This window comes from Lichenifustis flavocetrariae (assembly GCF_026130545.1).
GTDB lineage: Bacteria > Pseudomonadota > Alphaproteobacteria > Rhizobiales > Beijerinckiaceae > Lichenihabitans > Lichenihabitans flavocetrariae.
Window position 1 is genome coordinate 340,574 of record NZ_JAMOIM010000003.1, and the last position, 57,195, is coordinate 397,768.

Genomic DNA, 57,195 nt, shown 5'->3' on the forward strand with positions numbered 1-57,195 from the left:
TCGCGTCGGTGCCGTAGAGCGTGACGGCCTAGCTCTCCCGCAGCGTCAGAAGCCCCGCGACATGGTCGACATCGCCGTTCGTCAGGAAGACCGCGTCGATCGGTGAACCACGCTTGCCCACGGAATGCAGCGCAGGGTTGGCAATGATCTGCTGTCGGTGATCGGGGGACGCGTTGAATGGCATCCAGCGCCTGTCACCGCGATGCTCGATTGCGTGCGCGCCGTAACCCTATCTCTCCCGTCCCAGGCCAGCGCACAAACGGAGCACCTGCAGTTCCACTGTGGAAGCCGCCGCCCGCTGCCGATCCGAGGACGAGAATGCGCAACTTGAAGGTCCCGCCGCCGCTGCCGGCGTCGGCCTGACGGCTTCAGATCGAAGCGGACTCGTAGCTCGTGACTTCCATGCCGATGCAGACTTCAGTCACGACGGGGGTGGTCCAGGCCATGATTTCCTCCATGAAATGCAGCCAAGTGCTGCTCGGGGCCACGCCTATACGCAGCCTCTGTGAATTGTACTCTCACTTTTTCGTCTTGGCCAGAACGTCTGGTTGCGAGCCCGGTGCAACAATCCGGGTTCCCCGCCGCAAGAGCCTGGATGGCCTCGCCTCACTCGCTCGCGCCCCGTCCTAGCCCGGGATGACCCATGGCGTGAGGTATTGCTGCACCAGCACGAGCAGCCCGAGGATGAACGTCAGGATGATGCTGTGCTTGAAGGTGCGGGCGAAGACCAGCCCTTCCTGGCCCTTGAGGTTGGTGACCGACACGCCCGTAGCGATGTTCTGCGGCGAGATCATCTTGCCCATGACGCCGCCGGACGAGTTCGAGGCGGCGATCAGTACGGGGTTGAGGCCGAGCTGGTTGGCGGCCACGACCTGCAGGTTGCCGAACAGGGCGTTGCCGGAGGTGTCGCTGCCCGACATGAAGACCGCGATCCATCCGAGGAACGGCGACAGCAACGGGAACAAGGCGCCCACCGAGGCGACGCCCCTGCCCAGCGTATAGGCCATGCCGGAATAGTTCATCACGAAGGCGAGCGCGAGGATCAGCATCACCGTGAGGATGGCGATGCGGGCCTGCCGCCACACCACGCCGACCTGCGCGATGAAGACCGCGGGCGGCAGGCGGACCAGCAGCGCCGTCAGGATCGCCGCGAGCAGGATCGCCGTGCCGGTCGCGAGCGGCTGGAAATCCCATATCGCACCGTAGGGCGCGTCCTTGTAGAGGGTGATCGAGATCGCGTTGTGCAGCCCCGGCCACTGGATCTTGGTGTCGCCGATGGCGAAGATCTTGAGCGTCGTCCACACGACCACGACGGCCGAGACGATGAGCCACGGCAGCCAGCCCGCCCAGGTGGCATGGGTGGCGACCGCCGCACGCGGATCGCGCCGCAGGGCGATGGCATAGGCCGGATCGGCCGCCGGCTGCCAGACGCGCAGGAACAGCAGCGTGACCACGAGCGAGCCGAGCGAGGAGAAGACGTCGGTCAGCTTGTAGTCGACGAGATTGGCGGTCGCGAACTGGATCAGGGCGAAGGAGCCGCCGGCGACCAGCAGCACGGGCCACAATGCGGCGAGCGAGCGGCGCCCGCCGAACAGGCCCATGACGTAGAAGGGCAGCAGCAGCGCGATGAAGGGCAGCTGCCGCCCGATCATCTGCCCGAGCGTGATGTCGGACAGGTGGGTGACCTGCCCCAGTACCGTGACGGGCACCCCGAGCGCGCCGAAGGCGACCGGGGCGGTGTCGAAGATCAGCGTATAGGTCAGCGCGTCGAGCGGCGCGAAGCCGACCAGGATCAGCATGGCGCTGGTGATGGCGATGGGGGTGCCAAAGCCGGCGATGCCTTCCAAGAGGGCGCCGAAGCAGAAGCCGACCACGATGAGGACGATGCGCCGGTCGTTCGGCAGATTGTCGAGGAGCCAGAGCCGCAGGCTCTCGAAGCGCCCGGAGACGACGGCGATGTTGTAGAGCAGTAGCGCGTTGACGACGATCCACATGATCGGCCAGAGCGCGAAGATCCCGCCGTTGGCGGCGGCGTCGAGCGCCAGTCCGACCGGCAATTGCCACACGGCCGTCGCCATCACGATGGCGGCGGCGAGGCCGGCGAGACAGGCCTGCCATGCGGGGCGCCGCAGCACCCCGAGCAGCACCAGCACGATCGCGATGGGGAGGGCAGCCACGACGAACGACGCCAGCAGGCTGTCGCCCACCGGCGTGAGCAATTGCTTGAACATCTCTCCTCCCGACCCCTTTTGTGGCAACTGTGTGGCGAACGGAGGGGAAAGGTCAAGCGTTAAGCGCGGGGTACACTGGGTGATCGCCTGGAGACATCGCGCGATCTCCGAATGCGCATTTCGACCTGCTATGGGCCGTTTGGCCGGACCAATCGAACGGCTGCTTGCGATTTCCACAAACCGGAAGCCGCCATTCTCCTTGCGGCCAGGCCAGGTCGCTCGCCTGACACCGATAGGTGCGCCTTTACCGTTGGCCAGAGGTAGCGTCCAGGGGAGTGGTGGAGAATTTGGTTTGGGGTCGACGGGCGGAGCTCCGCACATAGCGGAGCCCGTCGGCCCCTTGGGTGGCCACCGTGCCTCTTGGTAAGGTCGGGTTGCGACACGCGACACGAACCGGAGAACCACGATGACCGACGACACCATGCCACTGCTGGACGCTTTGCTGAAGCGCGGAGGCGGTGATTTCATGAAGGACTTGGCCGAAGAGGTGCTGCAACGGCTGATGGCCTACGACATCGACGGGCGTATCGGCGCGGGCCGCTACGAGCGCAATGACGAACGAACGACGCGCAACGGCTATCGCGAACGCCCCTTCGACACGCGCCTGGGGACGCTCGATCTCAAGATCCCCAAGCTGCGCAAGGGTTCGTACTTTCCGGGCTTTTTGGAGCCACGCCGCACGACCGAGCAGGCGCTCGTGGCGGTGATTCAGGAAGCCTGGATCCAGGGGGTCTCAACCCGCAAGGTCGACGACCTCGTCCAGGCAATGGGCCTCAATGGTATTTCCAAGAGCCAGGTGTCCGAATTGTGCAAGGGCATTGATGTCCGCGTAAACTCCTTCCTCGACAGGCCCATCACGGGAGATTGGACCTATCTGTGGCTCGACGCCACATACCTGAAGGTGCGCGAAGACGGCCGCATCGTGTCGATCGCCGCCATAATCGCCACCGGGGTCAATACCGATGGCCGGCGTGAGATCCTGGGCCTCGGTCTAGGACCCTCGGAGGCCACCGTCTTCTGGCTCGGCTTCCTGCGCGGTCTGGAAAAGCGAGGTCTCAAAGGGGTAAAGCTCGTCATCTCGGACGCCCACGAAGGATTGAAGGCCGCCGTCACCCAGGTCTTCAAGGCAAGCTGGCAGAGGTGCCGCGTGCACTTCATGCGCAATGCCTTGGCCTATGTCCCTCCGCCTGCCATCCCACGATGCTGCGCATCGCGTGAGCCTTGGCAGGCTCCGCCCAAAGGCCAGCATCAGATGGTGGCGGCCGCCATCAGGACCGTGTTCATGCAGGAGACCCAGGCCGCGGCCTCGAAGACGTGGCGCCAGGTCGCAGACCAACTCCGTCCTCGATTGCCAAAACTGGCCGCACTGATGGACGACGCTGAAGCCGACGTCATCGCCTTCATGGCCTTCTCAAAATCCCACTGGCCCAAGCTCCACTCGACCAATCCGATCGAACGATTAAACAAGGAGGTCAAGCGACGCGCCGATGTGGTCGGCATCTTTCCAAACGAGGCCTCAATCCGGCGTCTTGTCGGAGCTGTGCTGCTCGAACAGAATGACGAATGGCAACTCCAGCATCGATACATGACGCTCGAAACCATGACCACGCGCGGCGACGATCACGCCGCCGCCCTTCCTCAAATCGCCGCCTGATCGCCAGAAGGCCCGAAGGAACACCCAGCTAAATTCCACCACCTTGACGGACGTGACCCGATGCTGCCCCCGGATCCAACACGGCGAAGGCTTCAGCGCTTGCATGATTTCGAGGCTATCCGCAGGGCTTCAGTACCCGCTGTCTACGCTTCACGAACGCCGTTGCCGACGCCCATGCAAGACTCGCTTCCGGCTGACGGGCTCCGTCTTTGCCGGGAGGGCGTCGAACCCTCTGGGTCACGATGAAAGGTTTCAGGTCACATCCTTCCTCCTCTCCAGGGCTTACCCTAACGCAAGCTGGGCCCATGCGCCGAGACAGTTCCTCGACTTCGTGGCCAAGGGCGCGTCGCCGATTGCCAGCGAGGTGCTGAAGCGCATTGCCGCCCTGTGCCGCATCGAGGGCGAGATCGCCGGCCAATCCGCCGAGGCACGCCGCCGGGCCCGAGAAGCGCGGAGCCGGCCGCTCCTGGTCGCGCTGGAACGCTTCCTGCGCGACAAGCTGGCCCTCATCAGCCAGAAGAGCACGCTCGCCGATGCCATCCGCTACGCGACCTCACGCTGGACCGGGCTGATGCTCTTCGTCGAGGACGGCCGCATCGAGATGGACTCGAATACGGTCGAGCGTTCAATCAGGCCCCTGGCCCTCAATCGAAAAAACGCACTCTTCGCCAGCTCTGATCGCGGCGGCGAACATTGGGCGGTGATCGCCTCGCTCGTGGAAACCTGCAAGCTGAACGGCGTCGAACCGCAGGGCTACCTGGCCGACGTCATCGCCCGCATCGTCGATGGCATTCCCCAGAGCCGCATCGATGATCTGCTTCCTTGGACCTATCCGACCATTCCCGGGCTCAAGGCGACCGCCCGAGCAGCATAAACATAGCTACCCGCGCCTACGAAGGTGTGCTCGGGGCATCGCTTACCCCTGATCGACCGCACGACTGCTTGGTCCGAACCATTTCTGCTCCTGCCATGTCACGCCACGGGCCAGCGATGAGCGTGAGGTCGAACACTCTGCCATAGAAGAAGCCAATACAGGCACTCCATCTCGTGGCGACTGTATCGGTCCAATGGCTTTGTTTTCGGCCCGAAGCGGCTAGTTTCGCCGCATAAACAGCTGTGCGGGGCGCACGCCTGACCAATCGTTCTATGGTCCATCATGACAAATGGCATGTCGACCATCAAGGAGATACGATAGAGAACCTAACGACTATGATGAACAACATCGCTACACCTCGTGTGTGAGAATTCACGCAATGCGACTGTCGATGGAGTCAAACCTTGAGATCGTACGCTCCCGAGTCGGCGTTTGATTAAATCGTTCGGAATAGCACTTGGAGAAGTGCGAAGCCGAGGTGAAGCCGCAGGCGAGGCCGACCGAGACCATAGAGATCGAGGTTTGGCGGATCAGGGCTCTTGCGCGCTGAAGCCGGATGTCGAGGTAGAAGCGCGTTGGCGATTGATTGAAGTATTTGGAGAACAGACGTTCCAGTTGCCGCGTCGAGACGGCGACTTGGGCTGCGAGTTCGGCACAGGACAATGGCTCTTCGACATTTCGCTCCATCAGATCGACGACGTCGATCAGCTTCGGGTGCGCCACGCTTAACCGGGCGCGGAGCGTCATGCGTTGCCGGTCCTGTCCATCGCGAATGCGATGGTGCACGAGCTGGTCGATCAGAGGAACGACGACTTCGGCGCCGTGCCGGCATGATATGAGATGCAGCATCATGTCAATGCCGGCGGTACCGCCCGCGCAAGTCAGACGTTTGCGATCGATTTCGAACAGGTTGCAGGTCAGGCGAAGCTCGGGAAACTGCTCGCGCAGAGTGTCTAGATATTCCCAGTGTATGGTGCAGGTATAGCCATCGAGTAGTCTCGCATGGGCCAGGATGTAAGCGCCGGTTCCAAGGGCACCCAGCGCGATGCCCCGTGTGGCGAGACTCCGCAGCTTCGCCCTCAACTCATGCGCATCCACCTTCTGAACGTCTGCGTCGGCGCAAATGATGGCTGCGGCGACCCCTGCCGCATCGTCGAAGGTGCCGTCGGCAGGGATCGGGATGCCGTTCGAAGCCCTGACCGGCAGGCCGTCGGATGACAGGATGCGCCAGCGATAAGCTTCGTAGCCGCATACACGGTTGGCGAGTCGCAGCGTTTCCAGCGCCGACACGACGGTCACCATCGACACCTGAGGAACCAGCATGAACGCGAGTGAAACCGGCTGCGCGCCGTTCTCCTGAGCTGTGCCCAACGGATCGAGAGGATGGCACAGCCTCAAGGTCGATCACCGCATTCGGAAAGGAACGAAGCCCAAGCGGCACCCGCTGGCGAGGTCCAAACCTAGTCACGAAGTACACTCATGTCCAGTCCGGGATTGCTTGGTGCCCCGATCGCACTGCAGCATCTGCTCACGTTGTTGCACCCAGACTTTATGGGGCATGTGAGAGGCCGAAGTCCGATTGCCAAGCTGGCGTCACACCGAACCCGCTTGTTATGTACACTAATGTCTGATTACATCCCGAGGCCGTGCGCGCAAGGAAAGAAGGAGGCTGTCGATGAGGAGTCATTATCGCGTCGCGATCATCGGCGGCGGTGTGGTCGGGGCCTCGGTGGCCTACCATCTGGCGAAACTCGGCTGGACCGATGTCGCATTGTTCGAACGCGAGGTGCTGACGGCCGGGTCGAGCTGGCATGCCGCCGGCGGCTTCCACGCCCTGAACGCCGATCCGAACATCGCGGCGCTACAATCCTACACGATCGACCTGCTGTCCGAGATCGAACGGGAATCGGGCCAGAATGTTGGCATGCATATGAGCGGAGGTATCTCCATCGCCGCAGCCCCTGACCGGTGGGAGTGGCTGCAGGCGAACTATCGCATCATGCAGACCATGGGCATCGACGACGTCCACCTCATCGGCCCCGCCGAGATCAAGGAGCGCTGTCCGGTCATCGAAACAGCGGGCCTCTACGGCGGCATGTACTCCGAGCGTGAGGGCCACATCGATCCGTCGGGGGTCGTCCATGCCTATGCGCGCAGCGCCAAGCTACGAGGCGCCGACATTCTCGAGCATAATCGCGTGCTGGAGCTGCGGCAGAACCCCGACCGGACCTGGACGGTCGTGACCGAGAGCGGCACGGTGACGGCCGAGCATGTGGTGAACGCGGGCGGCCTCTGGGCCAAGCAGGTCGGCCGCATGGTCGGCATCGACCTGCCGGTGACGCCGATGGAACACCATTACCTCGTGACCGAATCGATCCCCGAGATCGCGCAACTCGGCTTCGAGCTGCCGCATATCGTGGACCTCGAGGGATTCACCTACATGCGCCAGGAACAGAAGGGCATGCTGCTCGGCATCTACGAGCGCAACTTCAAGCACTGGAACATGGAGGGCGCGCCCTGGGATTACGGCATCGAGCTGATCCAGGAGGATGTCGAGCGCATCTCGGACGAGCTGTCGCTCGGCTTCGAGCGCTACCCCTGCCTGCAGAATGCCGGCATCAAGCGCTGGGTCAACGGTGCCTTCACCTTCGCGCCGGACGGCAACCCGCTGGTCGGCCCGGTGCGCGGCGTTGCCAATTATTGGGTGGCGTGCGGCGTGATGGCCGGCTTCCTCCAGGGCGGCGGCGTCGGCAAGTCGCTGGCCGAATGGATGGTGCATGGCGAGCCGGAGGCCGATGTCTTCGGCATGGACATCGCCCGCTTCGGCGATTTCGCGTCGAACCGCGAGTACATCCGGCAGACGACCGGGCAGTTCTATTCGCGCCGTTTCGTCATGAGCTATCCCAACGAGCAGCTTCCGGCCGGGCGCGTGCTGAAGACGGCGCCGGCCTATGACGCCATGACGGCGGCCGGCGCGCGCTGGGGCAACAACTGGGGCCTGGAGCTTCCCCTGTATTTCGCCGAACCCGGCTTCGTCGAGACCCCGACGCTGCGGCGCTCCAACGCCGACCCGTTCCTGGCCGCGGAGGCGCAGGCCGTCCGAAGCGCGGCGGGCCTGCTCGACACCTCGGCCTTCTCGCGTTACCGCGTCTCGGGTCCGGGCGCCGAGGCCTGGCTCGACAGGGTCATGGCCTGCCGGCTCCCGAAGCCCGGCCGGGCCAAGCTGGCGCCGATGCTGTCAGAGACCGGACGCCTCAAGGGCGACCTCACGCTGCTGAACTGGGGCGACGGCAGTTGGTGGATCATGGGATCCTACTATCTGCGCGAGTGGCACATGCGCTGGTTCGAGGCGCATGGCGCGGCGGACGTCACGGTCGAGGACATTTCCGACGACATCACCGGCTTCGAGCTGGCCGGCCCCGCCTCGCGCAAGATCCTGCAGAAGCTGACCCACCAGGACGTGTCTTCGGCCGGACTGCCGTTCATGGGCTGCGGCACGCTCGATGTCGGGCTGATCCGCGCCAAGGTGGCGCGCCTGTCGATCACCGGCGAACTCGGCTACGAGATCAATTGCCGGGCCTTCGAACACGCCACGCTGCGCCGCATCCTTCTCGAAGCCGGGGTGGAATTCGGCCTCAAGGAGATCGGCTACGCAGCCGTCAACGCACTGCGGCTGGAGAAGAGCTTCGGCATCTGGTCACGCGAGTTCACGCAAGGCTATACGCCGGCCATGACGGGCCTCGACCGCTTCATCGCCTTCGACAAGGGCGATTTCATCGGCCGCGACAAGGCGCTGGCCGAGAAGAATGCCGGTGGAGCCACCAGGGTACTGGTGACGCTGGAGGTGGATGCGACCGATGCCGACGCCACCGGCTACGAGCCGATTTGGAACGACGGCACCCTGGTGGGCCACGTCACCTCGGGCGGCTTCGGCTACACGCTTGGGACGAGTATCGCCCTGGCGCTGGTGGATCGCGCGATCGCCACGGCCGGGACGGAATTGACGGTGCATATCGTCGGCCAGGAACGCCGGGCCCGCATCATCGCCAATGCGCCCTATGATCCGTCCGGCGCGCTCATGCGGAGCTGAACATCCGGACCTCTGGATGTCGGCCCGACCCTAGATGTCCGGTCGGAAGCGGCGGGCGAAGCGGCGGAAAGTCTCCATTTCGGCCGCGCTCGCGTCCTGGCCGCTGAAGGCGCGAACGTAGCCGGCCGAGTTCTGGAACCGGGCCTTCACGTCCTCGCGAAGGTCGAGCGTGTAATGGCCGATCTGGGTGAAGTAGAGCACCCGGGCGCGAATGAGGGCGTCCTCGGCATCGAAGCCGTGTCGCGTGAACATTCTGGCCAGGGCGCCGAGGCGTTGCTCGTCGGCCTGTGCCACGACCGCTGCGACCGTCGCCGATCGCCGCGCCCAAAGCCGCACCGCGATGTCCAGTTGCGGATCGAACAGACTCAAGTCCAGCCAGCACTCGAACACGTTGAGGATGCCGCGCGTCACGGTGTCCGAGGGTCGCATCGCCCGCTCGATGATCGGCCCTGTATTCTTGCGCAGCCAGAAATCGAGCATCTGCGCATGCAGGTCCTTCGTGCTCTCGAAGAAGAAGTAGAAGCTCGACCGGGACACCCCGAGCGTCTTGGCGATAATCTGAACCTTGACCCGGTCGATCCCGTCCGCAATCAGCGCCGCGATGGCGAGCGCGAGCCATTCGTCACGGGTCGTGCGCCCTTCTCGTTCACCCGTGGCAGGTGCTTGTTCGGCGGCATTGTCCTGCATCTCACCTCCCGCCGGCACGGATCGATGGGTCATAACCTCGCGGCGTACGTCTTCTATCCCGAGGTCGGCACGAAGCCAAAACCGATCTGTGCCGATGCGAGTGCGGGACGCCTGTGCCTTGTACTCACTGGCGAGGCTGCCGCCCATACTAAGACAGCTCCGAGTTCCGGCACTTGCATCACGCCAAGATTCATGTTCACTTGTGTCTATAGGCGAAGTGGGTGCTGGGATCGACACCGACCGTCGGGCCGGGCCAGCCGAAGCGAGCGCGGAGGGTGCGATGTCGTCGGGGTTCCTTGACCATCTCGAAAGCGTGCTCGCCGGCATCCGCGAAGATGGCCTCTACAAGGTCGAGCGGGTGATCGCGGGGCCGCAAGGCGGGCGGATCGCCATCGAGGCGGACGGCGTCACGCATCAGGCGGTCAACCTCTGCGCCAACAATTATCTCGGCCTCGCCGACGATGCCGACATCATCGCGGCCGCCAAGACGGCGCTGGATGAATTCGGCTTCGGCATGGCCTCGGTGCGCTTCATCTGCGGCACCCAGACCCTGCACCGCGCGCTCGAGCAGCGGATCGCGCGCTATCTCGGCAAGGACGACGCCATCGTGTTCGCGGCCTGCTTCGACGCCAACGGCGGCGTCTTCGAGCCGCTGTTCGGCGCCGAGGATGCGATCATCTCGGATGCGCTGAACCACGCCTCCATCATCGATGGCGTTCGATTGAGCAAGGCCAAGCGCTACCGCTTCGCCAATGCCGACATGAATGAGCTCGAGACGCGGTTGAAGGAGGCCGATCGCGACGGGGCGCGCTTCAAGCTGATCGTCACCGACGGCGTCTTCTCCATGGACGGCCACGTGGCCAACCTGCCCGCCATCGCGGAGCTCGCGCAGCGCTACGGCGCACTCGTCATGGTGGACGATTGCCACGCCACCGGGCATCTCGGCCCGCAGGGGCGCGGCACGCCGGCCCTGACCGGAACCGATGGGCGCATCGACATCGTCACGGGCACGTTCGGCAAGAGCCTGGGCGGCGCCATGGGCGGCTTCGTGGCCGCGGCACAGCCCATTGTCGACCTGCTGCGCCAGCGCGCGCGACCCTACCTGTTTTCCAACAGCCTCGCGCCCGCGGTGGCGGCCGGGTCGCTCGAGGCCATCGACATCGCCGAACGGGCGGATGACCGCAGGGCGCGGCTCGCGGCCCATGCCAAGCGCTTCCGCCAGGGCCTGAGTGCGACGGGGTTCGACCTCGTGCCGGGCGAGACGCCCATCATCCCCGTCATGCTGCACGATGCGCGACGGGCCCAGAGCCTGGCCAAGGCGCTGCACGAGCGCGGCGTTCACGTCGCGGCCTTCTTCTTCCCCGTGGTACCGAAGGGCGCGGCACGCATCCGCACCCAGATGTCGGCGGCCTTGAGCGAGGCGGACGTTGATTTCGCCATCGACGCCTTCACGGACGCCGGCCGTTCGCTCGGCCTCGTCTGAGGTTTCTTTCAAGAAAAGGTCCGCACCATGAAGGCGCTTGTGAAGGCCAAGGACGAGGCGGGTCTCTGGCTGCAGGACGAACCGGTCCCGAGCATCGGCCCCGACGAGGTGCTGATCCGCGTCGGGAAGACCGGCATCTGCGGCACCGACGTCCACATCTACGGCTGGGACGACTGGGCCCGGAAGACGATTCCCGTGCCCATGGTGGTCGGCCACGAATATGCGGGCGAGATCGTCGAGGTCGGGGCGGCGGTGCGCGGCTTGGCAATTGGCACCCGCGTGTCGGGCGAAGGCCATGTCATCGGCATGCAGAGCCGGGCCGCGCGCGGCGGTCGTTTCCACCTCGACCCGAAGACGCGCGGCATTGGCGTGAACATCCCCGGCGCCTTCGCGGAGTTCGTCAAGATCCCCGCCTTCAACGTGGTGCCGCTGCCCGACGACGTCGACGACGAGATGGGCGCCATCCTCGATCCGCTCGGCAATGCGGTGCATACGGCGCTGTCCTTCGACCTCGTGGGCGAGGACGTGCTCATCACCGGCGCGGGCCCGATCGGCATCATGAGCGCCGCGGTGGCCCGGCACGTGGGCGCCCGCCACGTCGTCATCACCGACGTCAACCCGACCCGGCTGGCGTTGGCCGCGCAGGTCACGGACGTCGTCCCGGTCGATATCTCGAAAGAGGATCTCGTCGCGGTGATGGACCGCCTCGGACTCAAGGAGGGCTTCGACGTCGGCCTCGAGATGAGCGGCGCGCCGGCCGCCTTCGAGGAAATGGTCGACCGCCTGGTGATGGGCGGCAAGATCGCCATGCTGGGCATCCCGACGAAGCCCTACGCGGTCGACTGGACCAAGGTCGTGTTCAAGATGCTGACCATCAAGGGCATCTACGGACGCGAGATGTTCGAGACCTGGCACAAGATGCTGGCGATGCTGCAGAGCGGCCTCGACGTGCGCAAGGTCATCACCCACCGGTTGCCCGTGCAGGATTTCGCCCGCGGCTTTGACCTGATGACGAAGGGTGAGTGCGGCAAGATCGTGCTTGATTGGACGGCGTGAGCCGCGCGGCTCGCCCGCTCGCTGACGTGAAGGAGGCCGCGATGCTCTATGGGTCCACCCGCGGTCAGGCGCCCGGAATCGACTTCGTCGAGGCCATGCTGACGGGCCTTGCCCCCGATGGCGGCCTTTATGTTCCCGAACGGTGGCCGACCTTGTCACGAGACACGATCGCCGGCTTTGCGGGCGCGCGTTATGCCGACGTCGCCAAGGTGGTGATCGGCGCCATGGTGGGCGACGCCATCGCATCCGCCGATCTCGACCGGATGATCGAAGCCGCCTACGCGCCGTTCCGCCACAAGGCCGTCTGCCCCCTGGTGCAGGCCGGCGACAACCTGTTCCTGCTCGAACTCTTCCACGGCCCGACCCTGGCCTTCAAGGACGTCGCGATGCGGCTGCTCGGGCAGTTGCTCGACCATGCGCCCAAGACCCGCGCCGCGCGCGCCACCATCGTGGGCGCCACCTCGGGCGATACCGGCAGCGCCGCCATCGACGCCTTCGGCGGCCTCGACCACGTCGACGTCTTCATCCTCTACCCGCATGGACGGGTGTCCGAGGTGCAGCGTCGGCAGATGACCGGCAGCCGTGCGCCCAACGTGCATGCCCTCGCGATCGAGGGCACGTTCGACGACTGTCAGGCCATGGTGAAGGGGCTGTTCGCCAGTCCGGGGTTTCGAGAGGAGATCGGGCTGTCGGTCGTGAATTCCATCAACTGGGCCCGCATCGCGGCCCAGACGGTCTATTACTTCACAGCCGCCGTGGCCCTGGGCGCTCCGGGGCGGCCCGTGTCCTTCGCGGTGCCGACCGGTAATTTCGGCGACATCTTCGCCGGCTGGGTGGCGAAGCGCATGGGCCTGCCGATCGAACGGCTGATGATCGGCACGAACGAGAACGACATCCTGGCCCGGACGCTCGCGACCGGCACCTACCAATTGCGCGGCGTCATACCGACCACTTCGCCGTCGATGGACATCCAGGTGTCGTCGAACTTCGAGCGGCTGCTATTCGAGGCCTCGGACCGGGACAGCGCCACCGTGGTCGATGCCATGGCCGAGCTGTCCCGCACGGGCGCTTTCCGCATCGCGCCGCAGGCCCTCGACAGGATCCGGTCAGAATTCGCCGCCGAGACCGTGGATGCCGCTGCGGTGACGGACGAGATCGCCGCCGTGCAGCGCGACAACGACTATACGCTCGACCCGCATACGGCCATCGGCCTGCGGGCGGCCCGCACGCTGCTGCGCCAGAACCCGACCACCCCGGTGGTGGCGCTCGCCACCGCGCATGCGGCCAAGTTCCCGGATGCGGTGGAGCGCGCTTCGGGTGTCCGCCCCAAGCTGCCGCCTCACCTCGCCGACCTGTTGGACAGGCCGGAGCGTGTGAGCGTGCTGCCGAATAGCCGGGCCGAGGTCGAGACCTTCATCCGGCGGCACGGACGGGTGGCGAAGCACCGCGCCTGACGGCGTCTCCGGATTTGGAAACATCAGGGGAGGGACACAGGCCATTGGCGGTTTACACGCATGTGACGAAAAGCGAACTCGACAGCCTGCTCCGCGACTTCGACCTGGGCCAGTTGCGCGCCTGCGGCGAACGATCCCCGGCGTGATCGACTTCTACTTCGCCTGCACCGACGCGTTCGCCTACGATCTGGCGATCTGTCTTAACGCCTGGTGTTTCAAGCCGGACGGCTGCTTCTCACCCGATCGCGGCCGGGCCGTGCTGGTGGGTTACGAGATTGTGCGGCCGCTCGAAGCCGCCGAACTCCGTGCCCTGCCGATCCTCTGTCGCGGCGCTGCCCTGCGCTTCCTGCTCACGCGGCTTATCGACTGGCTCGCTGTCCCGGCCGGTGCCCTGGTGGAAGCCAAGGATCCCCTGGAATACCTCCGCAAGTTGCGGTTCCATGGCACGGTGTCGGACGCGGCCGATTACGGTCATGCGAGCTTGCAGCCGCGACCGAGAACGGGGTGAGGATGGATCGGTCGGCATTCCTCTTGCAGGGTCTTCGTGACCTGCCGGGCGGATGCATCGGCCACCGGTCCAGTGGCTTTCGCGTGTGTCGCGCGCAGATGCGGGGAGTGGTTCGACAATGCCGGAATGGGATGCCCTGACGATCGATCGAACCGCGTCGGCCGCGCTGGGGCAAGCCGCGGCGGCCATCGGGCGCGAGCCCTTCTACCGCCTGCTGCTCGCCGCCGTCGGGTGCTTCATCCCTCACGATCTTTCGGCCGTGATGCGCTATTCGGCTTTCTCCAAGCCGGACCTGCTGCTCGGCACGGATTACGGTCCCGATTTCACGGGCAGCTATGCGCGGGACCTTTACCGGTACGATCCGTTCTACCGCTATTGGCGGGACGTGGCGCGGCCCGGCGTGGTGTCGCTCGCCGATGTGGTGGCGACCGAGGCCGACCGCCGCCATTACGTCGGCGCGATCCTGCACGACGTCAGCATCTCGGACGAGATCGGCATTTTTCTGCCGCCGATCGGGCAAAGCAGCGTGGCCCTCTTCCTGGACCGCCGCGCGGGTTCCTACACGGAACTGGACCTCGCCCGGGCACGCCTGATCTACGATCTTGTCGCGGGGCTGCATGCCGCGCATGTCGAGGTCGTGTTCGGGGATGGACAGATCGCCCGCGGCAATGCGGGGGCACTGTTGGCCGGCCCGAAACCGACCCGCGTCCTCGACAGAGAGCGGCACGAGATCGCACGCAACGTTGGCTGGAGCACCTGCGAGGCGCAGCACGAAACGATCCTGGCCGAGGCGCTCGCCGAACTCGCCGACGTGGGCGATGTGCGGATCGGCTGCACGCTCGTGCTCCACCGCACGGTTCTGCCGGCGACGTTCCATCTCGCACCCTCGGGCATCGTCGAGACGATCGAATCCTTCGGCCTGCCGCCCGTGTCGCCGAGCGAACTCGCGATCCCCGATAGCATGAGCCGTTTGCTCAGCCGGCGAGAGCAGGACATCGTCGGACTGATGCTGCGTGGCTACCCGACCAAGACGATCGCGGAACGCCTCGGCCTGACCCAGGGGACCGTGAAGAACTACCGACGCCGTATCTACGACAAGCTCGATGTGACCACCGAGCGCGAGGTGTTCCTGAGCTGCATGGCGGAGCGCGAGCTCGTCGAGCAATAGGTGCCCTGCGGCGCCTGGATCTGGAAGATGACCAAAGGCATCATCGACGTGCCCGGCGTCACCCGTAGGATTGGCCTCCCCGGACACATCAGTTCGTGAGCGAGGAACAAGCATGAGACGCATTCTCGTGGCCGTCGCGCTGCTAGTGGGCGCGGCCTCCGCCCAGGCGACCGAGATCAAGGTGATCGACGGCGCCGCCAAGTTCCCCGAGGGGCCGTTCGTCGAAAACGGCATCCTGTACTACGCCCAGTATGGCGCCGGCGAGATCGACAAGTGGGACGGGCAAACCCGCAGCGTCGTCTGGAGCAAGGCGGGGTCGGGCGCCAATGCGGTGCAACGCTTCGGCGACGGCTTCATCATCGCGGGTTACGACGACGGCACGATCGTACTGACCGATGCGGCCGGTAAAACCAGGCGCGTGATCGACCACGACACCGAAGGCAACCCCCTGGTCGGCCCGAACGACATCGCCCTCGACGGCAAGGGTGGAGCCTATGTGTCGCTCTCCGGCCCCTGGGAGCCCGGGCCGATCGTCGGCAAGATCGTGCACGTCACGGCCGACGGCACCGCGACCGTCATGGCCAAGGATATCCATTACGCGAACGGCCTTGTGCTCTCGAAGGACGGCGGAACGCTCTACGTCAACGAATCCGAGGCGAACCGCGTGATCCAGTTCGCGGTCGCGCCCGATGGCGCGCTCTCCGACCGGCGGCTGTTCCTGCGCTTGTACGAGCTGGGCGAACCGCCTTCGGCCTATCCCGACGGCATCAAGCTCGGCCCCGATGGCAACCTCTACATCGGCGAATACAGCGCCGGCCGCATCCTCATCGTCGATCCGGTGACCAAGAAGCTCGTCAAGACGATCGACGTCCCGTCCGCGGGAGCACCCAACGTCGCCTTCTCGGCCGATGGCAAGACGATGTATGTGACGGCCGTCGATGACAAATCGGGGGCGCCGTACCCCGGCAAGGTCTACGCCGTCACTGGGTTCTAGGCGAGACGGCGATTCCCCGGAAACCTTTCACGCTCCCAGAAGGCGCGACTGCTCGCGCGCCACCTCGTCGAGGCGGTCGCGGCCGAAACTCTCGCCGTGCCCGGGATGCACCAGCCGCACCGGGAGCCTCGCGAGGCGGGCCATGCTGTCGGCGCCCGCCCGCGGGTCCGACCCCGGCAGGTCGAAGAACATGCGGCCATCGTAGAGGGCGTCGGAGGTAAAGAGTAGGCCCGCTTCGGCGTCGTGGACCGCCAGCAGACCCGGCGAATGGCCCGGCACGTGGATCAGCGTCAGCACTCGCCCGCCGAGGTCGATCGCGTCGCCCTCGTCCACCAGCCGCGACGGGGCCGCCGGCCTGATCGCGTAATCGACCATGCTGAAGCCAGGGCGAGGCTGCGTGGAGAACACCGCATCGGTCAGCCAGCCCTGCCACATGGTGGCGTCCGGTGTCGGGTCGGCCAGGATGGCGGCTTCGGCCGGATGCGCCCAGCGCTCGGCAAACTCCCAAGCGCCGCCGATATGGTCATAATGGCTGTGGGTCAGCAGGCAGATCACCGGCCGGTCCACCAGGGCCTCTACGACCGGTCGCAACGGCGCGACCCCCACCCCGGCGTCGATCAGCAGCGCCCTGTCCCGCCCCGCCACCAGCCAGATGTTGGCCGCGTGGGCCGGGCCCAGGCCGCTTTCGCGAATGCGCCAGACCCCATGACCAAAGTCACTAACCCGGAACCAGTCCTCGCCGCTCATTGCTGCTAAGCTCCGTGATAGGTCCGCCCGCGATGGACGCGCGGTGCCGGTGCAGGAATCCTCCATGCCAAAGCTCGACCAAGTTGTCATCGTCTTCGAACCCGAGGCCGCCTGCCGCGACCACCTCGTGAAGCACGGCTATCCCGACGAGATCGCCCGGGAGGTCGCAACCTACCTGGCCCAGGCGACCGACCTCGCTGACTTCGCCGACGAGATCCGCACGGCGCTGCGGGCGGAGGGGCTCGACGTCACGTTCCTGCCGCTTGCCGAGGCCGCAGCCTCCCTGCCGCGCCTCGATCCGCAGCGGACGATCGTGTGGTGCCAGACCGACGGCATCCGGTTCTACCGGGGATCGTCGATCCCGACCCTGGCCCGCCTGCTCGGGCTGCCGCGCTACGGCTCGCCACCGACGACGCAGCACCTCTGCCAGGACAAGTTCGCATCGCTGGCCATGGCGGCGGGCGCCGGGCTGCCGGTGCCGCCGACGCGCCTCCTCGAAGGCGCCGTCACGCTAGCGGCCCTGCGCGACGCGGACCTCGACTGGGAGCGCGCCACCCTGTTCGTCAAGCCCGCCACCCTCGGGGCGAAGCTCGGCATCTTCGCCGACAGCCGTTGCACCGGCTTCGAGGCCGCCCAGGCGCTCGGGCAGCGCATCTGGGACCGGTATGCCGACCGCGCCGTGGTGCAGACCTATGTCGAGGGCGACGACGTGCGGGTCTCCTACATGGACACGGGCGGCGGCTTCCCGCGCCAGATCGGCATCGGCCGCCTGCGCAAGAACCTCGCGAGCGAGACCGGCGGCGCCTTCATGACGATGCGGGACAACGAGACCCTGTCGGGCGCCCGCGACACGCAAGGCGCGCGTGGCGCCTTCGGCCGGGAGCACGGCGCCGCCTTCACGCCCGAGATGGACGACCTCAGGGTCGCCACCACGCCGTTTGAGCAGGCCGCCACCGCCACGATCCTGACCCATGCCGATCGCCTGCGCCGCCTGCTGCCGCTGCAGGATTACTTCTCGATGGATTTCCGCATCGACGCGGCCGGCGCCCCGACCTTCTTCGAATTCGAGACCTGCCCGGCCGTCACGATCTACGACTTCCAGCACTATCTCGCGACAACCCACAAGCTGGAGCTTGGACCGGCCCTGGCCCGTTCGTTGCGGCTTGCCTTCGAGCGCGCAGGGACACAGGCTGAGGCGTGAGCAACGGGAGGGTCGCATCGCCCGCCAAACATGACCAAATGCACTATCGACGCCCCCTGCCACCGGCATAATCTCGAAACTGTCACATTGAACCCATTTCAGACACGCCCGCCGCTCCGCCCACCCCGCACCCCTCGAGATCCCATGGCCAACGACGACCACATCAGGACCCTGACGGCGGATCTGGAGGCGAAGCGGGTCAGCCGGCGGGAGTTCGTGCGCTTCGCGGCGCTCGTCGGCATGGCGGCCCCGGCCGCCTATGCGCTGGCGGGCACGATCACGGGCGAGCCCTTCGCGCCCCCGGCCGCCGCCGAGGCCCTGCCGAAGGGCGGCACGTGGCGGATCGGCACGCGCATCAAGGACATCAAGAGCCCGCACACCTTCTCCTGGGGCGAGCAGTCGAACGTCGCCCGGCAGGTCGTCGAATACCTGACCATGACGGGGGACGACAACGTCACCCGGCCCTATCTGGCCGAGAGCTGGGATGTCTCACCCGACCTGAAGACCTGGACGTTCCACATCCGCAAGGGTGTGAAATGGACCAAGGGCGACGAACTGACGGCCGACCACGTCATCTGGAACCTGAAGCGCTGCCTCGATCCGGCGGTCGGGTCCTCTATGATCGGCCTCGTCAAGGCCTACCTGCTCAACGAGGTGACGGGCCCCGACGGCAAGCCCACCACCGAACTGTGGGCCCCCAACGCCATCGAGAAGCTCGACGACCACACGGTGCGGCTCAACTGCAAGCTGCCCCAGGTCGCGGTGCCCGAACATCTCTTCCATTACCCGATGTCGATCCTCCACCCGGACGACAAGGGCGTGTTCGGGATTGGGGCCCAGGGTACCGGCCCGTTCGAACTGACCGAATTCGACCTCGGCAAGCGAGCCGTGTTGAAGCGCCGCACCGGCTATTGGGGCGGTGACGCGGCGATCGACGGCATGGAGCAGATCGACATCGGCGACGACCCCTCGGCCTCCATCGCGGCCCTGGCGTCGAAGCAGATCGATGGGCTCGCGAGCGCCTATCCGTCCCAGTACGACGCCCTCAAGGCCTTGACCCACCTGCAATATTACGACGTCAAGACGGCCGAGACCGGCGTCATGCGGATGAAGACAGACACCGCGCCCTTCAACGACGCGCGGGTCCGCAAGGCCATGCGTCTCGCGGTCGACCGCGAGGCCCTACTGCAGGTGGCCCTGCGCGGGCTCGGCTCCGTTGGGGCGGATTCGCATTGTTCGCCTGTGCTGCCCGATTACGGCACGGTGGCGATCCCCACGCGCGACGTCGCGGCCGCCAAGAAGCTGCTGGCCGAGGCCGGCCACCCCGACGGCATCGAGGCCGACCTCGTGGTGCCGAACGACATCGACTGGTTCCAGCCGATGGCGGAAGCGTCCCAGCAGATGTGGGCGGAAGCCGGCATCAAGATCAACCTGAAGCCGATCCCGGGCGCCTCCTACTGGGACGTGTGGACCAAGGTGCCGTTCGGCATCACCATCTGGTATCACCGCCCGCTCTGCACCATGCTGCTCGGGCTGGCCTACCGCACCGGCGTACCGTGGAATGAATCCGGCTGGTCCAACAAGGAGTTCGACGCGCTGCTGACGCAAGCCGAAGGCACGCTCGACCTCGCGAAGCGCAAGGAGATCCTGGCCAAGCTCGAAACCATCATGGAAGAGGACGGGCCGCTCGTGCAGCCCGTTTTCCGCAACGTCTTCTCGTTCCAGGACAAGCGGGTGAAGGGCTATACGGCCCATCCGTCGAACTACTTCTTCGGCTGGATGATCGGGCTCGATAAGGCTTGAGCGGTATGATGATCCGGCGCGATCCGGCTCCGCCCGTTTCATGCGGGATCGCCTGCCGGTGATTGTCCTCATCGCGCGCAAATTGCTCAGCGTGATCCTCACGCTGCTGCTCGCCTCGTTCCTGGTCTTCGCGGTCAGCGAGTTCTCGCCCGGCAACGTGGCGCGCAAGACGCTCGGCCCCTACGCGCCGCAGGAGAGCGTCGACCTGCTCTACCAGAAGCTCGGGTTGAAGGACCCGCTGGTGGAGCGCTACGGCCGCTGGCTCGGCATCCTGCTCGGCCTCAGGGCCGACCCGCTGCAGGACCCGGCTTTAAAACTGAATTTCGTCGATCCGCGCGGCGCGCGCTATTTCGGCAACTTCGGCTATTCGTCGCTCTACAAGGCGCCGGTCAACGACGTGATCTGGTCGCGGCTCGGCGCCACCGCGATGCTGGCCGGCATTGCCTTCGCGATCATCGTGCCGCTGTCGCTCACCCTGGGCATCCTGGCCGGGATGCGGGAGGGGGGCCTGCTCGATCGCACGATCTCAGTCTTCGGCATCGTGGCCACTTCCGTGCCCGAATTCGCCTCCGGGGTGTTCCTGGTGGCCCTCTTCGTGGTGCTGCTCGGCTGGCTGCCGGGCACGAGCCCGCTGACGACAGGCGGCGGCTGGCCCGTGTGGAGCCAGCTGGTCCTGCCCGTCAGCGTGCTGGTGCTCTACGACAGTGGCTATCTGGTCCGCATGGTGCGGGGCGCCATGGTGGATGTGATGAACCGCCCCTTCATCCGAACCGCGATGCTGAAGGGCCTCAGCTTTCCTCAGGTTGTGCTCCGGCACGGCCTGCGCAATGCGATGATCGCCCCCTTCACGGTGATCCTCCTGCAGATCAACTTCCTTATTTCCGGTGTCGTGGTGACGGAACTCGTCTTCGCCTATCCCGGCTTTGGCCGCATGATCCTCGACGCCTCGCTGTTCGGTGACATCTCGCTCATCGAGGCCGCGACCCTGATCGCGCTCTGCGTCGCGGTGACCACGCAGCTTCTCGGCGATGCCGGCTACGCCCTCCTCAACCCCCAGATCCGGCTGCGATGACGGCGATCGACCACCTGCCCGCCGAGCCGGTCACGCGGGCGCCCGGCCTGCTGCGTCGGCTGCCGACATCGGGGGTGGCGATGTGCGGCCTGGCCCTTATCCTGGTCTGGGTCCTGGCCGCGATCCTGGCACCGGTGCTGCCGCTCGATCCGCCCAACAAGTCGTTCTATGCCGCCTTGGCGCATTCCGCGCCCTCGGCGGCCCATTGGCTCGGGGTCGACAAGAGCGGCCGCGACATCCTGGCCCGCATCGTCTTCGGGGCCCGGCAGGTCCTCACGGTGGCGCCGACGGCCGCCATCGCGGCCTATCTGATCGGCTGTCCGCTCGGGCTCCTGGCCGGCTATTACGGCGGCTGGGTCGATGCCGCGATCAGCCGCCTCTGCGACGTCATCCTGTCGTTCCCCATCATCATCCTCTACGTCATCCTGATCTCGACCATCGGCCCCTCGGTGCTCAACATCGTGCTGGCCGTGGTGATCGCCGCGAGCCCGGGCATCGCCCGCATCGTGCGCGGCCTCACGCTCGAGCAGCGCCATCTCGACTATGTGGCGGCGGCCCAGCTCCGGCGTGAATCGGCCGTCTTCATCATGCTGGTCGAGCTGCTGCCGAACTGCCGCGGGCCGCTCATCACCGATTTCTGCCTGCGCATCGGCTACACGATCATCACCATCGGCATCATGGGCTTCCTTGGCCTCGGCCTGCCGCCGCCCGACCCCGACTGGGGCACGATGGTCAAGGAGGGCACCGTGATGATCTCGGTCCACCCCTATGTGTCGCTGTTCCCCGCCATCGCCATCGTGACGCTGGTGCTCGGCTTCAACCTGTTGGCCGACGGCCTGCGCGAACTCGCGCTGAAGGAATGAGCCGGATGACGTCGCCGCTCCTGTCGGTCGAGAATCTGCGGGTCGAATACCATGGCGCCTCCGGAGCCGTGACCGCGATACCGGACCTGAGCTTCGCGGTGCAGGCGGGCGAGAGCTACGGCATCGTGGGCGAATCCGGCTGCGGCAAGTCGACGTTGCTGATGGCGTTGATGCAGCACCTCGGCCGAACCGGGCGCATCGCGGGTGGCCGCATTCTGTTCGACGGCGCCGACCTGACGGCTGCGACGCGGCGCGGCATCGCCATGGTGTACCAAGACCCCAACGCCGCCCTCAACCCGACCATGACGATCGGCTCGCAACTGGCCGAAGTGCCGATGCTGGTCCCCGGCGTCGGCAAGCGCGAGGCCCTGGATCGCGCCCGGCAGATCCTGGCAGATGTGCAGCTTCCCAATCCCGAGCGCGTGATGGCGCGCTATCCCCACCAGATGTCCGGTGGCCAGAAGCAGCGCGTGGTGATCGCCATGGCGCTCTTGGCCAATCCCAAACTGCTGCTGCTCGACGAACCGACCACGGGCCTCGACGCGACCGTCGAGGCCGCGATCCTCGACCTGATCTCCGAGCTGCGGGCGCGGCACAACACGGCCCTGATCTATATCACCCACAACCTCGGCGTGGTAGCGCAGGTGTGCGACCGCGTCGGCGTCATGTATCTCGGCGACCTCGTCGAGGAAGCACCCGTGCGTGCGCTGTTCGCCACACCGAAGCACCCCTACACGCGGCGCCTGATGGCCTGCGTGCCGCATCTCGGCTCGACCAAACATTCGACGAGCTTCCTGCCCATCCCGGGGCAGCCGCCGAGCCTGGCGCGCCGCCCGCCCGGATGCCCGTTCGGCCCGCGCTGCGACGGTTTCGCGCCCGGTCGCTGCGACCACCCCGTGCCGGACGAGACGACCGAAGCGGATCACCGGGTGCGTTGCATCCGATGGGCCGAGCCCGGCGCCACCCTGGCCGCATCGGCGGCCCCCCTCGCGCCGAGCCTTCCCGATGACGAGGTCGTGCTGAAGGCGGCCGACATGTCGACGGTCTACACCTTCGCGGGCAGCGGATTCCGGGCTAGAAAGGTGCGGTTGCTGGCCAATGCGGGTCTCAGCTTCGAGGCCCACAAGGGTGGCGTGCTGGCCATCGTGGGTGAATCGGGCTCGGGAAAATCCTCCTTCGCGCGTGTCTTGTCCGGGCTTTACCCGTCGAGCGACGGCACCCTGGCGTTCGGCGGCGTGGATGTTGGCCGCCGCGACGTGACACAGCGCACGGCCGCAGAACTCGCCGCGATCCAGATGGTGTTCCAGAACCCGGACGCGACGCTCAATCCCTCGCACAGCACCGAATTCCCGCTGCGGCGCGTGCTGAAGAAGTTCGGCCTCGCCAAGGGCGAGCGCGCCATCTCGGCCGAGGTCGACCGCCTGTTCGATCTCGTGCGCCTGCCGCGCGGTCTGCGCCGGCAGCGGCCATCGCGCCTGTCCGGCGGCCAGAAGCAACGCGTGGCCATCGCGCGCGCCTTTGCGGCACAACCGCAGATCCTCGTGGCCGACGAACCCGTCTCGGCCCTCGACGTCTCGGTGCAGGCCGCCATCGTCAACCTGCTGCTGCAGATCCAGGCCGACAAGCGCACCACGATCCTGTTCATCAGCCACGACCTGGCGCTGGTCCATCATCTCGCCGATCACGTGGTCGTCATGTACCTGGGCAAGGTGATGGAACAGGGTCCCGTTGGACGCCTGTTCGCGCCGCCCTTCCATCCCTATACCGAAGCCCTACTCTCGGCGATCCCGGTCGCGGACCCGGACGCTGTGCAGAGCCGCATCCGCCTCAAGGGCGACATCCCGAGCCCAATCGACGTGCCGCCCGGCTGCCGCTTCGCGTCCCGCTGCCCGCGCCGCATCGGCGATATCTGCGACACGATCCCGCCTCCGCTTCGCGACACTGGAGAGGGGCACGAGATCCTCTGCCACATCCCTGTTATGACATTGTCAGAACTGCAGACAAAAAAGAACGAATTCGTTTTCAATTAGTGGTTTGTCTAATCTCAGAATCCAAGCTAAAGTCATAGTATAACTCATCATCATATGACCATCGATATCTATGGAAATGCCAGATATATAATTATTCTACGGTCAAATTATATATCTGGATATTTTTGTGTCTCATGCTGGACTATGTGTCTTCTTAGAGCATCTGATGCCTGATCGAACGCGTATCGCACCAGCGACAATCGGCCGATGAGCTTTGAGGAATGACTCACCGCGGCCATCACCGTGCGTGTCTTTGTTCTTTAATACCTCGACGTCGTTGACCCGGAGCGTCGAGTCCTTCAAGCCGTGTTCGGCTACCTCGATGGGATAGAACACAACCCGCGGCTATGCTGACCCAACATTGTTTCTCGGAATGTTGCTGGCTTGCCCAACGCAGCCCGGCATCAAACGTGCGCTTTTGCGAGGTGCAATGAAACGGCGCAATGCTGGGATGGGCGCCAGGCAGCCAGGCTGTTCCACGCTCAAGCTGGCCGAATCCGTCGGCCGGCATCAGAGGCTGTGGAAAAGCTAAGCGGACATCGGCGTTGAGAACGCCCACGCTGCACTTCAGGACGTATGAGAGGGGTGCCGCTGGCCGTCGTCGCTCGACACAGAGCAGGTAGAGGACGGCCGCGAAGCGGCCCGGAAGCTTTCCCGGTAGCGCTGCGGGCTAAGGCCCAAGCGCCGCTGGAAGACGGCCCGCATCTGCTCGGGGCCTGCGAAGCCGCAGTCGAAGGCCACCGTCTTCAAGGCGAGGTCGGTCGCCTCGAGGAAGTTGCGCGCCTGGTCGAGCCGAACGTTCTCGACGAAATCGTGCGGGGTCAGCCCCAACTCCTTCACGAAAAGCCGCGCGATGCTGCGGGTGCTCGTCCCAGCGATCTCGGCCAACCGTTCGACCGGAAATGACTCGCCAATATGCGCCATCACGTGATCCTGGACCTTGCCAAGCGGCGTGCTGTCGCCGGTGCGCCGCTGCAGGAGGGGGCTGAACTGCGACTGGCCTCCCTGGCGCTGGGTCACCACGAGTAACCGCTTGGCACAGGCGAGCGCAACGGCCGGGCCGTGATCCTCGGCGACGAGTTCCAGGGCCAGATCGATGCCCGCGGTCACACCGGCCGATGTGATCAGAGCGCCATCCCTGGCAAAGATGCGATCGTATTCGACGCGCGCGGCCGGGAACATCGCGGCAAGCTGGGCGGCGGCCTGCCAATGCGTGGTGACGGTCCTCCCGTCGAGAATACCAGCATGGCCCAGAATGAACGCTCCCGTGCAGATGGATCCGTAGAGACCTGCAACAACACCCCAGCGCTGCAGCCATGCGGACATGTCGATATCCTCGGCGGCTTCGGGCAAGGCAGGTCCCCCAGCGACCAGAACCGTGTCGAACCGGCGAGCCGCATCCCCAAAGGTTAAATGCGCAGCCAGAGGCATGCCGTTCGAGGCCCGGATCAACCTACGGTCCGACGCGAGCAGGACGAGGTCATACCCCTGGTCATCCGGCAGGAAGCCATTCGCCTCGGCAAAAACATCGAGAGGCCCTGCCACATCGAGCGCCTGCACGCCGTCGTGGATCAGCAAGGCAACCTCTTTCCTCGCCATCCATGCCTCCCCTCGCAGCCTCGAATCCGCGCCAGGCCGGCCTTGGCGGTACAGCGACACGGCAAGGGCAGCTTACCAACGCAGCTTGGCAGTTTTTCGGCGGTCAGCGCAATTGCTGCCGAATCCATATCGCGAGATACCAATGACGCCGACACGAGCGCGGCTCCGCACGGAGCGCAGATCGCCCGGCAGAAGACCTCAACAATGCTGACTGAGGGTCGGTCCACGCTGACTCCGCAGGGCTCGCACGGAGCACCGCGCATTCGTGCCGACACCCGTTCGGCATCTGATATCCGACAGGAGATTTCTCATGGCAACGCACATTGCCGCCAGCCTGCAGGGCGTCACCATCCCTGACAGCAAGCTCGGCCGCGCCATCACCGAATTCATTCGCGACACCGAGACCGAACTGCTCTTCAACCATTCGAGCCGTGTTTATCTGTTCGGGGCCCTGGCCGGCCGGCAGCGCGACCTGACGTTCGATCCCGAACTGCTTTACGCGGCCGCGATGTTCCACGATGTCGGCCTAATGCCGGCGCACAGCAGCCCACACCTGCGCTTCGAGGTCGATGGCGCCAATGCGGCGCGGGACTTCCTCACGAGCCACAAGGTCGATCCTTCCGATATCGAGAAGGTCTGGACCGGCATCGCGCTGCATACGACGCCGGGTGTGCCGGAGTTCATGCATCCGGTGATCGCGCTCACGACGGCGGGCGTCGAAATGGATGTCCTGGGTCTCACCTACGACTGGTATCCCGACGCGCAGCGCGAAGCCGTCGTGGCCGCGTTTCCGCGCACGCAGCACTTCAAGGAAGACATCATCCAGGCCTTCTACGACGGCATCAAGCACAAGCCGGACACCACCTTCGGCAACGTCAAAGCCGACGTGATCGCCGACAAGGAGCCGCATTTCCACAGGGGCAACTTCTGCGCGGTCATCCGCGGCTCGCATTGGCATGCCTGAGACAAGGAGGACGACGGTGACGACACGAACGATACAAACGCGGGGCGCGGAGATCGTCCTCGATGACACGGGCGAGGCTGAGCCGGCGCTGATCTTCCTCCATTACTGGGGCGGTTCGGCCCGCACCTGGAGCCCCGTGGTCGCGAGGCTTCCCGATGGAGCCCGCAAGGTCGCGATCAACCAGCGCGGCTGGGGCGGCTCGCGGGCGACCGATGGCGCGTATGATCTCCAAGCGCTAGGTGACGACGTCATGGACATCGTCGAGACACTCGGGATCGGCCGGTATGTCCTGGTCGGGCATTCCATGGGCGGCAAGGTGGCCCAGATCCTGGCCGGGCGTCGGGCCCGCGGCTTGTTGGGGCTTGTGCTGGTTGCCCCGGCGCCCCCGACGCCGATGCAGGTCCCGTCGGACGTCCGCACCAGCATGCTGGCGTCCTACCAGTCGCGCGAGGGCGTGATCGCAGCCTTGAAGGTTCTTGCGGGTCCGACGCTCGGCGATGCCCAGCGGGAGCAGGTCATCGAGGACACGCTCCGTGGCGATCCCGACGCCAAACGGTCCTGGCCGGAAAGCGGCATGTTGGTCGACATCAGCGGGGCGCTTGCCGGGCTCGATCTGCCCGTCGAGATCGTCCTCGCCGAACACGACCAGGTCGAGCGCGAAACCGTGCTGCGACCGCTGTTCTCAAACCACCTGCCCGGCGCGACGATCACGACCGACCCGGTGGCCGGCCATCTCGTTCCCCTGGAAGCGCCCCAGGCCGTCGCGGCCGCCTGCGCGCGCCTCCTCGCTCGCCTCCACTGAGGCGGTCGAAAGCGCGTTGCCGCCGTCTGTCACACCAGGAGAGTGCCATGAGCCCACATCGGATCGTCACCGTTCCCATCCTGCCAAGGGGTATGGTGAACAGCTTCCTCCTGATCGGGGAGCGGCCTGTCGTGGTGGACACCGGCGTGCCGGGAAGCGCGCCCAAGGTGCTGGCAGCGCTCGCACGCGAGGGGTTCGCGCCGGGAGACGTCTCGCTGATCCTGATCACCCATCGCCATGTCGACCACATCGGCAGCGCGGCAGCGGTCAAGCGCGCCACGGGCGCGCCGGTCGCCGTGCATGCCCTCGATGCCGAGTGGCTGAGAAAAGGCGACGGCGGCACGCGGCCCCCGACCGGCTGGGGCGGGCGCCTGCTGGATCTCACGGGCCTTCCATCACAGCGTGCCGCGCCGTGCGCCCCCGACCTCGTGATCGATCGTGACCTCCCGCTTGCACCCTACGGCGTAAGCGACGGCGTTGTCCTGCACACCCCGGGGCATACACCGGGCTCGATCTCGGCGCTTTTCCCCAACGGGGACGTCCTCGCCGGCGACCTCGTCATCGGTGGCATCTCGTTTCTCGGCGGCATCGCGCGCCTGGGGCATGCGAGGAAGCCCCCCTTCGAGGATGATCCCGGCGCCGTGCGGCAGAGCTTGACCGGATTGCTGGATCGGGGCGCAAGCCGGTTCTTTGTCGGTCACGGCGGACCGCTGATGGCGCGGGAGGTGCGGCGCTACATCGCCCGTGAACCCCGGTTAGGTATATTCAAAAGAGCTGCCATCCGGGCGGCATAATTGATCTGCCGCGCGGATCAGAATGTCTGCTCACGTGAAGAGTTTCGTACGCCTCACGGCGCCCGAAACTCTTCACGTGAGCGGAACGGCAGTTTTGGCGCATCGCCCGAGCGAAGCAGACGCAGGGCAGCAACGATGCGCTGTTGCGACCTGCCATCCTTTCTCGATCCAAAAGGGTTCAAGATTCCTTCATTCGCTTTACGATAGTTGGTCCGAAACGACGTCGCCGTTATAACGGAATGGGGTCAAAAAACCTGTATGCCCGCACGTGGTCTGCTCAGGCCTGACTCGCGAAGGCGACCGGGATGGGCGGGGCGGGGCGCGATCGTGGCGCGTAGATCGCACAATCCTGCGTGTTCCAGCCAACAGTCAGTTCCTGCCCCACGACGCCGAACGTCGCTGTGTCCTCGGGGAGCGACCTGCTGACAAGCTTCTGTCCGCCAGCGAGCCTGAGCGCGAGCTTCACGTGGTCACCGAAGAACACGACGGCTTCCACGACCGCACTGAAACTGTTCTCGCTCGAGTCCATCGCACTTTTCGGCCTGACCCGCACCTTTTCGGGCCGCACTGCCACGACGCCGTCGGTCTGGCCAGGAGACAGGTCGCCGTAGCGCGCCCGCACGGGCCCCGACCCGGCAAGTTCCGCTTCGCACTCGAGCCCGCTCGTGCGCGCGACCGCACAGGGCATCAGGTTGTTCTCACCGATAAACTGCGCCACAAAGGCATTGCTCGGGCGGGAATAGAGCTCCTCGGGTGAGCCCAGTTGTTCGATGGCACCGTTGCTGAAGATTGCGATGCGATCCGACATCGTCAGGGCTTCGCCCTGGTCGTGCGTCACATAGACCGCGGTCACGCCCAGGCGTTCGTGGATCGAGCGGATCTCGAGCTGCATGCTTTCGCGCAGTTGTCGATCGAGGGCGCCCAGCGGCTCGTCCATGAGAATGATCTTGGGTTCGAATACGAGCGCGCGCGCCACCGCGACCCGCTGCTGCTGCCCGCCGGAGAGCTGGAGGGGGCGCCGCCCGCCGAGGGTCGACAGGTGAACCATGTCCAGTGCCCGCTTCACCCGTTGCTCGATCTCGGCGGCGGGCCGTTTGCGCACCTGCAGCGGGAAGGCGATGTTCTCGCTCACCGTCATGTGCGGGAACAGGGCGTAGTTCTGGAACACCATGCCGATGTCGCGCCGGTGGGGCGGCACGCGGGCCAGCGAGCGGCCATCGAGAAGGATCTCGCCCGATGTCGGCGCCTCGAAACCGGCCAGCATCATGAGCGACGTCGTCTTTCCCGACCCCGAGGGACCAAGCATCGTCAGGAACTCGCCTTCCTCGATGTCGAGGTTGAGGTTCCGGACCACGGATGTGACCCCGTCGTAGGTCTTGGAGACGTCGGAATACCGGACGATGGCGTCCATCGGGTTCTCCTGTCGACGGTCGGCGGGGCGTTACCGCGCCGTCGCGACCTCGCGTTTCTTCATGAACTCGACGCCGACCATCAGCGCGAGCGAGAGGACGAGCATCACGGTCGCGGCCGCCGTGATAGTGAGGTCGACGAGATCGTTGGCCTGCATGTACATCTGCACCGGCAGCGTGCGCTGTGCCGGGCCGGCGATGAAGAGGGCGACGACCACGTCGTCGAACGATAGCGCAAAGGCGAAGATCGCGCCGGTGAAGACCCCGGAGGCAATCACCGGCAGGCAGACGCGCCGAAACGCCGTCAGGGGATTGGCGCCGAGGTTAGCGGCTGCGCGCAGGAGCGTCGTGTCGAATTTGGACAAGGTCGCCGACACGGTGATGACCACCAGTGGAGCCGCAAGCGCCGTATGGGCCAGGATCAGCCCCAGGTGGGTGTTGCCGAGCCCAACCTTCGCCAGAGCCAGATACATGCTGACCCCGGAGATTACGGCTGGCACGATCATCGGCGTCATAATCACCATCATGACCGCCTCTTTGCCGCGAAAACGCGCGCGCCAGAGTCCGAAAGCCGCGGCGACGCCGAGGATGGTCGCCAGCACGGACGCGCTCGTCGCAACCGCGAGGCTGTTGAGCACGGCGCGCAACCATTCGGGGGACGTAACGAGCTGGTGATACCAGCGCAGGCTGAAGCTCTGGATGGGATAATGGAACAGCGCCTTGTCGCTGAACGACAGGGGTATGAAGACCACGATGGGCCCGGCTAGATACAAGCACATCAACAGCGCGAAGAGGCGAATGGTCCAGACGCCGACCTTCTGCGGGAGCGTGGCGTAGGGGGAGATCCGCATGCGTCAGCCCAACACCATGGCGCTCTTCCCGGACAACCGCACGTAGAGCGCATAGAGCACAGCCACGGACAGGAGGAGGATGACCGAGAGTGCGGCGGCCAGTCCCCAGTTGAGCACGCGGTTGACGTAGAACGCGATGTAATACGGGAGGCCTTGGTCGTTCGGGCCCCCGAGCAAGGCTGGCACCACGAAGACGCCGAGGCACTGGATGAAGACTAGAAGCGCGCCGGCCCCGATGCCTGGAACCACCTGGGGCAGGTAGACGCGGCGGAACGCCATCCAGGGCCGCGCACCGAGCGAGGCCGCGGCGCGCATATGCTGCGGCGGGATCGTCTTCATCACGCTGTAGAGCGGCAGCACCATGTAGGGCAGGAAGATGTGAATCAGCGCGATGCAGAGCGCGAAGCGATTGTACATCAGGTCCAAGGGTTCCCGCACAAGGCCCAGACGCAGGAGTGCGTCATTGATGATGCCGGTGCGCTGCAGGAGAACCGACCACGACAGCGCCCGCACCAGCATGGCGGTCCAGAACGGCAGCAGGACGGTGAAGAGCAGGATGCGACTGACGCGATCAGATGAGGTCGCGGCCAGAAACGCGAACGGAAAACCCAGGAGAAGCGCCAGCGCGGTCACAGTGAACGCGATGCCGAATGTGCGGCCGATCGCAGCGAGAAAAACACGCTCGTAAGCAACCACGCGGGTGACCTTGCCCAGCTCGTCGCGGTGGAGATCCAGGGCCGTCAACAGGTAATGATCGGTCAGCGGGCCACTAGCCTGTTTGATCGCGACCCAACCCTCCATTGTGTCCCATTTGGGGGATATGCCGGTCAGGGCTTTGCGCGCGTCGCTTGGCGCGGCACCCTGCAGCCGCGATCGGGTTTTCATCATGAGGGCCCGCATGCCCGGCGTTCCGGTCTCAAGCCGCGCGGCCGCGTCGCCGAACAGCATCTGCGGCGCTGAGCCGATGTCCTCGACCAGGGCCGGATAGACTTGTGGCGGGATCTCCTTTGCCGGGGTCCAACCCGCCAGGGCCGCGACGGTCGCCGGCAAGGCGCGGGGGACCGCGAGGTCGGACACGCTGCGCGACAGCAACATGCCGATAGGGACGATGAAAACCAGGATGAGGAAGACGACGAGCGGGAGGATGAGGCCGATCGCGCGAAGCTGGGCGGCCCGCTGCGATCGCTTCAGGTCGCGCCACAGACGATCATGAGGTTCCGACGCCGACACGCTCCCGAAGGAAACCGCTGCGGATGCCGGCGCGGCCATGTTCACTGCGCGGCCCAGGCGTCGAAGCGCTTGCTCAAAGCATCGTAATGATTGACCCAGAACTGCGCGTCCGACCGCACCGCCTGCGCCATGTTACTGGGCAACGCCGACAGGTTGGGACGCAGCTCCGCCGGCACGAGGGCGACAGCCTCGCTATTCGGAACCGAGATCGCGAGCGCGTCGCTCAACACCGCCGCTGGTTTGGCATCGGAGGCGTAGTTCAGGAACTTGTAGGCAATGGCCTCGTGCTTGCTCCCTGCCAGCACCGCCCAGTAGTCGGTATGCGTGATGGCGTCCTTGCGGGTTGTACCGAAGTCCGTCTTCTGCGTGCGATTGAAGAAATAGATACCGTTGTCGTAAGTCGCCGACATCACGGTCTCGCCCGACGCCAGCAACTGCCGGGATTGGCCCGGATTCGTCCACCAGATGATGTTGGGCTTCAACTCATCGAGCTTCTTGAAGGCACGATCGACACCGGCGGGTGTCGCCAGCACCTTGTAGACATCGTCCCGCGGCACCCCATCGGCCATCAACGCGATCTCAAGGACATCCTGCGGAGACTTGACCATCGAGCGGCGCCCCGGCCAGGTCTTGGTATCCCAGAAGTCTGCCCAGGATGTCGGCTTGGTCGTCATCTTCGCGTTGTTGTAGGCAAGCGACGTGTTGTAGATCACGGAGGGCAGGCCACACGGCCGGTCCTCGTTCTTGATCACGAATTTGTCGAAGGACGAGATCTTCGCGGTGTCGAGATGCGCGAAGATGCCTTCGTCGCACCCTTGGATCACCTCGATATCCTCGGCATTCACGACGTCCCAGGTGTTGCCCCCGCCCTCCACCTTGGCACGAACGGCGCCGATCCCCCAGTCGCGATCATCGGACACGACATCGAGCTTGCTCTCCTCGCGGAACGGCTTCACCAGGGTGGTCTTGATGGCTTCGCCCAGGGGACCGCCCTGCAGCGACACCGTCAGATCCGCCGCTGCGGCACGACCGGCGAGAGCCGTGGTGCCTAAGAGAAACGCGGCGATGATTGTTGCGATCCGGTTTCGGCCTCTTGTGCACAGATCAACCATCTCACTCTTTCCTTCGCCACCGTCCGTCGATCGTTAGTCAATCAGGACACGATCACAGGACATTAAACAGCATACATCTTGTACATAATCTTTCGGCGTCAAAGTGCTGTCAAGAACAAGCCGGATCCCGGTGCTCCCGGAGTGCGGAAAGATTCCGCACGCCGCCCGGTCGTGAGGCATCGTGCCTGATTAGAGCGCCGAGTGGGTCTGGATGGGCCGGATTGCATCAGCGGTTCGGGCCGAGCAAGTGCCCCCACTTGCGTCGAACCTCCTCCGCCTGGCCCGGAGTGAGCGCAGAAGCACGCGGGTAGCTTTCCAGGTGCTGGAAAGGAATGCAGGCGTCGATGATCATCTTCGAATTCGACGTAAGACCGATGTCGCGCGCGGCTGCGGGAATGCGCGGATCGAGCGATGAGCTCCAGGCGTTCCGGATGATATCGACATCTTCCGAGGGCTCAGCGCGGGTGGTCACCGCCCACATGACGTCGGCGAGGCTGGAGGGATCGACATCGTCGTCCACCAACACGACGATGCGGCCCATGTAGCTGTTCGCGGCCGCGATGAGCCCCGCCCGTTTGGCATGGCCGGCGTAGCGCTGCTTCAGCGCGATCACGGTCATCAGTTGCGAGACGTGCTGCCAGGCGCCGACAATATCCGCGACACCGGCCGCCTCGAGGTTGCCCCAGATCCCGGCGGCCCGCAGCGGCAGGCCGAAGTGGAAGCGCGGCGGCTTCAGTGGCGGCGAGCCGAGCAGGATCGGGTCGTTTCGATGGTGAACAGCTTCCACGGTCATCACGGGAGCCGGCCGCTTGTCGGCCGCATAGTAGCCAGTGAACTCGCCGAACGGACCCTCGGGAAGGCTGACGGCCGGGAACGGCTGCAGATACCCTTCGAAAACGATCTCGGCCTTGGCCGGAATGGGCAAGCCGGTGAGGGGTCCCGGATGCACCTGCAGCGGACGCCCGCGGATCGCGCCGGCAAAATCCAGTTCAGAGGCCCCCTCGGGGAGGTATTCGAAGCCGGCGACGAACAGCGACGGATCCTCGCCGTGGACGATCGCGATCGGACAGGGTTCGCCACGATCCCAGTACTTGCGGGAGATCATGGCCCCGTGCCGGCCGTTGTGATCGAACTGCACCGTGACGCGGTTATGGCCGTGGACCTGCACCCGATAGATCGAGCAGTTGACCCACCCCGTGTCCGGGTCGCGTGTCAGCACGACGCTTCCGGAGCCGATATAAGGCCCGCCGTCCCCGTGGTGCCAGATCGGGGCCGGGAACGTGGTGATATCGACCGCCTCCCCGACCATCGCGTTTTCCAAAAAGGCGGCTGAGCCGACCGTCTCCGGCGCGATGGGCTTGATCTCGGTTCTCTTGCTTTTCCAGGCTTGCAGGGCTTGCAGCGGCGACAGGTCGGCGTCGAGGCCAAGTGCGAGCGCTGCGCGCGAGGCGCTCACCGTCGTGTTGGTGAAGATGCGGTGGCCAGCGGGATAGCCGGGAATCTTGTCGAACAGCAGGGCCGGCCGATGTTCGCTGCCGGCCGCGACCTCCGTGATAGCCCCGATCTCGTGCTCCAGCGCCGCCCCTTCGATCTTGCGCAGGTCGCCCCGTTTCTCGACAAGCTCGATGAAGTCGCGAAGATCGTCGTATTCGACAGCCATGGTGCCTCCTAAATACTGGTGGAGCTCCCGGGAGATGCCGGGGCGTTAGGGTCCCAGCCGCTCCTTGCGGGTCGGACGCCCGGCTTGTGGGTAGGCGGCGACGAGGCTGTCGGTCAGCCGCGCGAGCGTCGCGAACAGCGCATGCAGATCCGCCGGCGCCACGCCGCTTTTCGCAGTGGCGTTCACGGCTGCGGCGCGGCGCAAGAGCGCGTCGCGCATCGCAGTGCCTTCTGGCGTTAGGAAGATATTCACCCGGCGCCGGTCCTCCGCGCTGCGCACGCGCGTGATGAGCGTTTTCTTTTCGAGCTCGTCCAGGATGGTGGTGGAGGATGCGGTCTCGATGCCGACACGTCGCGACAACTCGGTCTGCGTCAACCCGTCCTCGGCCCACAGGCTATCGAGGTGAACGAACTGTCCGAACGAAATGCCCTCCTGGGCGAGTTCGAGGCGAAGCGCGCGACTGAAGGCCATGTGGGCCAGCCTCAGCCGCTTGCCGATCCCGATGTCGTAGTCTGTTCCCACGGACGCCCTTTCGCGCAGCCGACTTATGCCGCGGAGGCGGTCTGCTTTTCGGCCCGGCGGGCAAGCTTCCAGGGCGCGAAATGCGGATCGAGCTTGAACAACCTCTCCGCATTGCCGCCCAGGATCGCCCGTTTCCCGGCTTCACCCACGAAGGGCAAGTCATAGATCGTGCTGGGCAGATCCATGTCCCAATGCGGATAATCGGACGAGTAGAGCAACTGGCTCTCGGCCTTAATCATCTTGAAGGTGAGCTCAAGCGCCTCGCGATTGTCGACCATTTCCATCGGTTGCGAGGTGTAGAACATCTCGCGCATGTATTCGCTCGGCTTTCGCTTCAGCAGCGGCGCGTCGGAGCTGCGCATCATGAACTCGTTGTCGAGGCGTTGCATCAGGAAGGGCACCCAGGCGAGGCCGCTCTCTATCCACACCGTCTTCAGGCGCGGAAAACGCTCCGGCATACCGTTCACGAGCCAGTTCGTCATGTGCACCATGTTGTGCCAGACGAAGCCCAGCGCATGAACCGCGATGAAGCGGTTCATCAGCGCCGTGGACTTGTCGCCCCACGTGTAGGCCGCGTGGAAGCCGAGCGGCAAGTTCCGCTCCTGCAGCGCGGCATAGACTTTCATGTAGGCGTTGTCGTGCACGCTCTTGTAGTGCGTCGAGGTGACCATGAAGCCGATCACGCCCTTGCGGTTGCCGAACTCCTCGACGACCTTGAGGCAGGCGTCCGGATCGTTGAACGGAAGGTAGAGCATCGAGGTGAGGCGCGGCTCCTCGGCCAACACGTTGTCGCAAAGCCATCGGTTGTAGGCGCGGGCCAGCGCGGTCTCGACCTCCACGCGCGGACAGGTGGCGATGTTCAGCATCGGGGTGGGGAACATGCAGGCCATGTCGACGCCCATCGAATCCATCCAGCGTCGCATTAGGGTGATGTCGCGATGGATCGTGGCCGGCACCGTTTCACGCTTGCGCAAGGGATAGCGGGTCACGCGGCCCGTCATCTCCTGGTACGAGCCGTCGATCGAAGTGACGCCGCCCCGCGACATACCCTGGTACTTGGCTTCCTGGCGCAGGACGGGGTCATCGATATATTCGGCGATCTCCTGGAACGCCTCCGTCTCGTAATGATGGGAGTCGACGTCGACGATGAGAAAATCCTCATAGCTGCGCGCAAAGGCCTGCTGCCTCGCGTGGTCGAGGTGAACTTCGGTGTCGAAGCCCTCGCGCGAGGGCTGGAAGAGGTGGCTCCCTTGGGTCGAGGTCATCCCATGCGCTCCTGATCTCGCGCGCCTTGGCGCCGCTTGTTCGATCCCATCGTGGTCATCGCCTGCCAGGCCGCAAGCTCGAAGACTTCGATCCCCGCGCCCTCGAGCAGGGCTGTGCTGGCGATCACGGCGTCTGTGGCGGCGAGGCGGTTGTTGCCGGCGGACAGGTCGGTCGGCAGGTCGGCCTGAGCCCGCAGGGCCAGCAGGCGTGCGGCCGTGATCATCAGGTCCGCCATCAGGCGCTCGGGCACTGCGTCAGCCTGGCTCTCGTCGAGGACATCGGCGCAGCCTCGCAGGAAGCGCGCTCCAAGGTCGTCCAGGCTCTCGATGCGGTCGGCCACGAGCTCAGATGTCGACATAGACGCCTCCCTCGCGGGCCACCACATCGAACTTCCTCAGCTTCAGCCGGGAGTCGATGACATGCTCGCCCGTGCTGAGGTGGAACTCGTAGCCGTGCCACGGGCAGACGATGTGCATGTCGTTCTCGTCGAAGCACTGGCCGACGAACAGATCGCCGACGATTCGGTCCTCGACCTGCGGAAGACGAATGCCTTCGCAGGCGGGACCGCCCTGGTGCGGGCACAGGTTGCGGTAGGCGTAATAGGCATCGCCGTGCCGGATCACGCCGATCTCAAGGCTACCGTGGGTCATGATCCGCACCTGCCCGTCGGGCAGTTCGTCGGACTTGCAGACAAAATGCTCAGCCATTCGCGACCTCGAACAGTTGGGTGTCTCAATGCTATGGTACCTTAGCATTGTGTCAATTCATTACGACCGACGCAAGCGCGCGTTGAATGTCGCGTTGACATTTTAGCAATGGCGTTGGAATTTTAGGCCACCTTCGGTGAGGATGACGGCCAATGAGCGAGACTTTGTCGCGAACCAATCTTTCGCGTGAGCACAGCGTGAAACGCGTGTTCCATCCCATGGCGCATCCCAACGACATGGATGCGATGCCGCCGCGCGTGATCTCACGCGGCGAGGGCGTCTACGTCTTCGATGACGCGGGCCACAAGACCGTCGATGCTGGGGCTGGCCTTTGGAACGTGAACCTCGGCTACTCCAATCACGCCATCAAGGAGGCGATCGCCTCGCAGCTCGAGGAATTGCCCTACTACTCCGCCTTCAAGGGCTCGACCAACGAGCGCCTGATCGAACTCAGCCACACGCTGGCCGAGTGGCTCGAGCCCGAGAACATCAAGCGCTTCTTCTTCACCTCGGGCGGCTCAGATTCGGTCGAGACCGCCCTCAGGCTGGCCCGGCAGTTCTGGAAGCTGCAGGGACAGGGAGATCGCATCAAGTTCCTGTCCTTGAAGCGCGGCTATCACGGCACCCATTTCGGCGGCGCCTCGGTCAACGGCAATTCGACCTTCCGCCGATCCTATGAGCCGCTGCTTCCCGGATGTTTCCACGTTGCAGTGCCGTTCGATTACCGCAACGTCTTCGGGGTGTCGGACGCCGAACGGCTCACCGATCTTTGTTTGGCGGCGCTTGAGGATGAGATCCAGTTCCAGGGCGGCGACACGATCGCGGCCTTCATTGCCGAGCCTGTGCTTGGCGCCGGTGGTGTGATCGTTCCGCCGCCGAACTACTGGCCGCGCCTCAAGGCGTTGCTCGATCGCTATGGCATCCTTCTGATCGCCGACGAGGTCATCACCGGGTTCGGTCGCACCGGCAGCTGGTTTGGTTGCCGCGGATGGGGGGTCCAGCCTGACCTGATGTGCCTCGCCAAGGCCCTCACCTGCGGGTATTTCCCGCTCGGCGCTGTCGCAATCGGCGAGCGCGTCGAGCGCGCCTTCAAGGCCGACAACTCGGCCATGGGCACCATCTCCCACGGCTATACCTATTCGGGACACCCCGTCGGCTGCGCGGCGGCCCTCGCGTGCCTGCGTGAAACGGCAGCGCTCGACGTCGTCACCACGGCCCGTCGGGAGGGAGACTACCTCCTGGCGGCATTCAGGGGGATGGCAGACCGCTTCGAGACGATCGGCAACGTCCGAGGCAAGGGGCTGATGATGGCGATCGAGGTGGTGTCCGACCGGGCCGTCAAGACCCCGGCCGGCAAGACCTACATGGCGGCCCTCGCCAAGGCGACCTATGAGGCTGGCGCGCTGGTCCGCGTTCTCGGCCACACCATCATCCTGTCGCCGGCTCTCGTGATCAAGCGGCACGAGTGTGACGAGATCGTTGCGGCCCTCCAGGCAGCATTCGCAGCCGCGTCCGGCGATCCTGCCAGTTGATTGAAGGCCGGAAGGTGGGTGGCACGGATTGCATGGCAGGCGGCCGCTTTGTATCTGCTCTGCCCGAGGGTATGGGCTAGAGCTGTCGCACCCTCCCCCTTCCACGGGCTGCAATGAAGACCGCCAAGTCCACGATCAGGCTTCTGACCGAGTTCTCCGTCGCGGCGCCGGAACTCGGCGTCAGCGAACTCGCGCGGCGTCTCGATCTCGACAAGGCCACCGTGCACCGCCTGCTACGAACCCTGGCCGAAGGGGGCATGGTGGAGCAGGACGCCACCACGAAGCGATATCGCCTGGGTCTCGCCGTCCTGGGTTTGGCGGCCGTGCGGCTTCGGGCGTTCGGCTTCCTCGAGCTTGCGACGGAGGACATGACCCAGCTACGCGATGATCTGGGCGAGAGTGTCGCCCTGCACGTGCGAGAAGGGTATGACGTCGTGTGCGTTCAGTTCGTCGAAGCGTCGCACCCGCTCACCGTCCGCTTCGTCCTCGGCGAACGTTCGCCCATCCACCTCACCGCCCCGGGCCTGCTTCATCTGTCTGAGATGCCGGACCTGCAATGGGCCGCCTTGGTGGAGGCCGCGGTCCGCGCGAATCCAAACCTGCCGGGCGAAACTCCCGAGTCGCTGGCCGAGCGGATCGACCTCGCCCGCCAGGATCTGACGGCCGTGTCGGACCAGACGTTTCAGAAAGGCGTGCGCGGCATGGCGACGTCGATCCGCGACATGAACGGGGCGTTCGTCGGCACGCTCAGTGTCGTGGCGCCAACGAGCCGGCTCTCGCTGGCCGAGCTGCGCCGCCGCCGGCCGGACCTGATGACATGCGCCCAGCGGATCGGCAGCAAGCTGCGCCGCATGTGAGTGTCACACCGCATCCAAGCGACGCCGGCCTGAGCCTGGACGTCAAGGCGTGACTGTCTCGCTCACCTTGATGAGCTTGGTCGCCATATAGGCTTCCATCGCCTCGCTACCGCCTTCCGACCCGTAGCCCGAGTCCTTGACGCCGCCGAACGGCACTTCGGGAAGCGCCAGCAGGTTGGCGTTGACGCTGAGCATACCAGCCTCGACCCGCGCACCAAGCCGCGCGATCGTGTCGCTCGACCGGGTGAACGCGAAGGCGGCCAGCCCATAGGGCAGCCGGTTCGCTTCCCCGATCGCCTCGTCGAGGTTCTCGAACGAACGCATCAGAGCCAGCGGGCCGAACGGTTCCTCGTTCATGGCCCGCGCCGTCAGCGGCACCTCGCCCAGGACCGTGGGCTCGAAGAAGTAGCCCGCATTGCCGTGACGGCGCCCACCGGTCCGCACCGAGGCGCCCTGGTCCACAGCGTCCGCGACCATCGCTTCCATCGCCTGCAGGCGCCGTGCGTTGGCGAGCGGGCCCATGGTGGTCGCGGGATCCAACCCGTTGCCGAGCCGCAGCGTGCTGGCCTCAGCCACGAAGCGATCCATGAAGGGGGTGTAGACGGATTGCTCGACCACGAACCGCGTCGGGGCGATGCAGATCTGGCCGGCATTGCGGAATTTTGCCACTGCCATGGCCTTGGCGGCAGCATCGAGATCGGCATCCGCGAAGACCAGCACAGGTGCATGGCCGCCGAGTTCCATCGTGGCCCGTTTCATGTGCTGACCCGCCAGAGCCGCCAACGACTTGCCGACCGCGGTGGAGCCAGTGAACGACACCTTGCGGATCGCCGGATGGGCGATCAGTGCGCCTGAGATCGCGGCGGGATCGCCGAACAGCAGGTTCAGCACGCCGGCCGGGAGGCCTGCTTCCACAAAAACCCTGACGAGTTCCGCGACGCAGCCCGGTGCCTCCTCCGAGGGTTTTGCGACGACGGTGCAGCCCGCCGCGAGAGCGGCCGCGATCTTGCGCGCCGCCTGGTTCAAGGGGAAGTTCCATGGCGTGAGGACGGCCACCGGCCCCACCGGCACCTTCACCACCATCTGCTGGGTTCCGGGCTCCCGCGCTGGAATGATGCGCCCATAGGTGCGCCGACCTTCCTCGGCGAACCAGTCGATCGTGTCGGCCGCGACGCCGACCTCCGCTTTGGCTTCGCCGAGCGGCTTGCCTTGTTCCAGGGTCATGCGGCGGGCGATCTCCGCGCCGCCCGCCCGGAGCAGGGACGCCGCGGCACGGAGGATCTTGGAGCGCTCGTAGGGCGACACATCCCGCCATCGGCCGAAGGCTTCACGCGCGGCAACGGCAGCGCGTGCGACGTCTGCCGGCGTCCCCCAGGCGACCGTGCCGACAGCATCTCCGGTCGCCGGATTGAGGACCGGTCGGGTGCTCCCGTCGGCACTCTCAACCCATGCCCCGTCGATGTACAGGCGGATCGTGTCTGCGTCAGCGCTTGCGGGATCGTGGGTCACTGGTGTCCTGCCTCGTCGAGTCGGGACCGACCCGACATCAGCATATGATTACATCTTGAACATAACTTGCCAAATTGAGAATGGCGATGCTCAGGGCCAGATGGCTTCGACGATGCCTGCGGCTGAGAGGCCCTGGCAGCCGGCCGCGATGATCGTCTCGAGATCGGCGCGATCCTCTTGCCGGACCGGGGTGTCGAGGGTGGCAACGTATTGCGCGAGGTGGATCCGCAGGACCGCCTCGATCGTGCTGAGTCGCGCGGGCAACTTGGACGCTTCCGCCGCGGCCGTAGAGACGATCAGCTTCTGCTCCATCCGCTCGGCCTCGAGTTCCGTGGCCAGAACACGTTGGTAGAAGGCGGTTGCTCCCTCGTCCTCTCCAATGGCGCCACCTGGCTTCGCGGTGCGTCGGGCGGCCCGGATCGGTCGCACCACGCCGTCTTGCCATCCCCGCGCCTTTGTCAGAACGGCGGCGAAACAATCGGTGTCGAGCGCGGGTCCACCGGAGAGGCTCCACCACAGGCAGAAGAGAAGCAGGTTGATGTCGGCGCCTAGCCGGTCCTGCAGGGCCAGACAGGCCGCCTGCACGCCCGACTTCCCATAGGTCGTGGAGGAAAAGGTCCAGAACTCGTCTGCGCTCGCTACGCTCATGCTTGTCCGCCGCCGGTCTTTGTCCGCACCCGAACAGCTTAAGCGTTGCCCCAACGGCTGGACAGTCCCGTTGCAACATCATATACAATATGAAGCTATATTCGATGTCCGTCACTGTGCGGCGTTACGAAAGAAGCCGATGGACTACCCTGAAGGATCGGCGCGGGCGCGGCTGGAACTGGCTCTCGGTCGCATCGCTGATAGCTCAGGTGAAGGCGCCCGAGCCTGCCTCACGGTTTACGCCGAAGTCGCTCGACATGCCGCAGTCGAGGCCGACGATCGTGCCGCCGCCAACCGGCGCCTCAGCCCCATCGACGGCTGGCTCGTGACCGTGAAGGACCTGTTCGACATTGCGGGCGAGGTCACGCGCGCCGGTTCCAAGGCGATTGCTCAGGAAGGCCGGGTGGCGGTTCGGGATGCCGAGGTGGTGCGCCGTGTCCGTGCTGCCGGCGCCATCATCGTGGCCAAGACCAACATGAGCGAGTTGGCCTTTTCCGGGGTCGGAACGAACCTCCATTACGGCACGCCAGCCAACCCGCTGGATCGCATGCGTGTTCCCGGCGGATCTTCGTCCGGCGCCGCCGTCGCCGTTGCAGACGGCTTCTGCGACGTCGCGATCGGCTCCGACACCGGCGGCTCGGTGCGTATTCCCGCGGCTCTCTGCGGGCTGGTCGGCTTCAAGCCGACGCAGGCCCGGGTTTCTCGGGCGGGCGCATTCCCCCTGTCCAAGACCCTCGATGCCGTGGGACCGCTCGCGAAAGACGTCGCAGCCTGCGCCGCCGTCGACGCCGTGCTCTCGGGCGAGGAACCCGCCGACCTTTCGACCGGGACCCTGGCGGGACTTCGCATCGGCGTCGTGCAGGGGTTCGTGCTGGACGGTCTCGACAGTGCGGTCGCTCAGGTTTTTGCCGCGGCGCTGGTGGCGCTCGATCGTGCAGGCGCGACGCTTGCAGAGGTGGCGCTCCCGCAGTTCGAAGCCATGCGGACCTTGAATGCCCGCGCCGCCATCACGCCCGCCGAGGCGCTGGTGGTGCATGGGGCGCGGTTCGAGGCCGGGGCGGCCTTCGACCCATTTATCTGCGCGCGACTGGAGCGGGCCCGGGCCATCGCGGCGGCAGACCTGGCCGAGACACGCGCAACCCGAGGCGCCTTGATGGAGAGCCTCGGGCGCGAGCTGAACGCCTTCGACGTTCTGGTGATGCCGACCGTTCCGATTCTGGCGCCAACGCTGGCCGAGGTCGAGGACGCGGAGCGCTTCAACGACCGCAACCTCCTGCTCCTCCGTAACACCACGGTCGCGAATTTCTTTGATCTGCCGGCTGTGTCGCTGCCCCTCACGCCGGGCATCGGCTTCAGCGTGATGATGCGCTCGGGAGAGGACCGCCGCGTCCTGGCCGTGGCGCGCGCGATGGAAGCCTGCTTCGCGGCCTCCGGCGAAATCCACCCTGGCGCAAAGCGCCGAACCAAAGGTGATCTCTCTTGATCCACGTCCGCTCATTCGACGCGAGCGCCGTCACCCATCTGACCATTGCGGGATGGACCGGACGCAACCAGGAAGCGCTGGAAAAGCACATCCGCGAACTCGAAGACCTCGGCGTCCGACGTCCCGCCTCGACCCCGATCTTCTATCGCGTCGCCGCGCAGCTGCTCACCACCGATGACGCGATCGAAGTACTGGGCGAAGCCTCGAGCGGCGAGGCGGAACCGGTCCTGGTCGCGCTCGACGGGGAGCTCTGGGTCGGGGTTGGGTCCGACCATACCGACCGCAAGGCGGAGACGTTGGGCGTGACCCTGTCGAAGCAGCTCTGCGCAAAGCCGGTCAGTGCCCAGCTCTGGCGCTACGCCGACGTGTCAGACCGCTGGGACGACCTGGAACTCCGCTCCTATGCGGTGATCGATGGGCAGCGCAGCCTCTATCAGGAGGGCACGTTGCGCAGCATGCGGCCGCCAATGGAGCTGATGCATCTGTCGGGTCGCCAATCGATGCCCGACGGCGCCGCCATGTTCTGCGGCACGCTTGCGGTTCACGGCGGCATCCGTCCGGCCGAACGCTTCGACGTCGAGCTCAAGGATCCCAAGACCGGGCAGACCCTGACGGCCGCCTACGCCATCCATTCCCTGCCCGACAGAGGCTGACCTCATGACCAACCCGAAGCTTCACAAGGAATTCCACAAGCTCGACCTCGAGGATGGCTGGCAGACGCCGCCGGGCTACCCCGCCGGTATCAAGGAGAAGATCATCTCGGGCAGTCTCGACGAGCCGGGCGGCACGGGCAACCGCACACGCCTCCTCCGTTTCGACCCCGGCGTCTACACCACCGCGCCCTTCGTCCATGTCTACTGGGAGGAAGTGTTCCTGCTTTCGGGCGATCTGATCGTCGGCAATGACGAGCAAGGCCAGGGGGGCACAAAGTTCGAGGGCTATACCTACGCGGTGCGCCCGCCGGGCGCCTTTCACGGGCCGTTTAAGTCGGACACAGGCTGCCTGCTGCTCGAGACCCACTATTTCTGACCCGATCACCTGTCACTCAGCTGAAGTCCCGCCCGATGTTGAAGCTCGCCGTTCCCGACCTGATCTCCAATTCCTACTTCCCCGCGGAAGCGGCGATCGAGCTTGGCTTCTTCAAGCGAGCCGGGCTCGACGTCTCGCTCGACCTCGTGTTTCCAGTCGACCGCGCCTACCGCATGTTGCGGGACGGCGAGGTCGATATCGTGGCAGGGTCCGCTCACTCGGCGCTGGCGGCCTTTCCCGGCTTTGAGGGCGTCAAGCTGCTCTGCGCTCAGGCGCAGGGCATGTACTGGTTCCTGGTGATGCGCGCTGACCTCAAGGCAGAGCGGGGAGATATCGCCGCCGTCAAGGGTAAGCGCATCGGCGCGGCGCCTTGGGTCGATATGGGATTGCGTCAGCTCCTCGTCGAAGGTGGGATCGACGCGGAGCGGGACGGTGTCACGATCATGCCGGTTCCCTCTCAGCCCGGCCAGACCGTCAACTTCGGCCTGAATGCCGCCAAGGCCCTGCAGGACGGCCTGATCGACGGCTTCTGGGCCAACGGCATGGCGGCGGAAGTGGCGGTGCGTGGGGGGATCGGCACGGTCGTTCTCGACGTGCGCCGGGGCGACGGGCCGTCCGGCGCCTTTGGCTACACCTTTGCGTCGGTCGCGGCCCGCTCATCCTGGATCGACGATCATCCCACGGAGGCCGAGGGAATCGTGCGCGCCATCGTCGAGACCCAGGCTGCACTCAATCAGGATGTGGAGCTTGCGGGTCAGGTCGGGCGCAGCCTGTTCCCGGACGCACAGGCGGCGCTGATCACCGATCTGATCCGCCGCGACCTGCCCTTCTACAACGCGGCCATCTCGCGGGAGACGGTGGCCAGCATGAGCCGGTTCGCGCGGGACCGGGACATTGCCCAGGCGGAACTGCGCTACGAAGATGTCATCAGTCCCCGACTGGCGGCGTTGTGGGCCTGACGGACGGTCGTGCCCTTCACGCGCCTTCGCCGCGTCATACCGCCCAAGGCTTACGCGCCTGAGCGTTTCGATCGGTCGTTCCGGGCAGCGAGCTTGAGCTCGGCGACCGCGTATTCGCTGTTGCGCGAGAGTTTCGCAAAGGTGGCATGGGCCGCTGACAGGTCGGCGGCCGACACGCCGACAAAAAGCAGGTCGTTGATCTTCCGCACGAACGGAGCGACCTTCTTCACCGATTCTTCGCCCTCGGCGGTGAGGCTCACGAGGATGCTGCGCCTGTCCTCGCTCCCCGGACGTTTGTCCAGCAGACCCTTGCGGCTGAGGCGGCCGACCTCGGTCGTCACATGCGTCGGCGCCAGCTGCACGTAGCGGGCAAGCTCCTTGACCGTCACGCCCTCGTCGCCTTGCCGGTAGGCGACACCGATCAGGACTGCAAACTGCGACCCTGTCAGGCCGATCGCCCGACCAAAAGCCTCCCGGCACATGGAAAGTCGGCCCAGAACTTTGACGAACAGATAGATGACTTGACGGAAGTTGTCGTCCTTGCCGGCCACCAGGAGATCAGCGCTGGAAACAGTGAGCGGCGGCGAAAAAGCAGCCTTGGACTGAGCCTTGCTCCTCCCCTTCGACGCCTTCGGTGCGTCCTGCTCGTCAACGACGTCCATGTTTGATTACAGCCCCCAAAGGCGTTCCGATCGCTCGGTCGAGGGCCCACATTTAAGGATGGGCCGGCGAGCGTCAACAGTGCGGCAGTCGCACCCCAATACAAGGCTGTTGACCACCCGACCATCATCGGAGAATGTACAACATGTACGGATTATGCCCGCTCCAGCCGCCTATCGCGTGAGCGGCAGCCAATTGGGCGATTTGTCCGGCTCTGGAGCATGTCGATGTCCTCTTATGCTGCGGCGTTACCGACCCGGCGCACCCTCTTTTACGGGGGCGAGTGGCACGAGGCAGCCGGACACATCCAGGCCGACAGCATCAACCCCGCCTCGCAGGAGAGTCTGGGGCCGGCGGCCGTGGCGGGTGCCGCAGATGTGGATGCCGCAGTCACCGCGGCTCGCGCCGGGTTCAAGACATGGCGGCACGTCAAGCTGGTGGAGCGCGCCGCGATCCTGCGGGAAGCCGCGCGGATTTTCCGGGCCAACGCCGAGCGCATCACGCTGACCGACTCGGCCGATTCCGGCGGCCCCTACAAGCGCATGATCCGCGATGCCGAGGGCGGCGCGGCAACCTTCGAATATTTCGCGGGCCTCGCGACCGAGATGAAGGGCAGCACAATCCCGTTCGACACGGGATCGCTGAACTACACGATGCGCGAGCCTCTCGGGGTCGTCGTGCGCATCAACGCCTTCAACCATCCGTTTCTCTTCGCGGCCCAACGCGCTGCCGCACCGCTGGTGGCCGGCAACGCCGTCATCATCAAGCCGCCCGAGCAGGCGCCGCTCTCCACGCTCCTCATGGCCGAGCTGATCGGTCACCTGTTCCCGGCCGGCGTGTTCAACGTGCTGACCGGGCGCAGGGAGTGCGGGGAGGCGCTGGTGGCCCATCTCGGTGTGGCAAAGGTCGGGTTGATCGGCTCGGTGGAGACCGGGCGTGCCATCGCCCGCTCGGCCGCCGATACGCTGAAGAAGGTCAGCCTCGAACTCGGTGGCAAGAACGCCCTGATCGCCTTTCCGGACGCCGATCCCGCCAAGGTCGCGGCCGGGGCCGTGCAAGGCATGAACTTCACCTGGTGCGGCCAATCCTGCGGGTCGACGTCCCGGATCTTCCTGCATGAGGATCTCCACGACGCTGTCGTGCCACGGATCCTCGCGGCCATCGGCAAGCCCGTCTACGGGCCGCCCACCGATCCGGCGACCGACATGGGCTGCCTGGTCAGCGCCGAGCAGCGCGACAAGACCGAGCGTTACGTCGGCTACGGCCTCGCGGATGGCGCGACCCTCGTGGCGGGCGGCACGCGTCCGGATGACCCGGCTGCGGCCAACGGGTTCTTCTATCCGCCGACGGTCTTTGTCGATGTCCGCCCCCACATGCGCATCGCCAGGGAGGAGATCTTCGGTCCCGTGATGTCGATCATTCGTTGGCGGGACGAGGACGAGATGTTCGAGGCCGTCAACGGCTCCGAGCTGGGTCTGACCGCCTCGATCTGGACCCGCGATCTGTCGACCGCGCATCGCGCCGCGGCGCGTGTCGAGGCAGGCTATGTCTGGATCAACGGCAGCAGCACGCATTTTCTTGGCGCCCCATTCGGGGGCTACAAGCAATCGGGGCTGGGTCGCGAGGAATCGATCGACGAGTTGCATGACTGTACGCAGCTTAAGAATGTCAACATCACCTTCTAATCTCTGAGGATCGAGCCTGATCTTGCGCTCTGCTCCGAACGCGAGGCGATAAACGCTCGCACTCTTGCGCCTGGGAACAAACGATATGTCCGACACCGCCGCCTTTCCGACCCTCGAAGGCTTTGACCCGTTCTCTCCGGCGTTTCTCTCGGATCCGGCACCGATGATCCGGAAGGCCCAGGCCACGACCCCGGCCTTCTATTATCCCCCGCTCAGGATGTGGGTGCTGACCGCCTATGATGACATCTGCCGGGCGGCCCGCGATTGGGAAACCTTCTCGTCCAAGGCCATGGGCACGGTGCCGCCTCCAGACGACCTGAAGCACAAGATCCCTGAGACCTTCGTCGACGACCACTACATCGCGATCGATCCGCCCGAGCATACATCCGATCGCACCGCCGTGGCGCGCAGCTTCCTGCCCCGGGAGCTTGCCAAGCAGGAGGTCAACATCCGGCGGATCGCCAACGAGCTGATCAACACGTTCATCGATAAGGGCTCGTGCGACTTCATGCAGGAGTTCTGCTACCCTCTGTCCCTCGGTGTCATCATCGAGCTGCTCGGCGTGCCGCCGGAGCGTGCCGCCGATTATCGCATCTGGACCGAGGACCTGTTCGCCGTTCTGACGCCGAAGTCAAAGGACGCTGTGAGCAAGCCGATGAGCGAGGAGGAACGCCGCGAACGCTGGACCCGGCTCGCAGCCGGCCAGGACTTCTTCGGCGAACTCGTCGAGGAGCGCGCCCGCTGCCCCATGGACGACCTCATCAGCGTCATGCTCACCAAGGACGCGAACGGCAAGCAGGCGGTGCCGTCGCGGCGCATCATCCGCCAGATCAATGAACTGGTGGCGGCCGGCAATGACACCACCGCCAATCTTATGGGTCAGATGCTGCTGTTCCTGGCCGAAAATCCGGAGCAGGACGCCGAGGTCCGCGCCAACCCCGACCTGTTGCGCGACGTGGTCGAGGAGACGCTTCGCCGCCGCGGCACCTCGCCGGGCCTGTTCCGGATCACGAAAAAGGATGTGGAGATCGGCGGCGCCACGATCCCGGAGGGATCGCTGGTCTGGCTGCTCTACATCGCGGGGGGGCTCGACGAAACGCGCTTCCCCGATGCGGAGCGGTTCGACATCCATCGGCCCAACAAGGAGAAGCACCTCGCCTTCGGGCATGGTCGCCACTCCTGCCTGGGCAACCCGTTGGCGCGGCTCGAAGCCCGAGCCGCCTTCGAAGAATTGTTCAAGCGCATCCCCGACATCCGGATGACGCCCGGCCAAACCCTCGACTACCTGCCCGCCATCACCGTGACGACCCTCAACCACATGAAGGCCGAATGGACGCCGAAGAGCGCGTGACCGGGCTGATGGGCCGGGCGATGGCTCAAGACGCCGAACTGCCGCTGCTCGTCGAGCATGCAGTTTTCGAGACGCCGGACATCCTCGTGCTCGACCTCGTTGCCGCCTCGGGAGCGGATCTCCCGGCCTGGGACCCCGGCGCCCATATCGACCTTGTGCTCGCGTCGGGGCTGGTTCGGCAATATTCGCTCTGTGGCGACCCTGCGGATCGTGGTCGATACAGGGTCGCGGTGCAGCGGGAGGCGGCAGGCCGCGGGGGTTCGATCGAGATCCACAACTTGGCGATGCAGGGGAGCAGCGTCGCGACGCGCGGCCCGCGCAACCATTTCGCGCTGGTGGAGGCGCCGTGCTACCTGTTCGTGGCGGGCGGCATCGGGGTCACCCCCATGCTGCCGATGATCCGGGCCGCGGAACGCGGCGGACGGCCGTGGCGCCTCGTCTATGGCGGACGCTCCCGCGCCACGATGGGGTTCCTTTCCGACATCGGCGGGCGACGGGGCGGCGAAACGGATCTTCTTCCGCAGGATGAGTGCGGTCTACCCGACCTGCACGCCCTGCTGTCCGGGCTTGACGACCAAACACTCGTGTATGGCTGCGGTCCGGGCGCGATGCTGACCGCGCTCGAAGCCGCTGCCGCAAGCCTCGGCCTGTCCGAGAGGCTCCATATCGAGCGCTTTGCCGCTCCGGAAATCACGCCGCACCATGACATGGACCGGCCGTTCGAGGTCGAGCTACGGCTCTCAGGACTGGTCCTGCAGGTTCCGGCCGACCGCAGCCTCGGCAGTGTCCTGCAGGATGCCGACATCCCGGTCACCTTCTCGTGCCAGGAAGGCTATTGCGGCAGCTGCGAGTGCCTTGTGATCGAGGGTACACCCGACCACCGCGACACGATCCTGAACGAGTCCGAGAAGGCGGAAGGACGGATCATGATGGTCTGCGTCGGCCGCGCGCATTCGCCACGCCTGGTGCTCGAACTCTGACGTCTCCGTCGCGCGCGCTCACGCCTCAGGTGCCGCTTCCGGTCCACCGCGGCGTGCCCGGCATGTCGAGCCCGAACAGGTCGAGGGCACGACCCACGAGGTGGTTCACGATGTCATCGACGCTCTGCGGCTTAGCATAGAAGGCGGGAACCGGCGGCATGATGATGGCACCGGCCTCGGTCGCCGCCGTCATGGCGCGAAGGTGGCCGAGGTGCAGCGGCGTCTCGCGAACCATCAGGACCAGCCGGCGGCGCTCTTTCAGGGTTACATCGGCGGCCCTGGTCAGGAGGCTCGACGTCGTGCCGTAGGCAATTTCCGACAGGCTCTTGATCGAGCAGGGCGCCACGATCATACCAAGGGTTTTGAACGACCCGCTGGCGATCGACGCCCCGATATCCCCGCTCGGATAGGCGACGTCGGCCAAGTCTTCCACCTCCCGCGCCGTCAAGGCGCATTCGAGCGAAGCGGTCAGCTTGGCGGAGCGCGACATCACGAGGTGTGTCTCGAGCCCCAGATCGCGGGCCTTGGTCAGCAACCGGATCCCGAAGATCAGCCCGGATGCCCCGCTGATTCCGACCACGAGCCGCCGCTGCGCTGAATCCGTCACGATGGTTGTCCTGGCATTTGGGTGTCGGGGTCATCTGGCGAGGCGGCGCGGAGCCGGCTCACGAGGACATCGGATGATACAGGGTGGGGCCAACACGACAAAGTTGACAGACATGCGTTATATACAACATGTATATAAAATGCTCGCAAGAGGGCTGGATTCGAGAGGTCGCAGCGATGACCATGCCTGAAAGCCCGTTCCGGGCCGCACGGGGCTCTTCCATCGAACCGCTGGCTGTCGACGATGGTCGATCGTTGCGCGACGCCTACGCGTTGTTTCCGACCGGGGTCGCCATCATCACGGCGATCTCCGGAGGTGAACGCGTCGGCATGACGGTGAGCTCCTTCGCCACGGTGTCGCTGGCGCCGCCACTGGTTTCTTTCAGTGTCGCCCTCAGCGCCAAAGCGCTGGAGGCCTGGACGAGCGTCACCACTTTCGGGGTCAGTATCTTGGCGGACACGCAAGGGGACCTTTCGACCCGCTTCGCCCGCAGCTTGGCCGACAAATGGTCAGGTGTCGCGGTTCGCCAAGGCGAGGCTGCTGGCCTTCCCCTCATCGAGGGGGCATGCGGATGGCTCGAATGCGCGGTCCACGAACGGCAGCCCGGCGGCGACCATGTCACCGTATTGGGGCGGGTCCTGTCGGCCGCGCGAAACCGGGAGGCGGCCGGGCGTCCGCTGCTGTTCTTCGGCGGGGCCTATCGCCTTGTCTCCGCGGAAGGCGGCGATCCGCTTCCGGATGCCGCGATGTGGCTGCACGGCTGGTAAGCCGTCCCACCGAGGGTGTCAGGCCGGGGTAGCCTGGCGCGCAGCGCGGCGGCGCTCGATGTCCTCGATCGTCAACGGAACACCGCCCGTGGCCCAGAAGCCGCTTTGGATCTCGGTCATCGTTAGGAGTACGTTGGGTCGGATCCCCTCCCCACCGACACGGACGAAGGCGTCGGTGATCTCCTGAATCAGTTGGGTCTGCTGCGCCCGCGTGAACGCGCCGGCCACGTGCTGGACCTGAACGAGTGGCATCGAAGTCTCCTGATGGATTGGACTGCTTGCGAGAGGCATGACGGTCAGCTGCGGCGCAGGGAAAGCCGCAACTCGTCGATACGTATCGAGAAGCGCGATCCATCCAAGATCGCGATGGTGAGCATCACGAGCCCGACGAGAATCTCATGGGCGTAGGACGACATGCCAAGCGCATTCAGGCCCGCCTGGAGCAGACAGATGGTCAGAGCGCCGAGGGCGATGCCGCCGGGCCTCCCCGTCCCCCCGGCGAGAGACACGCCACCCAGGATGGCCGCCGTGGTCGCCGGCACTAGCACATTGGCAAGCCCCGTCGGGGCCGCGGAGGCGAGGCTGTAGCCGAGCAGCGTGCCGCAAAGCGCCGCCAGGGCGCCGGAAAAGCCAAAGGTTGCGATCACCAGTGCGTTCGCCGGCACGCCCGCCGACACGGCGGCGCGTCGATCGCTCCCGACCGCGATCAGATCGCGCCCGAGCTTCGTCATGCCGAACACCAGCGCCACGACGACATAGAGTCCCACCGCCACGAGGCTCGGGATCGAAAGGAAGCCGACCAGCTTCCGACCCAGGACGTCGGCGACATCGAGGTTGGGATATTCGATGGAGCGGCTTTCGGTCAGGGCATAGGAGATGCCGAAGAAAATCAGCAGGCCGCCGAGCGTCACGCCGATCGAGGACAGCTTCAGGCGCGTCATCAGCCAGCCTTGCAGCACGCCGGCCGCGAGGCCAATCCCGACCGCGATCAGGAGGCCGAGCCAGGGATTATCCCCGCCGGTCATCACCGCGATGCACCCCGCCATGCCGACCATGCCGGCCACCGACAGGTCGAACTCGCCGATCAGCATTGTCAACCCGACCCCGAGCGCGACGGGGCCGACGGTGCCAAACATCTGGAATAGGCTGAACAGAAGGGAGCTTCCCAGAAGATCGCCCCGGCCCCCGTCCAGGATGAGCAGAAGGACGAGAACCGCCGCGAACACCGCCGCGGGGCGCCGATAGGGCGAGAGGAGATGCAACAGCGGCATGGGTCGGCTCACTTCCGGGCGACAGTGGTCTGCAGCAGGATCACCGACAGGATGATCACCCCGGAGATGAGGTACTGCCATTCCTGCCGGAAGCCGTTGAGGAGCAGGACCACGCGCGTGACCTCGATGACCAGCACGCCGATCATGGTGCGGAGGATGGAGCCGCGTCCGCCCTGGATCGCGGTCCCGCCGACGATCACGGCCGTAATGGCGTCGTAGTCGAAGGTCGCACCATAATCCATGTTGCCTTTGCTGTAGCGGGAGGCGAGCAGCATGCCGGCCACGGCCGCGAAGAGGCCGGCCCACAGGTACGACCCCGCGACCGTGCGCCAAGCCCGGATGCCTGCCGCCTCGGCGGCCCAGCGGCTGCTCCCCACCATCAGCAGGTTGCGCCCGAACACCGTGAAGGACAGGAGGAACTGACCCAGCACGGCAAGCCCGATCAGGAGGATAAACTCAATCGGCAGGCCAAGCAGCTTGCCGCGCAGCACCTCCTGGCCCGCACCGGCAGGCAGAAACAGCGAGGTGCCGGCCGTGCTCCAGGGCGCGATGCCGATGATGAGCGCGAAGGCCGCGATGCTCACCACGATCGGGTTGGCGCCGAACCAGCCGATGACGAGCCCCTGCGCCAGGGCCACCAGCATGCCGAACAGCAGCGAGACCAGGATGGCCGGCAAGATGCCCCACGCCAGCAAGGCCCCCACGAAGACAAGCGTGGTGGCCGACACTGTCGCGCCCAAGCTGAACGACATGATGTTGCCGCCCACCGTGATCAGCGTCATCCCGATGGCGACGCAGCCCACGAAGGCGGCCGAGGTCATCATCGCCATGAGGTTCGCGGTGCTGAGAAAGCCCGGCGAGGCGAGCGCGATGCCGAACAGGGCGACCAGGAAGACGCTCCGCAGGACCAGCATTGCGAGGCTTCCCCAACGGACGCCGGGCCGCGTGCCGCCTGCGGCGGCGGGAGCCGTGATGGTGCCAGACTGGCTCATGACGCCGCGGCCGCCTCGTTGATGCCGTTGCGTGTAAGAGCCGGCGGATGGGTGATGTCGGTGAGGATCGCGTTCATGGTGATCGCCTCCTTTTCGTAGCGGCCGATCAATCGGCCGCGGTAGATGGTCAGGACGATGTCGGCCACGCCGACGATCTCCTCGAGGTCGGTCGAAGTCATCACGAGCCCGAACCCCTGCTCGCAGAAGGACCGCATCAGCCGGTAGATCTCGGCCCGGGCACCGACGTCGACGCCACGCGTCGGCTCGTTCATCAGCAGCACGCCGGGGGTCTGACCGATCGCCCGGCCGAACAGGATCTTCTGCTGGTTGCCGCCGCTGAGATCGCCGATCATCGACCCGAGCCGCCGCTCGTCGACCCCGGCGTCCCGGATCAGCCGCGCCGCCTCTCGCCGAAGCCGGGGCCAGGAGAGCAGGCCGAGGCGCGAGGCGGCCGGAAGCCGCGTCGCGATCACGTTGTCGGCCACGCTCATGCGACCGAAGATCCCTTCCGCAGCGCGGTTCTCCGAGATGAAGTGGATCCCCTGTGCACGGGCGCGCGGAGCCGAGTTGAGCCGCAACGGCCGATCGTCCACCGAGACCCGCCCCGTCGCGAGCTCAAGGCCGGCCAGCGCGCGCAGCACGGTATGGGCGCCCGAGCCGACCTGGCCGGCGATGCAGACGAGGCGCCCGCGAGGCACCGTCATAGAGAATCCATGCACGACGCCGGGCACGCCGAGGTTTTCGACGGCGAGCGCCGGGCGGCCGGTGGCACCCTGCTGTCGACACAGATACATGTCCTCGAAGGAGCGGCCGAGCATCATTTCGATGAGGCCCGCACGATCCACGTCATCGACGGGCTTCGTCACGATGTGACGGCCGTTCCTGAACACGCTGACGCTGTCGCAAAGGCTGAAGACCTCGCCCATCCTGTGCGTGATGTAGATGATCGACCGCCCTTCGGCCTTGAGAGCCCGGACGGCGGCGAAGATGGCCTCGATCTCGGTGTCGGACAGGGTCGCGGTCGGCTCGTCGAGGATGAGGACCCGCGCGTCTCGCACCATCAGCCGCGCGATCTCGACCATCTGGCATTCGCCGATGCTGAGGGTACCGGCCTGACGGTCGAGGTCGTAATGGCCGGCGCCGATCCGGGCGAGCGCGTCCTGCGCGCGCTGGCGGAAAGCGCGACGCCGGTGAAGCAGCGGAACCTGGGCGCTACCCAGCCAGATATTGTCCAGCACCGACAGGCTCGGGATGACGCTGAGCTCCTGGGCGACCTGGGCCAGCCCGAGAGCCTGGGCCTGCGATGGGGAGCGGATGGCGACCGACGTGCCGTCGATTGCGATGCTGCCGGTGTCGGGCCGCTCGATCCCCATCAGGATCTTGACCAAGGTGCTCTTGCCGGCGCCGTTCTCCCCGCACAAGGCGCGGATCTCGCCAGCCTGCAACGTCAGCGACACGTCCTGCAAGGCCGCCACGGCGCCGAAGCTTTTGGAGATGCGGTCTACGGACAGGATCGCTGACAACTCACACCTTCATCGCGGTTGTAGATGCTATACTCGTCACCAATTCACGCACATGCAATATAAACAACACAACCATTCCCGTATAAATACTATATTGTGACTAATTGAACAGGAAATCACGCTTGATCATTTATTACATGTGATCTACTATCTAAAAATATATTTATCCCTGACACGGTGAAAACATGCAGCCACGAAGCGCCCATTGCATCGCCAACGGCATCCGGTTGCACTATCTCGATTTCAGCACCGGCCTGCGCGGCGCCCCGATCGTGCTCCTGCCCGGCATCACGAGCCCGGCGGCGACCTGGGCTTTCGTGGCCGAGCGCCTCGCACAGACGCATCGCGTCGTGGTGCCCGACATCCGCGGGCGTGGCCTCTCCGAAAACCGGCCGGGCCTCGGGTACGGTTTGAACGACTACGCCCGTGACATCCACGGCCTGATCAACGCGCTCCCGATCGAACACCCCATCGTGATCGGCCATTCCATGGGCGCCCGCATCGCCGCCCGGCTCGCCGCGACGCAACCGGGTCTCGCGTCCAAGCTGGTGCTGGTCGATCCCCCGCTGTCCGGACCTGGACGCGCACCCTATCCGACACCGCTGCAATCCTACCTGACCGCTATCGAGGCCGCGTCCCGCGGCGCAAGCGTCGAAGCCTTCCGAGCCTTCACGCCGACCTGGACCGACGAGCAGATCGCACTGCGCCTCGAATGGCTGCCAACCTGCACGGTCGAGGCCGTCACGGAGAGCCACCGGAGCTTCCATACGGAAGACATCTTCCCCGACTTTCCGCGCCTGGAATGCCCGACCCTGTTGGTCCATGCCGCGAAGGCCAAGGTCGTGCCGGCCGAAGAGGCCGCCGAGATCGCGGCCCTGCTGCCCCACGGCAAGGCGATCCCGGTCGAGGCCGGTCATATGATCCCCTGGGACAATCTTGAGGACTTTCTCGCGGTCATGCAGCCCTTCCTGCTCTCGTCCTGACCTTCGGTCCCGGCCCGCCATCCGATGGGCCGGCGCCCGGCCCGTCCGCCGTCAGCGGCCGGGGACACGCATCGCATCGGGCAGCACCACGCCATGCTTCACGATCGGCTCGCCATCGAGGAACAGCGAACAATTGCGCAAAGGAATGTCGAGGTGGCAGTCGGTGTGGTTTGTGCCGCCGATCTCGGTATTCGGCCCTGTCGAGAACATGACGTTGCCGTAGAAGGCCCGTCCGTCCTGCCCCTGACTGAGCGGCGAAGCCGGATGCGTGCCGATGAAGCTCCAGTCGGCCTTCTCGTCGAGCCCCCACCCGATATGGGACACCGCATAGGCCTTCGGGTCGTTGAAACTCCGCATGATGTCGCGCATCATCAGGCCTTCGGTCCCGCCGCCCTGAATGTCGGTGATGTAGCCCGCCTTGATCGTCAGGGCGATCGGCGAAGACGCGTAGCGGCGGAACGGCAGCAGCATGTCGCCGGCATCGATCACCACCGTGCCGTCCACCCCGTCGTTGTCCGCGCCCGTCCACACGAAAGCGCCGGGCCACGCGTCCCAGCGGCCCGGCTCGTCCGTGTAGCCGTATTGGCTGATGGTGCGCATGTTGCCCAGCCGGTAGGTCACGTCCGTGCCGCCCCGCGAGGTGATATGCATGCTCCGGGCGCCTTTCAGCACGCGGCTCGCCGCCTCCACGCGACGCCGGCTCTCCGCTGAGGGCAGCATCCGCGACAAGACCTCGACCGGCTCGAGAACCAGCAGCATGCGCGGGCCCGCGTTCGTGATCTCGGTCTGCTCGTTCGACCAGAGCAGCCCGATGAGATCGATCACCATGTCGGCGCCCTTCAGCGCGTCGATGGCGGCCTGCCGGCCCCGAAGCGAATTGCCCGGACCGAAGAAGCTGCCGGGCCGCTTCCGGATGTTGACGTGGAACGGGTCGGCGCCGAGTTCCTCGGCCGCGACCAGGAAGGCCGCGGCGTAGTCGGCCCGGATTTGATCCTCGGATAGGATGCCGATCCGTTCGCCGGCTTTCACCTTGCAGAGCTCGAGTTCCTTGCGGAACAGCCCCACCATATCGCTGTCGGCCATACCTCTACTCCGCCGCGATCTTGGAAGCAGGCTGATCCGGCGCGAACACGCGGCCGGCGGATGCATCCCCCTTGGGGAGATCGAAGAGGCCGTTCGGAAGGCCGTTGATGTAGGCGATCACCTCTGGGCTCGCCACCACATCGGCATATTTCGCATTCATGTCGCACAGATTGACGGCATGGGACGCCTGCGAGCGGTCGGCGCAGCCGTCCTCGACCACCGTCACCCGGTAGTTGGAGCTGAAGGCGTCCACGACCGTGGCGCGCACGCAGCCAGACGTCGTCGTGCCGGTCACGAGCACGCTGTCGCATTTCAGATGGACGAGATAGTCCATCAGCGGCGTGCCGTGGAATGCGCTCGGCTTCTGCTTGCCGATCACGAGGTCCTGCGGGCCGGGCGCGATGTCGGGAACGATGATGTTGCTACGCAGGGTGGCAGGCGCGAG

At 65.5% G+C, this 57,195-nt stretch carries 51 protein-coding genes and 4 pseudogenes (2 of these 55 only partly in view); 28 read left to right on the plus strand and 27 right to left on the minus strand.

The genetic code is table 11. The annotated features are described in order from the left end of the window. From pqqB to M8523_RS07135, 3 genes and pseudogenes are all read right to left on the minus strand, one after another. Nucleotides 1-326, minus strand: a pseudogene (gene pqqB, locus M8523_RS07125) (pyrroloquinoline quinone biosynthesis protein PqqB); it reaches 549 nt to the left of the window's first position. Nucleotides 327-368: 42 nt separating this feature from the next. Then, nucleotides 369-488, minus strand: a complete 120-nt coding sequence (gene pqqA, locus M8523_RS07130) for a pyrroloquinoline quinone precursor peptide PqqA (protein ID WP_282584147.1) — start codon at nt 486-488, stop codon at nt 369-371. A 138-nt stretch (nt 489-626) separates the two neighbouring features. Beyond that, the gene (locus M8523_RS07135; RefSeq protein ID WP_282584148.1) at nt 627-2,231 is read right to left on the minus strand and encodes an L-lactate permease; all 1,605 of its coding nucleotides are present in this window, start codon (nt 2,229-2,231) and stop codon (nt 627-629) included. A 406-nt stretch (nt 2,232-2,637) separates the two neighbouring features. Between M8523_RS07135 and M8523_RS07140 the strand changes: the two genes are divergently transcribed. Continuing rightward, a complete protein-coding gene (locus M8523_RS07140) occupies nt 2,638-3,885 on the plus strand; it encodes an IS256 family transposase (RefSeq protein WP_282584149.1) in 1,248 nt (415 codons plus the stop codon). 298 nt (nt 3,886-4,183) lie between these two features. Beyond that, a pseudogene (locus M8523_RS07145) lies at nt 4,184-4,759 on the plus strand (IS66 family transposase); the annotation flags it as partial. A 372-nt stretch (nt 4,760-5,131) separates the two neighbouring features. Here the strand turns inward: M8523_RS07145 and M8523_RS36705 are convergent. Both M8523_RS36705 and M8523_RS36710 read right to left on the minus strand, forming a co-directional pair. Next, entirely contained in the window at nt 5,132-5,506 is a 375-nt protein-coding gene (locus M8523_RS36705; protein WP_428350028.1) for a helix-turn-helix domain-containing protein, read from the minus strand. 99 nt (nt 5,507-5,605) lie between these two features. Continuing rightward, nucleotides 5,606-6,082 (minus strand): annotated as a pseudogene (locus M8523_RS36710) (AraC family transcriptional regulator); the annotation flags it as partial. Between the two features lie 352 nt (nt 6,083-6,434). Between M8523_RS36710 and M8523_RS07155 the strand changes: the two are divergent. Then, nucleotides 6,435-8,849 (plus strand): GcvT family protein, encoded by a 2,415-nt coding sequence (locus tag M8523_RS07155; protein WP_282584151.1) that lies wholly within the window; start codon nt 6,435-6,437, stop codon nt 8,847-8,849. Nucleotides 8,850-8,879: 30 nt separating this feature from the next. Here the strand turns inward: M8523_RS07155 and M8523_RS07160 are convergent, their stop codons facing one another. Continuing rightward, on the minus strand, nt 8,880-9,569 hold the full coding sequence (locus tag M8523_RS07160; protein WP_282584152.1) for a TetR/AcrR family transcriptional regulator: 690 nt from the start codon (nt 9,567-9,569) through the stop codon (nt 8,880-8,882). A gap of 247 nt (nt 9,570-9,816) precedes the next feature. On the opposite strand from M8523_RS07160, the gene M8523_RS07165 reads away from it, so the two are divergent. The 6 genes and pseudogenes from M8523_RS07165 to M8523_RS07190 all read left to right on the plus strand — a co-directional run bounded on the left by M8523_RS07165 (nt 9,817) and on the right by M8523_RS07190 (nt 16,199). Then, complete coding sequence (locus M8523_RS07165) at nt 9,817-11,019, plus strand: glycine C-acetyltransferase (RefSeq protein ID WP_282584153.1); 1,203 nt, start codon at nt 9,817-9,819, stop codon at nt 11,017-11,019. Nucleotides 11,020-11,046: 27 nt separating this feature from the next. Beyond that, nucleotides 11,047-12,075: an L-threonine 3-dehydrogenase gene (tdh, locus tag M8523_RS07170; protein WP_282584154.1), complete on the plus strand. Its 1,029-nt coding sequence runs from the start codon at nt 11,047-11,049 to the stop codon at nt 12,073-12,075. A 41-nt stretch (nt 12,076-12,116) separates the two neighbouring features. Further along, nucleotides 12,117-13,529 carry a threonine synthase gene (gene thrC, locus M8523_RS07175; protein ID WP_282584217.1) on the plus strand — a complete coding sequence of 471 codons (1,413 nt, stop codon included), beginning with the start codon at nt 12,117-12,119 and terminating at the stop codon, nt 13,527-13,529. A gap of 133 nt (nt 13,530-13,662) precedes the next feature. Further along, nucleotides 13,663-14,037 (plus strand): annotated as a pseudogene (locus tag M8523_RS07180) (phosphotransferase); the annotation flags it as partial. 118 nt (nt 14,038-14,155) lie between these two features. After that, on the plus strand, nt 14,156-15,205 hold the full coding sequence (locus M8523_RS07185; protein ID WP_282584155.1) for a helix-turn-helix transcriptional regulator: 1,050 nt from the start codon (nt 14,156-14,158) through the stop codon (nt 15,203-15,205). 112 nt (nt 15,206-15,317) lie between these two features. After that, nucleotides 15,318-16,199 (plus strand): SMP-30/gluconolactonase/LRE family protein, encoded by an 882-nt coding sequence (locus M8523_RS07190; protein WP_282584156.1) that lies wholly within the window; start codon nt 15,318-15,320, stop codon nt 16,197-16,199. Between the two features lie 27 nt (nt 16,200-16,226). Here M8523_RS07190 and M8523_RS07195 read toward each other — a convergent pair whose 3' ends face one another. After that, on the minus strand, nt 16,227-17,012 hold the full coding sequence (locus tag M8523_RS07195) for an MBL fold metallo-hydrolase (protein WP_282584157.1): 786 nt from the start codon (nt 17,010-17,012) through the stop codon (nt 16,227-16,229). Between M8523_RS07195 and M8523_RS07200 the strand changes: the two genes are divergently transcribed. The 5 genes from M8523_RS07200 to M8523_RS07220 all read left to right on the plus strand — a co-directional run bounded on the left by M8523_RS07200 (nt 17,011) and on the right by M8523_RS07220 (nt 23,915). After that, nucleotides 17,011-18,147, plus strand: coding sequence for a hypothetical protein (locus tag M8523_RS07200; RefSeq protein ID WP_282584158.1), 1,137 nt, complete (start codon nt 17,011-17,013; stop codon nt 18,145-18,147). The genes M8523_RS07195 and M8523_RS07200 overlap by 2 nt on opposite strands. A gap of 144 nt (nt 18,148-18,291) precedes the next feature. After that, entirely contained in the window at nt 18,292-19,950 is a 1,659-nt protein-coding gene (locus M8523_RS07205; RefSeq protein WP_282584159.1) for an ABC transporter substrate-binding protein, read from the plus strand. A 58-nt stretch (nt 19,951-20,008) separates the two neighbouring features. Then, nucleotides 20,009-21,022 carry an ABC transporter permease gene (locus tag M8523_RS07210; protein ID WP_282584160.1) on the plus strand — a complete coding sequence of 338 codons (1,014 nt, stop codon included), beginning with the start codon at nt 20,009-20,011 and terminating at the stop codon, nt 21,020-21,022. Next, nucleotides 21,019-21,885: an ABC transporter permease gene (locus tag M8523_RS07215; RefSeq protein ID WP_282584161.1), complete on the plus strand. Its 867-nt coding sequence runs from the start codon at nt 21,019-21,021 to the stop codon at nt 21,883-21,885. Before M8523_RS07210 ends, M8523_RS07215 begins: the two co-directional genes overlap by 4 nt. A gap of 5 nt (nt 21,886-21,890) precedes the next feature. Continuing rightward, nucleotides 21,891-23,915, plus strand: a complete 2,025-nt coding sequence (locus tag M8523_RS07220) for an ABC transporter ATP-binding protein (protein ID WP_282584162.1) — start codon at nt 21,891-21,893, stop codon at nt 23,913-23,915. A gap of 567 nt (nt 23,916-24,482) precedes the next feature. Here M8523_RS07220 and M8523_RS07225 read toward each other — a convergent pair. Further along, on the minus strand, nt 24,483-25,514 hold the full coding sequence (locus tag M8523_RS07225; protein WP_282584163.1) for a GlxA family transcriptional regulator: 1,032 nt from the start codon (nt 25,512-25,514) through the stop codon (nt 24,483-24,485). Nucleotides 25,515-25,824: 310 nt separating this feature from the next. Between M8523_RS07225 and M8523_RS07230 the strand changes: the two genes are divergently transcribed. From M8523_RS07230 to M8523_RS07240, 3 genes are read left to right on the plus strand one after another with little or no spacing between them, the layout of a single operon-like run. Next, complete coding sequence (locus M8523_RS07230) at nt 25,825-26,478, plus strand: HD domain-containing protein (RefSeq protein ID WP_282584164.1); 654 nt, start codon at nt 25,825-25,827, stop codon at nt 26,476-26,478. 16 nt (nt 26,479-26,494) lie between these two features. Next, nucleotides 26,495-27,280 (plus strand): alpha/beta fold hydrolase, encoded by a 786-nt coding sequence (locus M8523_RS07235; RefSeq protein ID WP_282584165.1) that lies wholly within the window; start codon nt 26,495-26,497, stop codon nt 27,278-27,280. Between the two features lie 47 nt (nt 27,281-27,327). Beyond that, nucleotides 27,328-28,074: an MBL fold metallo-hydrolase gene (locus tag M8523_RS07240; RefSeq protein WP_282584166.1), complete on the plus strand. Its 747-nt coding sequence runs from the start codon at nt 27,328-27,330 to the stop codon at nt 28,072-28,074. Between the two features lie 277 nt (nt 28,075-28,351). Here M8523_RS07240 and M8523_RS07245 read toward each other — a convergent pair whose 3' ends face one another. The 9 genes from M8523_RS07245 to M8523_RS07285 all read right to left on the minus strand — a co-directional run bounded on the left by M8523_RS07245 (nt 28,352) and on the right by M8523_RS07285 (nt 36,831). Beyond that, the gene (locus M8523_RS07245; protein ID WP_282584167.1) at nt 28,352-29,485 is read right to left on the minus strand and encodes an ABC transporter ATP-binding protein; all 1,134 of its coding nucleotides are present in this window, start codon (nt 29,483-29,485) and stop codon (nt 28,352-28,354) included. 30 nt (nt 29,486-29,515) lie between these two features. Beyond that, nucleotides 29,516-30,334, minus strand: a complete 819-nt coding sequence (locus tag M8523_RS07250; RefSeq protein WP_282584168.1) for an ABC transporter permease — start codon at nt 30,332-30,334, stop codon at nt 29,516-29,518. A gap of 3 nt (nt 30,335-30,337) precedes the next feature. Further along, entirely contained in the window at nt 30,338-31,564 is a 1,227-nt protein-coding gene (locus M8523_RS07255) for an ABC transporter permease (protein WP_282584169.1), read from the minus strand. Between the two features lie 41 nt (nt 31,565-31,605). Then, on the minus strand, nt 31,606-32,676 hold the full coding sequence (locus M8523_RS07260; protein ID WP_282584170.1) for an ABC transporter substrate-binding protein: 1,071 nt from the start codon (nt 32,674-32,676) through the stop codon (nt 31,606-31,608). Nucleotides 32,677-32,902: 226 nt separating this feature from the next. Next, nucleotides 32,903-34,336, minus strand: a complete 1,434-nt coding sequence (locus M8523_RS07265) for a UbiD family decarboxylase (protein ID WP_282584171.1) — start codon at nt 34,334-34,336, stop codon at nt 32,903-32,905. Nucleotides 34,337-34,381: 45 nt separating this feature from the next. Further along, complete coding sequence (locus M8523_RS07270; protein WP_282584172.1) at nt 34,382-34,858, minus strand: MarR family winged helix-turn-helix transcriptional regulator; 477 nt, start codon at nt 34,856-34,858, stop codon at nt 34,382-34,384. Nucleotides 34,859-34,881: 23 nt separating this feature from the next. Further along, entirely contained in the window at nt 34,882-36,123 is a 1,242-nt protein-coding gene (locus tag M8523_RS07275) for an amidohydrolase family protein (protein WP_282584173.1), read from the minus strand. Next, on the minus strand, nt 36,120-36,482 hold the full coding sequence (locus M8523_RS07280) for a hypothetical protein (protein WP_282584174.1): 363 nt from the start codon (nt 36,480-36,482) through the stop codon (nt 36,120-36,122). The genes M8523_RS07275 and M8523_RS07280 overlap by 4 nt, the downstream gene beginning before the upstream one ends. After that, nucleotides 36,469-36,831, minus strand: coding sequence for a Rieske (2Fe-2S) protein (locus tag M8523_RS07285; protein WP_282584175.1), 363 nt, complete (start codon nt 36,829-36,831; stop codon nt 36,469-36,471). The genes M8523_RS07280 and M8523_RS07285 overlap by 14 nt, the downstream gene beginning before the upstream one ends. A gap of 152 nt (nt 36,832-36,983) precedes the next feature. Between M8523_RS07285 and M8523_RS07290 the strand changes: the two genes are divergently transcribed. Together M8523_RS07290 and M8523_RS07295 are read left to right on the plus strand one after the other, a co-directional pair. Next, nucleotides 36,984-38,363, plus strand: coding sequence for an aminotransferase class III-fold pyridoxal phosphate-dependent enzyme (locus M8523_RS07290; protein WP_282584176.1), 1,380 nt, complete (start codon nt 36,984-36,986; stop codon nt 38,361-38,363). Nucleotides 38,364-38,476: 113 nt separating this feature from the next. Then, nucleotides 38,477-39,220 carry an IclR family transcriptional regulator gene (locus M8523_RS07295; RefSeq protein ID WP_282584177.1) on the plus strand — a complete coding sequence of 248 codons (744 nt, stop codon included), beginning with the start codon at nt 38,477-38,479 and terminating at the stop codon, nt 39,218-39,220. A 42-nt stretch (nt 39,221-39,262) separates the two neighbouring features. Here M8523_RS07295 and M8523_RS07300 read toward each other — a convergent pair whose 3' ends face one another. Together M8523_RS07300 and M8523_RS07305 are read right to left on the minus strand one after the other, a co-directional pair. Then, nucleotides 39,263-40,729 (minus strand): NAD-dependent succinate-semialdehyde dehydrogenase, encoded by a 1,467-nt coding sequence (locus M8523_RS07300; RefSeq protein ID WP_428350009.1) that lies wholly within the window; start codon nt 40,727-40,729, stop codon nt 39,263-39,265. Between the two features lie 90 nt (nt 40,730-40,819). Beyond that, a complete protein-coding gene (locus M8523_RS07305) occupies nt 40,820-41,377 on the minus strand; it encodes a TIGR02444 family protein (protein ID WP_282584178.1) in 558 nt (185 codons plus the stop codon). A gap of 139 nt (nt 41,378-41,516) precedes the next feature. On the opposite strand from M8523_RS07305, the gene M8523_RS07310 reads away from it, so the two are divergent. From M8523_RS07310 to M8523_RS07325, 4 genes are read left to right on the plus strand one after another with little or no spacing between them, the layout of a single operon-like run. Continuing rightward, nucleotides 41,517-42,860 (plus strand): amidase, encoded by a 1,344-nt coding sequence (locus M8523_RS07310; protein WP_282584179.1) that lies wholly within the window; start codon nt 41,517-41,519, stop codon nt 42,858-42,860. Further along, entirely contained in the window at nt 42,857-43,513 is a 657-nt protein-coding gene (locus tag M8523_RS07315; protein ID WP_282584180.1) for a DUF2848 domain-containing protein, read from the plus strand. Before M8523_RS07310 ends, M8523_RS07315 begins: the two co-directional genes overlap by 4 nt. Nucleotides 43,514-43,517: 4 nt before the next feature. Next, nucleotides 43,518-43,889 carry a cupin domain-containing protein gene (locus M8523_RS07320; RefSeq protein WP_282584181.1) on the plus strand — a complete coding sequence of 124 codons (372 nt, stop codon included), beginning with the start codon at nt 43,518-43,520 and terminating at the stop codon, nt 43,887-43,889. A 35-nt stretch (nt 43,890-43,924) separates the two neighbouring features. After that, nucleotides 43,925-44,848: an ABC transporter substrate-binding protein gene (locus M8523_RS07325; RefSeq protein WP_282584182.1), complete on the plus strand. Its 924-nt coding sequence runs from the start codon at nt 43,925-43,927 to the stop codon at nt 44,846-44,848. A gap of 50 nt (nt 44,849-44,898) precedes the next feature. Here M8523_RS07325 and M8523_RS07330 read toward each other — a convergent pair whose 3' ends face one another. Further along, nucleotides 44,899-45,510: a MarR family winged helix-turn-helix transcriptional regulator gene (locus M8523_RS07330; RefSeq protein WP_282584183.1), complete on the minus strand. Its 612-nt coding sequence runs from the start codon at nt 45,508-45,510 to the stop codon at nt 44,899-44,901. A 225-nt stretch (nt 45,511-45,735) separates the two neighbouring features. On the opposite strand from M8523_RS07330, the gene M8523_RS07335 reads away from it, so the two are divergent. The 3 genes from M8523_RS07335 (at nt 45,736) to M8523_RS07345 (ending at nt 49,524) form a co-directional block, all read left to right on the plus strand. Beyond that, complete coding sequence (locus M8523_RS07335; RefSeq protein WP_282584184.1) at nt 45,736-47,193, plus strand: aldehyde dehydrogenase family protein; 1,458 nt, start codon at nt 45,736-45,738, stop codon at nt 47,191-47,193. An 85-nt stretch (nt 47,194-47,278) separates the two neighbouring features. Further along, entirely contained in the window at nt 47,279-48,544 is a 1,266-nt protein-coding gene (locus M8523_RS07340) for a cytochrome P450 (RefSeq protein WP_282584185.1), read from the plus strand. Next, nucleotides 48,523-49,524, plus strand: a complete 1,002-nt coding sequence (locus tag M8523_RS07345; protein WP_282584186.1) for a PDR/VanB family oxidoreductase — start codon at nt 48,523-48,525, stop codon at nt 49,522-49,524. Before M8523_RS07340 ends, M8523_RS07345 begins: the two co-directional genes overlap by 22 nt. 25 nt (nt 49,525-49,549) lie before the next feature. Here M8523_RS07345 and M8523_RS07350 read toward each other — a convergent pair whose 3' ends face one another. Beyond that, nucleotides 49,550-50,134, minus strand: a complete 585-nt coding sequence (locus M8523_RS07350) for a UbiX family flavin prenyltransferase (protein WP_282584219.1) — start codon at nt 50,132-50,134, stop codon at nt 49,550-49,552. 173 nt (nt 50,135-50,307) lie between these two features. Here M8523_RS07350 and M8523_RS07355 point away from each other — a divergent pair, with 173 nt between their 5' ends. Next, nucleotides 50,308-50,898: a flavin reductase family protein gene (locus M8523_RS07355; RefSeq protein WP_282584187.1), complete on the plus strand. Its 591-nt coding sequence runs from the start codon at nt 50,308-50,310 to the stop codon at nt 50,896-50,898. Between the two features lie 18 nt (nt 50,899-50,916). On the opposite strand, the gene M8523_RS07360 is transcribed toward M8523_RS07355, so the two are convergent. From M8523_RS07360 to M8523_RS07375, 4 genes are read right to left on the minus strand one after another with little or no spacing between them, the layout of a single operon-like run. Next, a complete protein-coding gene (locus M8523_RS07360) occupies nt 50,917-51,150 on the minus strand; it encodes a tautomerase family protein (protein ID WP_282584188.1) in 234 nt (77 codons plus the stop codon). Between the two features lie 44 nt (nt 51,151-51,194). Further along, on the minus strand, nt 51,195-52,169 hold the full coding sequence (locus tag M8523_RS07365) for an ABC transporter permease (RefSeq protein WP_282584189.1): 975 nt from the start codon (nt 52,167-52,169) through the stop codon (nt 51,195-51,197). Nucleotides 52,170-52,177: 8 nt separating this feature from the next. Next, complete coding sequence (locus M8523_RS07370; protein ID WP_282584190.1) at nt 52,178-53,161, minus strand: ABC transporter permease; 984 nt, start codon at nt 53,159-53,161, stop codon at nt 52,178-52,180. Beyond that, a complete protein-coding gene (locus M8523_RS07375) occupies nt 53,158-54,684 on the minus strand; it encodes a sugar ABC transporter ATP-binding protein (RefSeq protein ID WP_282584191.1) in 1,527 nt (508 codons plus the stop codon). The genes M8523_RS07370 and M8523_RS07375 overlap by 4 nt, the downstream gene beginning before the upstream one ends. A gap of 185 nt (nt 54,685-54,869) precedes the next feature. Here M8523_RS07375 and M8523_RS07380 point away from each other — a divergent pair, with 185 nt between their 5' ends. Then, nucleotides 54,870-55,667 (plus strand): alpha/beta fold hydrolase, encoded by a 798-nt coding sequence (locus M8523_RS07380; RefSeq protein WP_282584192.1) that lies wholly within the window; start codon nt 54,870-54,872, stop codon nt 55,665-55,667. A gap of 51 nt (nt 55,668-55,718) precedes the next feature. Here the strand turns inward: M8523_RS07380 and M8523_RS07385 are convergent, their stop codons facing one another. After that, complete coding sequence (locus M8523_RS07385) at nt 55,719-56,750, minus strand: 2,5-dihydroxypyridine 5,6-dioxygenase NicX family protein (RefSeq protein WP_282584193.1); 1,032 nt, start codon at nt 56,748-56,750, stop codon at nt 55,719-55,721. Between the two features lie 4 nt (nt 56,751-56,754). Further along, nucleotides 56,755-57,195, minus strand: partial view of an isochorismatase family protein gene (locus tag M8523_RS07390; protein WP_282584194.1) — the 3' portion only. The gene runs 369 nt beyond the window's last position; 441 of the gene's 810 nt are visible here — the last part of the coding sequence; its start codon lies beyond the right edge, outside the window; its stop codon occupies nt 56,755-56,757.

Bases quoted from the DNA above. Each gene is read 5' to 3' on its own strand.
- M8523_RS07135 (WP_282584148.1), bottom strand. From the start codon at position 2,231: ATGTTCAAGCAATTGCTCACGCCGGTGGGCGACAGCCTGCTGGCGTCG.
- M8523_RS07140 (WP_282584149.1), top strand. From the start codon at position 2,638: ATGACCGACGACACCATGCCACTGCTGGACGCTTTGCTGAAGCGCGGA.
- M8523_RS36705 (WP_428350028.1), bottom strand. From the start codon at position 5,506: ATGACGCTCCGCGCCCGGTTAAGCGTGGCGCACCCGAAGCTGATCGAC.
- M8523_RS07155 (WP_282584151.1), top strand. From the start codon at position 6,435: ATGAGGAGTCATTATCGCGTCGCGATCATCGGCGGCGGTGTGGTCGGG.
- M8523_RS07160 (WP_282584152.1), bottom strand. From the start codon at position 9,569: ATGACCCATCGATCCGTGCCGGCGGGAGGTGAGATGCAGGACAATGCC.
- M8523_RS07165 (WP_282584153.1), top strand. From the start codon at position 9,817: ATGTCGTCGGGGTTCCTTGACCATCTCGAAAGCGTGCTCGCCGGCATC.
- tdh (WP_282584154.1), top strand. From the start codon at position 11,047: ATGAAGGCGCTTGTGAAGGCCAAGGACGAGGCGGGTCTCTGGCTGCAG.
- thrC (WP_282584217.1), top strand. From the start codon at position 12,117: ATGCTCTATGGGTCCACCCGCGGTCAGGCGCCCGGAATCGACTTCGTC.
- M8523_RS07185 (WP_282584155.1), top strand. From the start codon at position 14,156: ATGCCGGAATGGGATGCCCTGACGATCGATCGAACCGCGTCGGCCGCG.
- M8523_RS07190 (WP_282584156.1), top strand. From the start codon at position 15,318: ATGAGACGCATTCTCGTGGCCGTCGCGCTGCTAGTGGGCGCGGCCTCC.
- M8523_RS07200 (WP_282584158.1), top strand. From the start codon at position 17,011: ATGCCAAAGCTCGACCAAGTTGTCATCGTCTTCGAACCCGAGGCCGCC.
- M8523_RS07195 (WP_282584157.1), bottom strand. From the start codon at position 17,012: ATGGAGGATTCCTGCACCGGCACCGCGCGTCCATCGCGGGCGGACCTA.
- M8523_RS07205 (WP_282584159.1), top strand. From the start codon at position 18,292: ATGGCCAACGACGACCACATCAGGACCCTGACGGCGGATCTGGAGGCG.
- M8523_RS07215 (WP_282584161.1), top strand. From the start codon at position 21,019: ATGACGGCGATCGACCACCTGCCCGCCGAGCCGGTCACGCGGGCGCCC.
- M8523_RS07220 (WP_282584162.1), top strand. From the start codon at position 21,891: ATGACGTCGCCGCTCCTGTCGGTCGAGAATCTGCGGGTCGAATACCAT.
- M8523_RS07225 (WP_282584163.1), bottom strand. From the start codon at position 25,514: ATGGCGAGGAAAGAGGTTGCCTTGCTGATCCACGACGGCGTGCAGGCG.
- M8523_RS07230 (WP_282584164.1), top strand. From the start codon at position 25,825: ATGGCAACGCACATTGCCGCCAGCCTGCAGGGCGTCACCATCCCTGAC.
- M8523_RS07240 (WP_282584166.1), top strand. From the start codon at position 27,328: ATGAGCCCACATCGGATCGTCACCGTTCCCATCCTGCCAAGGGGTATG.
- M8523_RS07245 (WP_282584167.1), bottom strand. From the start codon at position 29,485: ATGGACGCCATCGTCCGGTATTCCGACGTCTCCAAGACCTACGACGGG.
- M8523_RS07250 (WP_282584168.1), bottom strand. From the start codon at position 30,334: ATGCGGATCTCCCCCTACGCCACGCTCCCGCAGAAGGTCGGCGTCTGG.
- M8523_RS07260 (WP_282584170.1), bottom strand. From the start codon at position 32,676: ATGGTTGATCTGTGCACAAGAGGCCGAAACCGGATCGCAACAATCATC.
- M8523_RS07265 (WP_282584171.1), bottom strand. From the start codon at position 34,336: ATGGCTGTCGAATACGACGATCTTCGCGACTTCATCGAGCTTGTCGAG.
- M8523_RS07275 (WP_282584173.1), bottom strand. From the start codon at position 36,123: ATGACCTCGACCCAAGGGAGCCACCTCTTCCAGCCCTCGCGCGAGGGC.
- M8523_RS07280 (WP_282584174.1), bottom strand. From the start codon at position 36,482: ATGTCGACATCTGAGCTCGTGGCCGACCGCATCGAGAGCCTGGACGAC.
- M8523_RS07285 (WP_282584175.1), bottom strand. From the start codon at position 36,831: ATGGCTGAGCATTTTGTCTGCAAGTCCGACGAACTGCCCGACGGGCAG.
- M8523_RS07290 (WP_282584176.1), top strand. From the start codon at position 36,984: ATGAGCGAGACTTTGTCGCGAACCAATCTTTCGCGTGAGCACAGCGTG.
- M8523_RS07295 (WP_282584177.1), top strand. From the start codon at position 38,477: ATGAAGACCGCCAAGTCCACGATCAGGCTTCTGACCGAGTTCTCCGTC.
- M8523_RS07305 (WP_282584178.1), bottom strand. From the start codon at position 41,377: ATGAGCGTAGCGAGCGCAGACGAGTTCTGGACCTTTTCCTCCACGACC.
- M8523_RS07310 (WP_282584179.1), top strand. From the start codon at position 41,517: ATGGACTACCCTGAAGGATCGGCGCGGGCGCGGCTGGAACTGGCTCTC.
- M8523_RS07320 (WP_282584181.1), top strand. From the start codon at position 43,518: ATGACCAACCCGAAGCTTCACAAGGAATTCCACAAGCTCGACCTCGAG.
- M8523_RS07325 (WP_282584182.1), top strand. From the start codon at position 43,925: ATGTTGAAGCTCGCCGTTCCCGACCTGATCTCCAATTCCTACTTCCCC.
- M8523_RS07330 (WP_282584183.1), bottom strand. From the start codon at position 45,510: ATGGACGTCGTTGACGAGCAGGACGCACCGAAGGCGTCGAAGGGGAGG.
- M8523_RS07335 (WP_282584184.1), top strand. From the start codon at position 45,736: ATGTCCTCTTATGCTGCGGCGTTACCGACCCGGCGCACCCTCTTTTAC.
- M8523_RS07340 (WP_282584185.1), top strand. From the start codon at position 47,279: ATGTCCGACACCGCCGCCTTTCCGACCCTCGAAGGCTTTGACCCGTTC.
- M8523_RS07345 (WP_282584186.1), top strand. From the start codon at position 48,523: ATGGACGCCGAAGAGCGCGTGACCGGGCTGATGGGCCGGGCGATGGCT.
- M8523_RS07355 (WP_282584187.1), top strand. From the start codon at position 50,308: ATGACCATGCCTGAAAGCCCGTTCCGGGCCGCACGGGGCTCTTCCATC.
- M8523_RS07360 (WP_282584188.1), bottom strand. From the start codon at position 51,150: ATGCCACTCGTTCAGGTCCAGCACGTGGCCGGCGCGTTCACGCGGGCG.
- M8523_RS07365 (WP_282584189.1), bottom strand. From the start codon at position 52,169: ATGCCGCTGTTGCATCTCCTCTCGCCCTATCGGCGCCCCGCGGCGGTG.
- M8523_RS07370 (WP_282584190.1), bottom strand. From the start codon at position 53,161: ATGAGCCAGTCTGGCACCATCACGGCTCCCGCCGCCGCAGGCGGCACG.
- M8523_RS07380 (WP_282584192.1), top strand. From the start codon at position 54,870: ATGCAGCCACGAAGCGCCCATTGCATCGCCAACGGCATCCGGTTGCAC.
- M8523_RS07385 (WP_282584193.1), bottom strand. From the start codon at position 56,750: ATGGCCGACAGCGATATGGTGGGGCTGTTCCGCAAGGAACTCGAGCTC.